General features: G+C 64.1%; 48 protein-coding genes and 1 tRNA gene (1 of these 49 running past the window's edge). 30 read left to right on the top strand and 19 right to left on the bottom strand.

Translation table 11 applies throughout. The features are described 5' to 3' along the window. Positions 1-38 precede the first annotated feature (38 nt). Complete coding sequence (gene aqpZ, locus ACZ1JV_RS18545) at positions 39-737, top strand: aquaporin Z (RefSeq protein WP_465135275.1); 699 nt, start codon at positions 39-41, stop codon at positions 735-737. Positions 738-782: 45 nt separating this feature from the next. Here the strand turns inward: aqpZ and ACZ1JV_RS18540 are convergent, their stop codons facing one another. From ACZ1JV_RS18540 to rph, 4 genes are all read right to left on the bottom strand, one after another. Continuing rightward, complete coding sequence (locus ACZ1JV_RS18540) at positions 783-1685, bottom strand: tyrosine recombinase XerC (protein WP_465149985.1); 903 nt, start codon at positions 1683-1685, stop codon at positions 783-785. Next, entirely contained in the window at positions 1682-2833 is a 1152-nt protein-coding gene (hemW, locus tag ACZ1JV_RS18535; protein WP_465149984.1) for a radical SAM family heme chaperone HemW, read from the bottom strand. The genes ACZ1JV_RS18540 and hemW overlap by 4 nt, the downstream gene beginning before the upstream one ends. A gap of 11 nt (positions 2834-2844) precedes the next feature. Next, positions 2845-3474: an RdgB/HAM1 family non-canonical purine NTP pyrophosphatase gene (gene rdgB / locus ACZ1JV_RS18530; RefSeq protein ID WP_465149983.1), complete on the bottom strand. Its 630-nt coding sequence runs from the start codon at positions 3472-3474 to the stop codon at positions 2845-2847. A gap of 150 nt (positions 3475-3624) precedes the next feature. Further along, on the bottom strand, positions 3625-4341 hold the full coding sequence (gene rph / locus ACZ1JV_RS18525) for a ribonuclease PH (RefSeq protein WP_465149982.1): 717 nt from the start codon (positions 4339-4341) through the stop codon (positions 3625-3627). A 97-nt stretch (positions 4342-4438) separates the two neighbouring features. On the opposite strand from rph, the gene hrcA reads away from it, so the two are divergent. From hrcA to ACZ1JV_RS18510, 3 genes are all read left to right on the top strand, one after another. Further along, positions 4439-5482, top strand: coding sequence for a heat-inducible transcriptional repressor HrcA (hrcA, locus tag ACZ1JV_RS18520; RefSeq protein ID WP_465135270.1), 1044 nt, complete (start codon positions 4439-4441; stop codon positions 5480-5482). A 16-nt stretch (positions 5483-5498) separates the two neighbouring features. Then, positions 5499-6050 (top strand): nucleotide exchange factor GrpE, encoded by a 552-nt coding sequence (gene grpE, locus ACZ1JV_RS18515; RefSeq protein ID WP_465135269.1) that lies wholly within the window; start codon positions 5499-5501, stop codon positions 6048-6050. 128 nt (positions 6051-6178) lie between these two features. Continuing rightward, positions 6179-6433, top strand: coding sequence for a hypothetical protein (locus tag ACZ1JV_RS18510; RefSeq protein WP_465149981.1), 255 nt, complete (start codon positions 6179-6181; stop codon positions 6431-6433). Here the strand turns inward: ACZ1JV_RS18510 and ACZ1JV_RS18505 are convergent. Then, positions 6412-6915 carry a vgr related protein gene (locus ACZ1JV_RS18505; protein ID WP_465149980.1) on the bottom strand — a complete coding sequence of 168 codons (504 nt, stop codon included), beginning with the start codon at positions 6913-6915 and terminating at the stop codon, positions 6412-6414. The two genes, ACZ1JV_RS18510 and ACZ1JV_RS18505, sit on opposite strands and share 22 nt — an antisense overlap. An 11-nt stretch (positions 6916-6926) precedes the next feature. Further along, positions 6927-7511: a copper chaperone PCu(A)C gene (locus ACZ1JV_RS18500; protein WP_465149979.1), complete on the bottom strand. Its 585-nt coding sequence runs from the start codon at positions 7509-7511 to the stop codon at positions 6927-6929. A gap of 228 nt (positions 7512-7739) precedes the next feature. Between ACZ1JV_RS18500 and dnaK the strand changes: the two genes are divergently transcribed. After that, on the top strand, positions 7740-9653 hold the full coding sequence (gene dnaK, locus ACZ1JV_RS18495) for a molecular chaperone DnaK (RefSeq protein ID WP_465135264.1): 1914 nt from the start codon (positions 7740-7742) through the stop codon (positions 9651-9653). Positions 9654-9734: 81 nt separating this feature from the next. Then, positions 9735-10874, top strand: a complete 1140-nt coding sequence (gene dnaJ, locus ACZ1JV_RS18490; RefSeq protein WP_465149978.1) for a molecular chaperone DnaJ — start codon at positions 9735-9737, stop codon at positions 10872-10874. Between the two features lie 216 nt (positions 10875-11090). Here dnaJ and ACZ1JV_RS18485 read toward each other — a convergent pair whose 3' ends face one another. After that, a complete protein-coding gene (locus ACZ1JV_RS18485; protein WP_465149977.1) occupies positions 11091-13388 on the bottom strand; it encodes a patatin-like protein in 2298 nt (765 codons plus the stop codon). A gap of 71 nt (positions 13389-13459) precedes the next feature. Between ACZ1JV_RS18485 and radA the strand changes: the two genes are divergently transcribed. The 10 genes from radA (at position 13460) to ACZ1JV_RS18435 (ending at position 23962) form a co-directional block, all read left to right on the top strand. Beyond that, positions 13460-14827, top strand: coding sequence for a DNA repair protein RadA (radA, locus tag ACZ1JV_RS18480; protein ID WP_465149976.1), 1368 nt, complete (start codon positions 13460-13462; stop codon positions 14825-14827). A gap of 72 nt (positions 14828-14899) precedes the next feature. Continuing rightward, positions 14900-15430 carry a CvpA family protein gene (locus ACZ1JV_RS18475; RefSeq protein ID WP_465135260.1) on the top strand — a complete coding sequence of 177 codons (531 nt, stop codon included), beginning with the start codon at positions 14900-14902 and terminating at the stop codon, positions 15428-15430. Between the two features lie 8 nt (positions 15431-15438). Continuing rightward, complete coding sequence (locus tag ACZ1JV_RS18470; protein WP_465149975.1) at positions 15439-15870, top strand: iron-sulfur cluster assembly scaffold protein; 432 nt, start codon at positions 15439-15441, stop codon at positions 15868-15870. A gap of 53 nt (positions 15871-15923) precedes the next feature. After that, the gene (locus ACZ1JV_RS18465; protein WP_465149974.1) at positions 15924-17570 is read left to right on the top strand and encodes an MFS transporter; all 1647 of its coding nucleotides are present in this window, start codon (positions 15924-15926) and stop codon (positions 17568-17570) included. Then, positions 17545-18603 carry an alanine racemase gene (alr, locus tag ACZ1JV_RS18460; protein WP_465149973.1) on the top strand — a complete coding sequence of 353 codons (1059 nt, stop codon included), beginning with the start codon at positions 17545-17547 and terminating at the stop codon, positions 18601-18603. Before ACZ1JV_RS18465 ends, alr begins: the two co-directional genes overlap by 26 nt. A gap of 107 nt (positions 18604-18710) precedes the next feature. Beyond that, positions 18711-19268: a polyhydroxyalkanoate synthesis repressor PhaR gene (gene phaR / locus ACZ1JV_RS18455; protein WP_465135256.1), complete on the top strand. Its 558-nt coding sequence runs from the start codon at positions 18711-18713 to the stop codon at positions 19266-19268. 100 nt (positions 19269-19368) lie between these two features. Next, positions 19369-20907, top strand: a complete 1539-nt coding sequence (gene proS / locus ACZ1JV_RS18450) for a proline--tRNA ligase (RefSeq protein WP_465149972.1) — start codon at positions 19369-19371, stop codon at positions 20905-20907. Positions 20908-20941: 34 nt separating this feature from the next. Further along, the gene (locus tag ACZ1JV_RS18445) at positions 20942-21526 is read left to right on the top strand and encodes a DUF805 domain-containing protein (RefSeq protein ID WP_465149971.1); all 585 of its coding nucleotides are present in this window, start codon (positions 20942-20944) and stop codon (positions 21524-21526) included. 49 nt (positions 21527-21575) lie between these two features. Continuing rightward, positions 21576-22931, top strand: a complete 1356-nt coding sequence (locus ACZ1JV_RS18440; protein WP_465149970.1) for a M28 family peptidase — start codon at positions 21576-21578, stop codon at positions 22929-22931. A gap of 185 nt (positions 22932-23116) precedes the next feature. Then, positions 23117-23962 carry a sulfite exporter TauE/SafE family protein gene (locus ACZ1JV_RS18435; RefSeq protein ID WP_465135252.1) on the top strand — a complete coding sequence of 282 codons (846 nt, stop codon included), beginning with the start codon at positions 23117-23119 and terminating at the stop codon, positions 23960-23962. Positions 23963-24094: 132 nt separating this feature from the next. Here ACZ1JV_RS18435 and ACZ1JV_RS18430 read toward each other — a convergent pair whose 3' ends face one another. Continuing rightward, positions 24095-26128, bottom strand: coding sequence for a M3 family metallopeptidase (locus tag ACZ1JV_RS18430; protein WP_465149969.1), 2034 nt, complete (start codon positions 26126-26128; stop codon positions 24095-24097). A gap of 160 nt (positions 26129-26288) precedes the next feature. Between ACZ1JV_RS18430 and rnr the strand changes: the two genes are divergently transcribed. Next, entirely contained in the window at positions 26289-28562 is a 2274-nt protein-coding gene (gene rnr, locus ACZ1JV_RS18425; RefSeq protein ID WP_465149968.1) for a ribonuclease R, read from the top strand. 38 nt (positions 28563-28600) lie between these two features. Here rnr and ACZ1JV_RS18420 read toward each other — a convergent pair whose 3' ends face one another. Next, positions 28601-29056, bottom strand: coding sequence for a universal stress protein (locus ACZ1JV_RS18420; protein ID WP_395333247.1), 456 nt, complete (start codon positions 29054-29056; stop codon positions 28601-28603). A gap of 173 nt (positions 29057-29229) precedes the next feature. Here ACZ1JV_RS18420 and ACZ1JV_RS18415 point away from each other — a divergent pair, with 173 nt between their 5' ends. The 3 genes from ACZ1JV_RS18415 to lpdA are packed head-to-tail and all read left to right on the top strand — an operon-like array spanning position 29230 to position 32366. Further along, on the top strand, positions 29230-30552 hold the full coding sequence (locus ACZ1JV_RS18415; RefSeq protein WP_465149967.1) for a pyruvate dehydrogenase complex dihydrolipoamide acetyltransferase: 1323 nt from the start codon (positions 29230-29232) through the stop codon (positions 30550-30552). A 1-nt stretch (position 30553) separates the two neighbouring features. Continuing rightward, the gene (locus ACZ1JV_RS18410) at positions 30554-30946 is read left to right on the top strand and encodes an acyl-CoA thioesterase (RefSeq protein WP_465135247.1); all 393 of its coding nucleotides are present in this window, start codon (positions 30554-30556) and stop codon (positions 30944-30946) included. A gap of 4 nt (positions 30947-30950) precedes the next feature. After that, positions 30951-32366 carry a dihydrolipoyl dehydrogenase gene (gene lpdA, locus ACZ1JV_RS18405; protein ID WP_465149966.1) on the top strand — a complete coding sequence of 472 codons (1416 nt, stop codon included), beginning with the start codon at positions 30951-30953 and terminating at the stop codon, positions 32364-32366. A 74-nt stretch (positions 32367-32440) separates the two neighbouring features. Here lpdA and ACZ1JV_RS18400 read toward each other — a convergent pair whose 3' ends face one another. Together ACZ1JV_RS18400 and ACZ1JV_RS18395 are read right to left on the bottom strand one after the other, a co-directional pair. After that, entirely contained in the window at positions 32441-32755 is a 315-nt protein-coding gene (locus tag ACZ1JV_RS18400) for a PilZ domain-containing protein (RefSeq protein ID WP_465149965.1), read from the bottom strand. Positions 32756-32850: 95 nt separating this feature from the next. Continuing rightward, positions 32851-33366 carry an N-acetyltransferase family protein gene (locus ACZ1JV_RS18395; RefSeq protein WP_465149964.1) on the bottom strand — a complete coding sequence of 172 codons (516 nt, stop codon included), beginning with the start codon at positions 33364-33366 and terminating at the stop codon, positions 32851-32853. A 384-nt stretch (positions 33367-33750) separates the two neighbouring features. Here ACZ1JV_RS18395 and acs point away from each other — a divergent pair, with 384 nt between their 5' ends. Next, positions 33751-35700, top strand: a complete 1950-nt coding sequence (gene acs / locus ACZ1JV_RS18390) for an acetate--CoA ligase (protein ID WP_465149963.1) — start codon at positions 33751-33753, stop codon at positions 35698-35700. Positions 35701-35794: 94 nt separating this feature from the next. On the opposite strand, the gene ACZ1JV_RS18385 is transcribed toward acs, so the two are convergent. Next, positions 35795-35871, bottom strand: a tRNA-Arg gene (locus ACZ1JV_RS18385). Between the two features lie 571 nt (positions 35872-36442). Between ACZ1JV_RS18385 and ACZ1JV_RS18380 the strand changes: the two genes are divergently transcribed. Both ACZ1JV_RS18380 and ACZ1JV_RS18375 read left to right on the top strand, forming a co-directional pair. Then, complete coding sequence (locus ACZ1JV_RS18380) at positions 36443-36949, top strand: MarR family transcriptional regulator (RefSeq protein ID WP_465149962.1); 507 nt, start codon at positions 36443-36445, stop codon at positions 36947-36949. 73 nt (positions 36950-37022) lie between these two features. After that, positions 37023-37211 carry a hypothetical protein gene (locus tag ACZ1JV_RS18375; RefSeq protein ID WP_465149961.1) on the top strand — a complete coding sequence of 63 codons (189 nt, stop codon included), beginning with the start codon at positions 37023-37025 and terminating at the stop codon, positions 37209-37211. A 38-nt stretch (positions 37212-37249) separates the two neighbouring features. Here the strand turns inward: ACZ1JV_RS18375 and ACZ1JV_RS18370 are convergent, their stop codons facing one another. The 4 genes from ACZ1JV_RS18370 to ACZ1JV_RS18355 form a co-directional block, all read right to left on the bottom strand. After that, positions 37250-40525, bottom strand: a complete 3276-nt coding sequence (locus tag ACZ1JV_RS18370) for an error-prone DNA polymerase (protein WP_465149960.1) — start codon at positions 40523-40525, stop codon at positions 37250-37252. Beyond that, positions 40522-41910 (bottom strand): Y-family DNA polymerase, encoded by a 1389-nt coding sequence (locus ACZ1JV_RS18365; RefSeq protein WP_465152606.1) that lies wholly within the window; start codon positions 41908-41910, stop codon positions 40522-40524. The genes ACZ1JV_RS18370 and ACZ1JV_RS18365 overlap by 4 nt, the downstream gene beginning before the upstream one ends. 34 nt (positions 41911-41944) lie before the next feature. Continuing rightward, positions 41945-42721 carry an ImuA family protein gene (locus tag ACZ1JV_RS18360; protein WP_465149959.1) on the bottom strand — a complete coding sequence of 259 codons (777 nt, stop codon included), beginning with the start codon at positions 42719-42721 and terminating at the stop codon, positions 41945-41947. A gap of 149 nt (positions 42722-42870) precedes the next feature. Next, positions 42871-43677 (bottom strand): alpha/beta hydrolase, encoded by an 807-nt coding sequence (locus ACZ1JV_RS18355; RefSeq protein ID WP_465149958.1) that lies wholly within the window; start codon positions 43675-43677, stop codon positions 42871-42873. A 314-nt stretch (positions 43678-43991) separates the two neighbouring features. Here ACZ1JV_RS18355 and ACZ1JV_RS18350 point away from each other — a divergent pair, with 314 nt between their 5' ends. The 6 genes from ACZ1JV_RS18350 to ACZ1JV_RS18325 all read left to right on the top strand — a co-directional run bounded on the left by ACZ1JV_RS18350 (position 43992) and on the right by ACZ1JV_RS18325 (position 52945). Continuing rightward, a complete protein-coding gene (locus tag ACZ1JV_RS18350) occupies positions 43992-46286 on the top strand; it encodes a TonB-dependent receptor (protein ID WP_465149957.1) in 2295 nt (764 codons plus the stop codon). Between the two features lie 27 nt (positions 46287-46313). Continuing rightward, the gene (locus ACZ1JV_RS18345) at positions 46314-47930 is read left to right on the top strand and encodes an alkaline phosphatase D family protein (RefSeq protein WP_465149956.1); all 1617 of its coding nucleotides are present in this window, start codon (positions 46314-46316) and stop codon (positions 47928-47930) included. A gap of 94 nt (positions 47931-48024) precedes the next feature. Further along, a complete protein-coding gene (gene acpA / locus ACZ1JV_RS18340) occupies positions 48025-49692 on the top strand; it encodes an acid phosphatase (protein WP_465149955.1) in 1668 nt (555 codons plus the stop codon). Positions 49693-49837: 145 nt separating this feature from the next. Next, positions 49838-51244 carry a M20/M25/M40 family metallo-hydrolase gene (locus tag ACZ1JV_RS18335; RefSeq protein ID WP_465149954.1) on the top strand — a complete coding sequence of 469 codons (1407 nt, stop codon included), beginning with the start codon at positions 49838-49840 and terminating at the stop codon, positions 51242-51244. Positions 51245-51285: 41 nt separating this feature from the next. After that, positions 51286-52533 (top strand): Xaa-Pro dipeptidase, encoded by a 1248-nt coding sequence (locus tag ACZ1JV_RS18330; protein ID WP_465149953.1) that lies wholly within the window; start codon positions 51286-51288, stop codon positions 52531-52533. A 19-nt stretch (positions 52534-52552) separates the two neighbouring features. Beyond that, positions 52553-52945 (top strand): hypothetical protein, encoded by a 393-nt coding sequence (locus ACZ1JV_RS18325; RefSeq protein ID WP_465149952.1) that lies wholly within the window; start codon positions 52553-52555, stop codon positions 52943-52945. Positions 52946-52960: 15 nt separating this feature from the next. On the opposite strand, the gene ACZ1JV_RS18320 is transcribed toward ACZ1JV_RS18325, so the two are convergent. From ACZ1JV_RS18320 to ACZ1JV_RS18310, 3 genes are all read right to left on the bottom strand, one after another. Next, the gene (locus ACZ1JV_RS18320; RefSeq protein ID WP_465149951.1) at positions 52961-54043 is read right to left on the bottom strand and encodes an acyltransferase family protein; all 1083 of its coding nucleotides are present in this window, start codon (positions 54041-54043) and stop codon (positions 52961-52963) included. Positions 54044-54152: 109 nt separating this feature from the next. Beyond that, positions 54153-55757, bottom strand: coding sequence for a phytoene desaturase family protein (locus ACZ1JV_RS18315; protein ID WP_465149950.1), 1605 nt, complete (start codon positions 55755-55757; stop codon positions 54153-54155). Further along, on the bottom strand, positions 55754-56920 hold the full coding sequence (locus ACZ1JV_RS18310) for an aromatic ring-hydroxylating oxygenase subunit alpha (RefSeq protein WP_465149949.1): 1167 nt from the start codon (positions 56918-56920) through the stop codon (positions 55754-55756). Before ACZ1JV_RS18310 ends, ACZ1JV_RS18315 begins: the two co-directional genes overlap by 4 nt. A 36-nt stretch (positions 56921-56956) precedes the next feature. Between ACZ1JV_RS18310 and ACZ1JV_RS18305 the strand changes: the two genes are divergently transcribed. Beyond that, positions 56957-57517: the 5' portion of a TetR family transcriptional regulator C-terminal domain-containing protein gene (locus ACZ1JV_RS18305; protein ID WP_465149948.1), read on the top strand. It continues 66 nt past the right edge of the window; 561 of the gene's 627 nt are visible here — the first part of the coding sequence; its start codon is at positions 56957-56959; the stop codon falls past the right edge of the window.

Raw genomic sequence — 57517 nt, 5'->3', positions numbered from 1 at the left:
ACGTATTCTTCGCCCGCAACCATTGGGGAGCAGGCGTTATGTCCAAGAGACTGGCAGCTGAATTCTTCGGTACGTTCTGGCTTGTTTTCGGGGGCTGCGGTTCGGCAGTCCTTGCGGCGGCCTTTCCTGAACTTGGCATTGGATTTGCCGGTGTGGCACTGGCCTTCGGGCTTACTGTCGTGACGATGGCTTATGCAGTCGGCGCGATTTCCGGCGGACACTTCAATCCGGCGGTCTCGCTGGGCATGGCTGTTGGCGGCCGGCTCGACTGGAAGGACCTGATCCCTTACTGGATCGCGCAGGTGATCGGCGCCATCGTGGCCGCCGCCGCGCTCTATGCGATCGCTTCGGGCAAGGCGGGCTGGACGCCCGGCGGCTTTGCCACCAATGGATATGGCGAACTGTCGCCCGGCGGCTATTCGCTACACTCCGCACTGCTGATCGAGATGATCCTGACCGCGGGCTTCATCATCGTGATCCTCGGCTCCACCTCCCGGATCGCGCCGGCAGGCTTCGGGCCGCTGGCGATCGGCCTTGCGCTCACCTTGATCCACCTGATCTCGATCCCCGTCACCAATACCTCTGTAAACCCGGCGCGCTCTACCGGCGTGGCGCTGTTTGCCGAAACGGCGGCAGTGAGCCAGCTCTGGGTGTTCTGGGTGGCGCCGCTGATCGGTGCGGCTATCGGCGCGGTGATCTGGCGCTTCCTGCTGGCGCCGGACGAAGGCGCGATCTGACTATCCTAAAGCAAGGCCCGCTTTCCTCTGGAGGCGGGCCTTGCTTTAGCCCTGCTCGCGGGGGTGGGCGTTGCGATAGACGTCCAGCAGCGTCGCCGCGTCCACTTTCGTATAGATCTGCGTCGAACCGAGGCTGGCGTGACCCAGCAGTTCCTGCAGGCTCCTCAGGTCCGCGCCCGCGCCCAGCAGGTGCGTTGCAAAGCTGTGGCGCAGCGCGTGCGGTGTCGCCGTAGACGGCAGCCCCAGCACGATCCGCGCGCGCGCCATGGCCTTCTGAACCATGCCCTGAGACAGCGCACCGCCCTTTGCACCGCGAAAAAGCGCATCGTCCCGGCCCAGCGGCCAGGGGCACTTGGCCACGTAGTCGGCAACGCCTTCGCGCACGATCGGCAAAAGCGGCACGACCCGCTGCTTGTTGCCCTTGCCGGTGACGGTGATCGTCTCGCCCATCGGCAGCGCCGCGCCGGTCAGCGAAAGAGCCTCCGCGATGCGCATCCCGGCACCGTAGAGCAGCAGCAGGACCGCACGGTCGCGCGCGCCGATCCATTCCTCTCGTGCGTCTTCCTCCACCGTCGCGGCAAGGTTCACGGCCTCGTCAGGGGTGACCGGACGCGGAATGCCCTTCTTCACGCGCGGCCCCCGCACGCGCGGCCCGGCACGTTCCGGCACGCCTGCCTGTTCGCGGGCGAAGGCAAGGAAACTCTTGATCGCGGAAAGCTCACGCGCGGCGGAAACGTTGCCGATCCCGTCGCCGCGCCGCTCGGCCAGATGCAGGCGCAGGGTGCCGGCATCGAGCCGGGAAAGCGCGTTCCAATCGGTCTCGCCGCCAATCCCGTCGATCAGCCGCGCGGCGGTGGCGATATAGGCGCGGCAGGTGTGCGGGCTGCGCCGCCGGGCGTGGGTGAGGTGATCGCCCCAGGCTTCGAGCAGATCCGCCTTCGCCGTCATGTCTCGACGAGATCGGCCGGGACCAGTTCGGCGAGCAATCCGTCGAGGAGCGCCATGCCCTGGTCGGTCACGCCAAGGCGGCTGCCTTCGCGCCAGACAAGGCCCTGCGTTTCATAGAACGCGGCCTTGGACGCCACGCAGAGGTCGGCTGTGGCAAGGCCGAAGCGCGCGGCCAGAGCGTTCAGATCGACGCCTTCGTCAAGCCGCAGGCCCATCAACATGGCCTCGCTCGCCTGCTCGCGGCGGCCAAGATCGCGCGTTTCGTTAATGCCGTGCGCGGAACGGTCGATGGCCTCCAGCCAGTTTTCCGGCTTGCGATGCCGCGTGGTCGCCACACCGCCGCGGCGACCGTGGGCGCCGGGGCCGATGCCGCAATAGTCCTGATAACGCCAATAGGTCAGGTTGTGGCGGCTTTCCTCGCCCGGGCGGGCGTGGTTGCTGATCTCGTAGGCGGGCAGGCCGGCGGCGGCGGTCATCTCGCGAGTCAGCGCGAACATGTCGGCGCAGGCATCCTCGTCCAGCGGCTCGAACTCGTGCTGGCGCACCATCGTCGCGAACTTCGTGCCCGGTTCGATAGTCAGCTGGTAGAGCGAGAGGTGTCCCGTGCCGTAGGAAAGGGCGTGCGCCAATTCGGCCTGCCACGCGTCGAGGCTCTGGCCCGGACGAGCGTAGATCAGGTCGAAACTGACGCGGGAGAACTGCTTCTGTGCCACTTCAAGGGCTTTCAGTCCCTCTGAAGCGTCGTGAAGTCGGCCAAGGAAGCGCAGCGTATCGTTATCGAGCGCCTGAAGCCCCAGCGAGACGCGGTTTACGCCCGCATCGGCCAGCGCGGCATAGTTCGCGGCTTCTACAGAGGACGGATTGCCCTCCAGCGTGATCTCGATCCCCTCGGCAAAGCCCCAGAGCTTCTGCGCTTCGTCCAGCAGGCGCGCAACCAGGGCAGGGGGCATCAGCGAAGGCGTGCCGCCGCCGAAGAAGATCGACGACAGCGGCTCTCCGCCGGCCACTTCATGCTCGTGCCGCATGTCCGCCAGCAGGCCTGCCTGCCAGCGATCATGCTCCACCCGTTCGCGGACATGGCTGTTGAAGTCGCAATAGGGGCACTTTGCGAGGCAGAACGGCCAGTGAATGTAGAGCGCGCGGGCCATGGAACGGCAGTTTAGTCCGCGAACTGCACCGCGACCAGCTTTGCGAAGGCATCCGCGCGGTGGCTGATCTTGTGCTTATCCTCGGGGGCAAGCTCGGCGAAGGTCATGTCATGGCCTTCCGGCACGAAGACCGGGTCGTAGCCGAAACCCATCTTGCCGCGCGGCGGCCAGGTGATCGTACCATTGGCGCGGCCGTCATAGACAGCCTCTTCCCCGTCCGGCCAGGCGATGGCGAGCACGCAGGAGAACCAGCAGGAACGGTCCACGTCCTCGCCCTGTTCGCACAGCAGGCCTTCCACTTTGCCCATGGCCATGAACCAGTCGCGGCCGGAGGGCCCTTCGAACCACTGCCGTTCGGCCCAATCCGCCGTGTAGACGCCGGGGCGCCCGTCCAGCGCGACCACCGAAAGGCCGCTGTCGTCCGCCAGAGCCGGCAAATTGGCAGCCTTGGCGGCGGCATGGGCCTTGAGCAGCGCGTTCTCGACGAAAGTCGTGCCCGTCTCTTCCGGTTCCGGCAGGCCGAGTTCGCCCGCCGAGACGCAATCCACGCCATAAGGCGCGAGCAGGGCCGCGATTTCCTTCAGCTTGCCTGCATTGTGCGTGGCGATGACAAGGCGGGTGTTTCCAAGCTTGCGGGTCATGATGTCCTTCTATCCGCTGATCCGCCCCGTTCCTCCCCCGTCATCCCCGCGAAGGCGGGGATCCCGCTTGGTTGCGGCGTAAAGGAAGGAAAGCGGGCCCCCGCCTGCGCGGGGGCGACGGCGGATATTGGGTTTACGGCAATTTGCCGGTTAGCGGCCGACGGCCTTGGCCTGTTCGGCGAAGATGCGGTCGCAGCCGATGCGGGCCAGGCGCAGCAGGCGCAGCAGGCCCTCCTCGTCATAAGTCGCGCCTTCGGCAGTGGCCTGCGCTTCGGCGATCTTGCCGCCTTCGATCAGCACGAAGTTGGCATCGGCATCGGCCGCGCTGTCTTCGATGTAGTCAAGGTCGAGCACCGGGGTGCCTTCGCAGATGCCGCAGGAGATCGCGGCGACGCGGCCCTGGATCGGATCTTCCTTGATCTTGCCCTCTGCCATCAGCTTGTCGACGGCAAGGCGCAGGGCAACCCACGCGCCGGAGATCGAGGCGGTGCGGGTGCCGCCATCAGCCTGGATCACGTCGCAATCGAGCACGATCTGGCGCTCGCCCAGCTTCTTCATGTCCACCACGGAACGCAGCGAGCGGCCGATCAGGCGCTGGATTTCCTGCGTGCGGCCGGACTGCTTGCCCTTGGCGGCTTCACGCGAACCGCGCGTGTGGGTGGCGCGGGGCAGCATCGAGTATTCGGCCGTTACCCAGCCTTCACCCTTGCCGCGCAGGAACGGCGGCACCTTTTCCTCGACCGAGGCGGTGACCAGCACGCGCGTATCGCCGAAGGAAATCAGCACCGATCCCTCGGCGTGCTTGGTGAAACCGGTCTGGATGTCGATAGCGCGCATCTCGTCGGGCGCACGGCCGGAAGGTCGCATGGATTTTCCTCTGCTCGAATTCGGATCGTGGATTACCAGAGGCCCCTAGGCGGAATAGGCTTGAGGCTGCAAGAGCATTGCCTAAATTGTAAGAGAGATGCCCAGCCCGCCGATAACCGAACTGACGACCCGCGCACGCGAGATTTTCCGCCTTGTGGTGGAGGGGTATCTTGCCACGGGCGTGCCGGTTGGATCGAAGGCGCTGACCGGGGCGGGCGGCGTGAACCTTTCCTCCGCCTCGATCCGTTCGGTTCTGGCAGACCTCGAATCGTTCGGATTGCTGGCCGCGCCGCATACCAGCGCCGGGCGTTTGCCCACCGAAGCAGGGCTGAGGCTGTTTGTGGACGGCATCATGCAAGTGGCCGAACCCACGGTGGAGGAACGGCTCGCGATCGAAAGCCGCATCGCCGCTCCCGGTCCGATCGAGGCGGCGCTGGAGGCGACCAGCACGCTGCTGTCCAGCATGTCTTCCGGTGCCGGCGTGGTCATGGTGCCCAAGCGGGAGCCGCGACTCATGCAGCTTCAGCTTGTGGGGCTTGGGCCTGGCAGGGCGCTCGCCGTGCTGGTGGGCGAGGATGGCGTGGTGGAAAATCGGGTGCTCGATTTACCTCCCGACTTGCCCTCAGGCGCGCTGGAAGAGGCCTCCAACTACATTTCCGCCCACTTGTCCGGCCGGACGCTGGCGCAGGCGGCGCGGGCGATGCGGGGCGACATCGCCTCCGGTCGATCGGCGCTGGATGCGGCAAGCCGCGATCTGGTGGAGCGCGGCCTTGCCGTGTGGAGCGAGGATGCACTGGCCCGCCCGGTGCTGATCGTGCGCGGGCAGGCCAATCTGCTGGACGAAACCGCGCTTTCCGATCTGGAGCGCGTGCGTTCGCTGCTGGACGATCTGGAAAACAAACAGTCCGTCGCCGAACTGCTGGATATCGCGCGTGAGGCCGAATCGACGCGGATATTCATCGGTTCGGAAAACCGGCTTTTCGCGCTTTCCGGCTCCTCCGTGATCGCCTCTCCCTATCGCGATCGTGACGGGCGCGTGGTCGGCGTGGTGGGGGTTATCGGACCGACTCGGTTGAATTATGCGCGCGTAGTCCCCATGGTGGACTTCACTGCCCAGAGCCTGGGCAAGCTCATCGGATAGCTGGAACCAAACAATAATGACCGAAGAAAAGACGCAGTCGACAGAAGAATCGGCCATCGCCGAAGAACTGAAGGGTGTGCCCGCGGATATGATCGACAATCCCGAACTCGCCAAACTGCGCGAAGAACTCGAAACGGCCAAGCAAGAGGCACTCTACGCACGCGCCGAAACGCAGAACGTGCGTCGTCGTCTCGAAAAAGACATTGCCGATACCCGCGCCTATGCTGCGACGGGCTTTGCGCGCGACATCCTTTCGGTGGCCGACAACCTTTCGCGCGCACTTTCGGCGATTCCCGCCGAATTGCGCGAGGACGAGAAGCTGAAGGGCGTCATCGCTGGTATCGAGGCGACCGGGCGTGAGATCGAGAAGGTCTTCGGCAACCACGGCATCACCCGCGTGGCGGCCATGGGCCTGCCGCTCGACCCCAACCAGCATCAGGCGATGATCGAGGTTCCCTCGGCCGATGCCGAGCCGGGCACGGTGATCCAGGAACTGCAGTCGGGCTACATGATCAAGGACCGCCTGCTGCGTCCCGCCATGGTGGCTGTGGCCAAGAAGCCGGACTGATCCTCCTTCGCGACCCGCGCCCCGCACGATGAGCGGGGGCGGGTCGTCGATTATTTGCACATTTCGAAGGAACCTGCGCCGCAGGCAGCCCGTTGCTCAGGCATGGAACCTGAAACGGGAGAATTCTGATGCGCAAGTTCATGATTCCCATCGTTGCCGTTGCGGCGGTCGGGATGGCTGGATGCGCCAGCAACTATGGCGGTGAGGGTGCTCTTGCCGGTGGTGCGCTGGGCGCGGGTGTCGGCGCGATTGCCGGCGATGCCGCTGCCGGTGCGGCCGTGGGTGCTGCCGCCGGTGCGGTCGTAGGCTCGACCCAGAAGAAGCATAACGGGTGCTATCGCTATGACCGCAATGGCAATCGCTATTGGGATCGCGACTGCTGATCGCCGCTCCTGAATGGTAATATGGCCCGGTAGCTGTCCAGCGACGGCGCGCCGGGCACTTGCCATCCGCGCGCCAGCATGAAGGCGTGGCGCACGATCTCCGCTTGCTGCTCGATGCCGTAACGCTCCAGCGGCCATCCCGGCCTCAGGCTGTAGTCGTAGCGGCAGAGCGGATGGCGCATGAGCGGCAAATACCAGCGCCCTTTTCGCTGGGTTTGCCAGACATGAACCATCTCATGGATGAATAGCCCTTGCAGCACGATCGATGCTGCCGCGAAATCGTCCGCATAGAGCGGCGAGCGGGGGTGGAAATGCAAATGGCCGCAAGGCGCCATGACCACGTTTTGAGGCTGAAACGGAAACCACCGGCGGCGGCGCACGCGAACCAACGTGCAGTCGATCGCAGCGCCGAAAACTTCGGCGATAAGCGCGCGCTCTCCTGCGGAAAGTTCCCGTTCGCCGCCGGCAGGGCAAGCGGCCATCTGGTCGAGGCTCAGTGATGCATTCCGGGCATCGCGCCCGACGCCGGTGCACCATCGCCACCGGTCGTTGCGCCGCCATTGCTGGTCGGCGCCATTGGGCCCATTCCATCCATGTCGTCACTGCCGCCGATGGTGTCCACCATCAACGGCATCTTCAGTTTTTCGCCATTCGCGAAAATCAGCGTCAGGTCGGTCGTCTGTCCCGGCTTCAGGCCGCCCGAGATATCGAAGACCATGACGTGCAGGCCGCCGGGCGAGAATTCGATCTCGGCACCCGGTGCGATGGGAAGCGAATCGACGGACTTCATCGTGCCGCCGCTGGTCTCGTGCATCTGCGTCTTGCCGGCCCCGACGATTTCGACCGCGGTGAGTGCTACCGGGCTGGCGCTGTCGTTGCGAACGGTGAAATAGGCCGCGCCGGGGCGTCCGGCCACTGCCGGAAGCATCAGCTTGCCATCGCGCGCGGAAATTCCGGCATTCGCATCGCTGGCGGCGGCGCTGGAAGCGGCCTGAGATCCGGTGGTTTCCTGATTGCAGGCTGCAAGCGACGTCAACAGGGCAACAGCGATAAGGCTAAGCGAACGGGTCTTGTTCACGCGAGGGCATCCTTTGGTCGGCCCGTTCATGGATTGGTGCGCCATGGTTTTGCCGGGCCATGAAAATTTCGCATGCCTAATGCCATTGCAACGCTCTTGTTCCAACACAAACCGCTCCTATATGCCCGATCGACGACTTTGAACGTCATCGAGCCGTGCAAGCCGCCTTGCCTCTTTTGAGGGAGGCCATCCGTGCGGTGTCATCCACTGACGTGAGGAATGGGGATAATGGCAAAAGTAATTGGTATCGACCTCGGCACCACCAACAGCTGTGTGGCCGTGATGGACGGCGGCAAGCCGAAGGTTATCGAGAATTCCGAAGGCGCGCGCACGACGCCCTCGATCGTCGCTTTCACCAAGGATGGTGAGCGCCTGATCGGGCAGCCGGCGAAGCGCCAGGCCGTGACCAACGGCGACAACACGATTTTCGCGGTGAAGCGCCTCATCGGCCGCCGCTTCGACGACCCGGTGACCAAGAAGGACACCGAGCTGGTTCCGTACCACATCGTCAAGGGCAAGAACGGCGACGCCTGGGTCCAGGCCGGCGGCGAAGACTACAGCCCGTCGCAGATCTCTGCCTTCACTCTGCAGAAGATGAAGGAAACCGCCGAATCGTACCTCGGCGAGACCGTGACGCAGGCCGTCATCACCGTGCCGGCCTACTTCAACGACGCGCAGCGCCAGGCGACCAAGGACGCCGGCCAGATCGCCGGTCTTGAAGTGCTGCGCATCATCAACGAGCCGACCGCGGCCGCGCTGGCCTATGGCCTCGACAAGCAGGACGGCAAGACCATCGCCGTCTACGACCTTGGCGGCGGCACCTTCGACGTTTCGATCCTCGAAATCGGCGACGGCGTGTTTGAAGTGAAGTCGACCAACGGCGACACGTTCCTGGGCGGTGAAGACTTCGACACCAAGCTGGTCGAATGGCTGGCCGACAAGTTCAAGGCCAAGGAAGGCATGGACCTGCGCAGCGACAAGCTGGCCCTGCAGCGTCTGAAGGAAGCGGCCGAAAAGGCGAAGATCGAGCTGTCGTCCACCGCGACGACCGAGGTCAACCTGCCCTTCATCACCGCACGCATGGAAGGCGGCGCCACCACCCCGCTGCACCTCGTCGAAACCGTTACCCGCGCCGACCTTGAAAAGATGGTTGCGGACCTGATCCAGCGCACGCTGGAACCCTGCCGCAAGGCGATCGCCGATGCCGGCCTTTCGGCCAAGGACATCGACGACGTCGTGCTGGTGGGCGGCATGACCCGCATGCCCAAGGTGCGCGAAGTCGTGAAGGACTTCTTCGGCAAGGATCCGCACACCGGCGTGAACCCGGATGAAGTGGTTGCCATGGGCGCCGCGATCCAGGCCGGCGTGCTTCAGGGCGACGTCAAGGACGTGCTGCTGCTGGACGTCACCCCGCTGTCGCTGGGTATCGAGACGCTGGGCGGCATCATGACCAAGATGATCGACCGTAACACGACGATCCCGACCAAGAAGAGCCAGGTCTACTCGACTGCCGAGGACAACCAGCAGGCGGTGACCATCCGCGTGTTCCAGGGCGAGCGCGAGATGGCGCAGGACAACAAGATGCTCGGCCAGTTCGATCTCGTCGGCATTCCGCCGGCGCGTCGCGGCGTGCCGCAGATCGAAGTGACCTTCGACATCGACGCCAACGGCATCGTCAACGTCTCTGCCAAGGACAAGGGCACCGGCAAGGAACAGCAGATCCGCATCCAGGCCTCTGGCGGTCTGTCGGACAACGACATCGACCAGATGGTCAAGGATGCCGAGAAGTTCGCCGAAGAGGACAAGAAGCGTCGTGAGGCCGCAGAGGCCAAGAACAACGCCGACAGCCTCGTCCACGCGACCGAGCAGCAGATCGCCGAGCATGGCGACAAGATCGACGCCGGCCTGAAGTCGGAAGTCGAAGCGGCCATCGCCGCGACCAAGGCAGCGATCGAAGGCGGCGATTCCGCCGACATCACGGCCAAGTCGCAGGCGCTGACCGAAGTCGCGATGAAGATGGGTCAGTCCATCTACGAGAAGGAGCAGGCCTCGGCCGCTTCGCCGGACGCCGCTCCGGCCGGTGGTGACGACGATGTCGTCGACGCCGAATTCTCGGAAGTCGACGAAAACAACAAGGGCTGACCAGTCCTCATGACAAGCGTGGCCGCCATCGTTACCCAATGTGACGGTGGCGGCCAGGTCGCACGCGGGGAATAACGAGACGTGTCAGCTACCGAAATCGACTATTACGAACTGCTCGAAGTATCGCGCGATGCCGACGACAAGACGATCAAGTCGTCCTATCGCCGCCTCGCCATGCGTTTCCATCCGGACAAGAATCCGGGCTGTGACGATTCCGAATCGCGCTTCAAGCAGATCAGCGAGGCTTACGACTGCCTGAAGGACCCGCAGAAGCGGGCGGCCTACGATCGCTATGGCCATGCCGCATTCCAGCAGGGCATGGGTGGCGGCGGCGGCCCCGGCATGGGTGCCGAATTCGGCGACATCGGCGATATCTTCGAATCCATCTTCGGCAGCGCCTTCGGTGGCGGTGGCGGTGGGCGTCAGCAGGCGCGCCGCGGCGCGGACCTCCGCTACGATATGGAAGTCAGCCTGGACGAAGCGTTCCACGGCAAGACCACCGAGATCACCATCGAGGTTTCGCAAAGCTGCGATCCCTGCCACGGCACCGGCGCCGAACCCGGCACCGGCAAGCGCACCTGCAATATGTGCACCGGCCACGGCAAGGTGCGCGCGCAGCAGGGCTTCTTCGTGGTGGAGCGGACCTGCCCGACCTGCCACGGTCGCGGCGAAGTGATCGAAAAGCCGTGCCGCGCCTGCGGCGGCGAAGGCCGCGTGGATCGTCCGCAGACGCTGGAAGTGGAAATTCCACCGGGCGTCGATTCGGGCACCCGCATCCGCCTTGCCGGCAAGGGCGAGGCCGGGCCGTTCGGCGCGCCTCCGGGCGATCTCTACATCTTCCTCCATGTGAAGCGCCACAAGGTGTTCGAGCGTGACGGCACTTCGCTGCTGACGCGCGTGCCGATCACTTTCACCACGGCGGCACTGGGTGGATCGATCGAGATCCCGGGCATCGATGGCGAGCCGATCACGCTGGATATTCCGGCGGGCATCCAGTCGGGCAAGCAGCTGCGCAAGCGCGGTGCGGGCATGCCCGTGCTGCAAGGCCGTGGCCGCGGCGATCTGGTTATCGAGATCACGGTGGAAACGCCCACCAAGCTCTCCGCGCGCCAGAAGGAACTGCTGCGCGAACTGCAGTCCACCGAGACCGGCGACGAATGCCCCGGCTCAAAGGGCTTTTTCGACCGCATCAAGGAAGCGTGGAACGATCTGACCGAGTAATTTCGGCAAGGTCCTTCACCGATGAATTTCGTCACGCCGTCCTCGCCCACGCGAGGGCGGCGTGATCTTTTTGGGGCCGGGACGGGCAATAGGCTTCCTGTCCCACCCCCTCTCGTCATTGCGAGCGTAGCGAAGCAATCCAGGGCAGTTCTGCGCCGCCCTGGATTGCTTCGCTACGCTCGCAATGACGAAATGTGGCCGGATAACGCCCGCCGATCAAACCCGGCGCAGCACTTCGATCCGGATATTCCCCACGAGCGCCGGATCGGCATTCAGCCGCCCCTGTTCCTCGGCCAATACGGCCAGGAATGCCTCGCGCCGGAAGCCGTCCAGTTCCCGCTCGTCCAGCGCATGTTCGCCTTCCAGCGTGGAAGCGAGCAGCTCCACCATCCGCTCCGCCCCATGCAGGCGCCCCCACAAGTAGTCGTTCTCGCGATAGGCGCGGCTGAAGAAGGCGCCGAAGTTGTAGAACTCGCTGCCGCGCAGCATCGGCCCCTGCCGGATGGCATGGCAGTCCTCTGGCGAGATACGGTCGACGCGGATGGGATCGAATTCGTCCAGCCCTTCGCCGCGCAGCAAAGGCAGCGTCACGGTATCGTAGAAGGGATAACCCAGATAGGCGAGGAGCAGTCGCTTGCGCAGCCCGGCCGGCATCGTGGACAGCATCTCGGCCAGGATTTCGTCCACGCGGGCATCGATCTCCAGCAGGTTGCGGCGGTCTGCCACGTGATCGAGCAGGGCGCCCGGATCCTCGAACACGCTTTCGGCCCGTTCGACGAATTCCTTGCCCAGAAACGAGACCGCCTCCGCCTCGATACACAGTGCCAGCGCGCCGTAGATCGCCTCACGCGCGGCATCGCGCTGGCTCTCGTCGACGTCGCCGTCGAGGCTCCATTCCTGCGTGACTCGCCGGGCGAGTAGGCGCAGGCGGCGAATGCGGAAGGAGATGTCCTGCATCCGGAAGAAGGCCGCCATGCCGGGGGAGGTGCCGCCGCGCAAAGGCTGCATCCGGTCGATGCCGTTTTCGGAGAGATAGGCGTAGAGCCGGTCCGCAATCGGCGCGGTGGATCCCACGCCCAGCGCCGGTGCCGCCTCGAACACCAGACGCGCCAGCATGGTGACGACGCCGGTGAACTTCACCTGCACATAGCCGTGATAGGCAAAGCCCGCCTGTTCGAACGCCGCCTGCTGCGCTCGCGCCCGCCACGCGGCGAGCCGCTTGGGCGTCGGCCGGTCGAGGAACAGTGTATGGCCGAACAGATTGCCGACGGTCTCTTCGATCTCCGGCCGCAGGGCGCGGACGATGGCGCGCAGCGTCGCCATTTCGCGCGATTCTTCCTCCAGCGCTTCCAGATTGTCGCGAATCGGCTGTTCGCGCGGGATCGAGGAAAGCGATCCGAAGATCGTCGTGAAGAAGCCCGGGGGGCGCGTGTCGCGGCGCAAGTCGGCGCCCACGCGGTCGGGAGCGGGATCGATGTAGACGAAGCGGCGGTCCACCTCCCGCGTGGCGGGCCGGCTGCGCAGCACGCGCATGGCATCGGCGAAAGGCGCATTCACCAGCACCGATCCATCGATCAGCGAGACCGAATCGAGATCGCCGCGCGCAGCATGCTCGGGCATGATCCGGCGCAAGAAGGCATCGCGGCCCGGCCAGTCGATGCCGTTTTCGGCGACCAGCCGGTCGATTTCCTCCAGCTGAAGCGGCGGAAAGGCCCCCGGGAAGCTGGCGGTGGAACGCGCGGCCATGACCAGTTCGGGCAGTGCAGCCAGTTCCTGCGCGCCGCCTGGTGCGCGGAAGCCGAAGGTCAGCCGGTGTTCGCTTTCCAGCACCAGTTCGGGCGAGTGCAGTCGCAGCGTTTCCAGATGGCCTTTGAAGTCCGTGGCAGTGACGAACAGGTCGATCGGGTGGCGCATGGGCAGCAGGGCAGGGCCGCTGGTGTCCTTCATCGCCGACATCGCGCGGTAGAGCAGGCGGGAGAAACCGATGCCGCTGAACGGCGGTTCGAACCAGCGCGACCGGATCAGGCGCGAAAGTTTGTCGCGCACTTCCTGTCGCGTTTCCGGCGCGACGCTGGCGCTGACCGCGTTGCCCGGTCGGTTCAGTAAGTAGGTAGCGATCGGATGCGCCCAGAACTTGGTGCGCCCGGACCATGGCCGCGCCTCGGGATCGAGCAGCTCGTCCACATCGGCCACATCCAGCCAGAGGTCGGTGAGCGGTTCCAGCGACTGGCCGGAGTGGATCGCCTGCGCGAGGAAGATCGAGTTGATGCCGCCCGCGCTGGCGCCCGCCACGATATCGCACAGCACGCGCAGGCGCAGGTTCCCGGCCTGCTCAAGCCGGCGCAGAAGCTTCAGGTAAATGGCCGTGGTGCCGGTGGGCGCAAGGTCGTCCGCCCAATAGGCGCGACTGGCCTGCAGGGCCTTCCACAGCTCTTTGGTGACTCCATGCATGTAGACGGCAAGGCTGACGCCGCCGTAGCAGACAAGCGCGATCCGCAGTTCCTTCTGGCGCATGGACTTAGTGTGGAGCGAGGCGTGCCGAAAGGCAATTGCGTTCTCATTCCGTTCCAGATAATCGATGCGCCATGGCAAAGCCCAAACGTCGATATGTCTGTCAGGCCTGTGGAGGCGTCACTACCCGTTGGCAGGGCCAGTGCGCCGATTGCGGGGAGTGGAACACGCTGAGCGAAGAGGCGCCGCAGACGGTGTTCTCCTCGAAGCACGATCTCTCGTCCGGCGGGCGGCCGATCCTGTTCACGCCGCTCGACGCCCCGGGCGAACTGCCCAAGCGCCGCGCCAGCGGCCTTGCCGAATTCGACCGCGCGCTGGGTGGTGGCCTTGTTCCCGGATCCGCGATCCTGCTGGGCGGCGATCCGGGCATCGGCAAGTCCACGCTGCTGCTTCAGGCGGCGGCGCATATCGCCAATTCGGGCAGCACGGCGGTCTATGTCAGCGGTGAGGAAGCGGCCGGGCAGGTGCGCCTGCGCGCCGAGCGCCTAGGCTTGTCCAAGGCACCGATCCAGCTCGCCTCGGCGACTTCGGTGCGCGATATCCTGACGACGCTGGGCATGATGGATGCGCCCACGCTGCTGGTGATCGATTCGATCCAGACCATGCATTCGGACACGATCGAGGGGGCGCCGGGTACGGTCAGTCAGGTGCGCGGCTGCGCCTTCGAACTGATCCGCTATGCCAAGGAAAACGACGTTACGCTGATCCTTGTCGGGCATGTCACCAAGGACGGCAATATCGCCGGCCCGCGCGTGCTGGAGCACATGGTGGACGTGGTGATGAGCTTCGAAGGGGAGCGCAGCCACCAGTACCGCATCCTTCGCAGCCTGAAGAACCGATTCGGCCCGGTGGACGAGATCGGCGTCTTCGCCATGGAAGGTGCCGGCCTTGCCGAAGTAGGCAACCCGTCGCTGCTGTTCCTTTCGGGGCGGGAGGACGCGATGGCAGGCAGTGCGGTCTTCGCGGCGATGGAAGGCACCCGGCCGGTGCTGATCGAAATCCAGGCGCTGATCGTGCGATTGCAGAGCGGGGCCACCCCGCGCCGCGCCGTGGTCGGCTGGGATTCGGGGCGCATGGCGATGTTGCTGGCGGTGTTGGAGGCGCGCTGCGGGCTCAATTTCTCCAGCGCGGAAGTCTATCTGAACGTGGCTGGGGGCTACCGCTTGGCCGATCCGGCGGCGGACCTTGCCGTGGCGGCGGCGCTGGTTTCGGCGCTGGGCGACCGGCCGCTGCCGAAGAATACCGTATGGTTCGGCGAAGTCTCGCTGGCGGGCGAAATCCGCCCCGTGGCCCATTCATCGATCCGGCAGCGCGAATCGGCCAAGCTCGGTTTCGGTCGCGCCTATGGCCCGGTGGCGACCGCCAATCCCGAAAAGGGGCTGGATTTCACGGGGCTTTCCATGTTGCCCAACCTCGTTGACCGTATTCTGGCAGATGCCTAGAGCCTGCGGCAAAGCCGGGGGACATCTGGGTGCTTCCTCTTCGGCAATGCAGGCTCTAGTTTCGCGGATACCATGACCGGTTTCGATATTGCAGTTCTCGTCATCGTCGGCGTTGGCGCCATCACGGGCTTCATGCGCGGTTTCGTGCAGGAAATCCTTGCCTTGGGCGCCTGGGTTTTCGCCGTCATCGCCATCCGCACCATGCATACGCCGCTGGCCCACTGGCTGGAGCCGCATACCGGCAGTGGATCGGCTACGCCGGTGCTGGCCTTCGCGATCCTGCTGCTGGTGCCGTTCGCGGCGGTGAAGCTGGTGGCGAACTGGGCCGGCCGCGCCAGCCGTGCCTCGCTGCTGGGCCCCATCGACCGCGTGCTGGGCTTCGGCTTCGGCGCGGTGAAGGGCGTGCTGATCGCGGTGCTGGGCTTCTCCGTGCTGGTGCTGGGTTATGACACGATCTGGGGCGCGGCCGGCCGGCCCGACTGGATCAAGCAGGCGCGCACCTATTCCTTCATCAACGCCAGCAGCGAAGCGCTGGTGAAGATGCTGGCCGAACGCCGGCGTGAGGCTCACGCGGCAGAGGCGGCGCAGGACAGCGGGGCCTGAGCGGGCCGGTGTCCACCACGGTTCTCTACACGCCCGAGGTTCTGGGCCTTGCCATAAGGCTGGCGGCACATGGCTGGGACGGCGATCTGCCGTTTCAGGCGGAAGCGCGCTCCCCCAGTTGCGGCAGCACCATCGCCCTAGGTCTGGCGCTGGATGAGGCGGGCAGGGTGGCCCGGATCGGTGTGCGCAGCCAGGCCTGCGCCATCGGGCAGGCTGCGGCGGCGATCTTCGCCGATGCTGCGCAGGGCCGCTCACAGGCGGAGCTTGCGGCAGCCGCGCAGGCCATCGCCAACTGGCTTGGCGGTGACGCGCCTCTGCCGGACTGGCCCGGCCTTTCCAGCATCGCTGCGGCGCGCGATTATCCGGCGCGGCACGGTGCCGTGATGCTGCCGTGGAAGGCCGCTCTTTCGGCGCTTTCCGGAGACGGCGCGACGGGCTAGACTGGGTGCACGGCCCCGGGGAAAGGGCCCGAAGAAGGGGCTTGGGGGGATCTATGGCACAAGCCGCGCAGCTTTCGCACGCAGAGGAACCGAGCGCCTCCGACATCAGGCTGGTCATCGCCGCCTCGTCGATGGGCACCGTGTTCGAATGGTACGATTTCTTCATCTACGGCACGCTCGCCGCGGTGATCGGCAAGACCTTCTTCCCATCGGGCAACGTCACGCTGGAAACGCTGCTGGTATGGGCGGGCTTCGCGGTGGGCTTCGGATTCCGGCCGCTGGGTGCGATCCTGTTCGGCTTTCTGGGTGATCGGCTGGGCCGCAAATACACTTTCCTCGTCACCGTCACCCTGATGGGCATTGCCACGGCCGGCGTCGGCCTGATCCCATCGGCCGCGAGCATCGGCATGGCCGCGCCCGCCATCGTGCTGCTGCTGCGCGTGCTGCAGGGCCTTGCCCTTGGCGGCGAGTATGGCGGCGCCGCGATCTACGTTTCGGAACATTCGCCGCCGCATCGGCGCGGCTTTCATACCGGCTTCATCCAGGCCAGCGTCGTGGGCGGTTTCGTGCTCAGCCTGATCGTCGTGCTGTCCTGCAAGGCGGCGATGAGCACGGCAACCTGGGAAGCCTGGGGCTGGCGCCTGCCTTTCGTGCTGTCGATCGTGCTGCTGGGCGTTTCGCTGTGGATGCGCCTGAAGCTTTCCGAAAGCCCGGTGTTCAAGGCGATGCGCGAAGAGGGAGAGATTTCTGGCAATCCGTTCAAGGAAAGCTTCACCTACCCCGGCAATCCCAAGCGGATTTTTATCGCGCTATTCGGCATTGCCGCCGGGCTGACAGTGATCTGGTACACCGCCATGTTCTCGGCCCTGGGTTTCCTGAAAGGCGCCATGCGGTTGGAGGAAACCAGCGCGGAGATCATCGTCGGCATTTCGGCGGCGGTGGGCATGGTATTCTTCGTGATCTTCGGCAGCCTTTCCGACCGCGTCGGCCGCAAGCAGCCGATCGTCATCGGCTATGTACTGACGCTGCTGCTGCTGTTCCCGGCGTTCTGGGTGATCGGCAACTACGCCAATCCGGGGCTGGCCAACGCGGCGGACCAGGCACCGGTTTTCGTGGCCGGGCCGGATTGCCGCTACAATCCCTTCAAGGCGGAGCAGGCGACGCCTTGCGCAAGATTGCTGGGGGATCTGGCCGGTATCGGCGTCTCCTACCGGCTGGATGCGGCGCCGGAATTGAAGATGCTGGTCGCGGAAAGAAGGCTGCCGCTTGAGCACTATCCGTGGGATGACAAAGTGGCGCGTGGCAAAATGCTGCAGCACTGGCTGGGCCAATCCGGATACGATTTCGCGAAAGTCCGGCCCAGCATCGGGGAAGCGCTGACGATCGGCGGGGTCTTGATCGTGCTGATGGCGCTTTCCGGCGCCACTTACGGCCCGGTGGCGGCGCTGCTTTCGGAAATGTTCCCGCCGCGAATCCGCTATAGCTCGATGTCGATCCCTTATCACATTGGCACGGGATACTTTGGCGGTTTCCTTCCGCTGATTTCCAGCTACATGGTCGCCAGCAGCGGCAACCCTTACCAGGGCCTCTGGTACACCTGGGGGGTGGTTGCACTCGCCCTCGTGGTCTCGCTGTGGGGGCTGCGGGGCGGCCCTCCGCGTGATTATGGTGACCATGCTAAACATTCCTGGGCTTCCTGACTTTCCAACGCCCGCCCTTCGTCTCGACATCGACCGCGCAGCCCTTGCCGCCAACTGGCGCGCGCTGAACGGACTGTCGGGCGCGGCGCGGGCGGGGGCGGCGGTGAAGGCCAACGCCTATGGCTTGGGTGCAAGAGAGGCTGTTCCCGTGCTGGCCGAGGCTGGCTGCCGGGACTTCTTTGTGGCGCACTGGGGCGAGGCTACCGAACTGATCGGCCTTGTCGATCCCAGCAGCATCGCAGTGCTGCATGGGCCGCTGAACGATGGAGACATGGCTTTCGCGCGCGCGTCGGGTGTGGTCCCGGTGCTCAATTCGCTGGCGCAAGCGCAGCGCTGGATCGCAGGAGGCGGTGGCCGCTGTCACCTGATGGTGGATACCGGCATGAACCGCCTGGGTGTATCGCTGGGCGAACTGGCTGATGCGGCAGTGCAGGGCTTAGATATCGATGTGCTGCTATCGCACCTCGTTTCCGCCGAAGAGGAAACCGATCTCAACGCCCGCCAGTGCGCGCTCTGGAATGAGGCGCGTGGCATGGTGGGGCATTCGCGCGCCAGTCTTGCCAACAGTGGCGGCATTGCACTGGGCCCGGACTACCACGGAGATCTGACACGCCCCGGGATCGCGCTTTACGGCGGCATTCCGCGCGGAGAGATGGCGCCTTTGCTGCGCCAGGTCGTCCGCCCGCAGGCCGCAGTGCTGCAGGTGCGCGAAGTGCAGGCGGGCGAGACGGTGGGATACAACGCCACCTTCACCGCACCCCATGCGATGCGCGTGGGCACGATCGCGATCGGCTATGCGGATGGCTATCTGCGCTGCTGGTCGGGCAAGGGCGTGTTCGCTGCCGATGGCATAAGGCTGCCGGTGTTGGGCCGCGTCAGCATGGACATGTCGGCGATCGATCTTTCCGCTGCGCCGGACATTGGCGAGGGCGATTGGGTGACTGCACAATATGCCCTGCCTGAAGCCGCCGCGATCTCCGGCCTTTCGCAATATGAATTGCTGACCACCCTCGGCCGCCGTTTTGGACGCTGATTCGGATTTTGCTGCGCAGCAAATTGTGTTGCGTTGCGACAATGCGGAGTGGTATCGTGCAACTCTAAATCAATTGGGGGTTGGCCCAGGATAATCGGGGATTGGTCATGCCAGAAGCGGGTTCGCACGAAGACGACACCGTAATAATCAAAAAATACGCTAACCGTCGCCTCTACAACACGCGATCTTCAAGCTACATCACGCTTGACCATCTTGCGAAGATGACGCGCGAGGGTGTGAACTACAAGGTTCTGGACGCCAAGACCGGAACCGACATCACGCACACGATCCTGACGCAGATCATCATGGAAGAGGAATCGAACGGAGAGCAGATGCTTCCGGTCAACTTCCTGCGCGAACTGATCAGCATGTACGGCAATTCGATGCAGTCGCTGGTGCCGCACTACCTTGAAGCGTCGATGGACAATTTCCGCGCCAACCAGTCGAAGCTGCACAAGGCGTTCGAGGATAGCCTGGGCAACAATCCGTTGGCGAAACTGGCCGAACAGAACATGGCGATGTTCAAGGCTGCCGCCGCCGCTTTCATGCCCGGCGCCGAAAAGCCGGAGCCCAAGGCACCGCCCGCCGAAGATAAGAGCGATCTGTCCGCGCTGCGCGATCAGATGGCCGAAATCCAGAAGAGGCTTGACGCGCTGGGCAAATAAGGGTCTGCGCAAGGGCCCGATGCGCTGGTGATTTTCCGGCGCGACGGGCCCGAATGCGGCGGATGGTCCGCCCGCATCGATGCAAGCAGGAAGAGCCCCAGTGTCCGCCATTCGCCACGCCCTCTCCGTCAAGCGCGAGGACGATTTCGCCCAGTGGTACCAGGAAGTGATTTCCGAAGCTGAAATGGCTGAGGAATCCGGTGTTCGCGGGTGCATGGTCATCAAGCCATGGGGCTATGGCATCTGGGAACGTATCCAGCGCCTGATGGATGACCGCATCAAGGAAGCCGGCGTTACCAATTGCTACTTCCCGCTGTTCATCCCGCTTTCGTTTTTCTCCAAGGAAGCCGAGCACGTCGAAGGCTTTGCCAAGGAAATGGCAGTCGTCACCCATCACCGCTTGATCGGTGACGGGAAGGGCGGGCTTGTGCCCGATCCCGAAGCGAAGCTGGAAGAGCCGCTGATCGTTCGCCCCACTTCGGAAACGGTGATCGGCGCGGCCATGGCGCGTTGGGTCCAGTCGTGGCGCGATCTGCCGCTGATGGTGAACCAGTGGGCCAACGTCGTACGCTGGGAAATGCGCACGCGCATGTTCTTGCGCACCAGCGAGTTCCTTTGGCAGGAAGGCCACACGGCCCACGCCAACCGCGAAGACGCGATGGAAGAGACGCTGCGCGCGCTCGAAATGTATCGCGACTTTGCCGAGACCGAGCTGGCCATGCCGGTGATCGCCGGTGAAAAGCCGGAGAACGAACGCTTCCCCGGCGCCGTCGCTACGTACTCGATCGAAGCCATGATGCAGGATGGCAAGGCGCTGCAGGCCGGCACCTCACACTACCTCGGCACCGGCTTCGCCAAGGCTTCCGGCATCCAGTACCAGGACAAGGAAGGCACGCAGCAGTACGCCCATACCACCAGCTGGGGCACGTCCACCCGCATGGTCGGCGGCATGATCATGGTCCATGGCGACGATGATGGCCTGCGCGTGCCGCCGATGGTGGCGCCGCACCAGATCGTGATCCTGCCGATGCTGCGCGACAATGACGAGGACGCGGCGCTGCTCGCCTATTGCGAGGAGCTGCGCAAGGCACTGGTCAAGCAATCCGCGCTGGGTGAATCCGTGCGCGTCCTGCTGGACAAGCGTCCGGGCAAGGCCACGCAGAAGCGTTGGGCCTGGGTGAAGAAGGGTGTGCCGCTCATCCTCGAAATCGGCGGCCGCGATGCTGCGGGTGGCCAGATCTCGATGCTGCGCCGCGACAAGCTGTGGAACGAAGCGGCCAAGGCCAACTTCGTCGCCATGGCTAAGGACGACTTCATCGCCCGCGCCGCGGCGGAGATCGAGGACTTCCAGGCATCGCTCTATGCCGAGGCCAAGAGCCGCCGCGATGCCAACGTCACCCGCCTGGGCAGCTTTGACGAGCTTTCGGCGTTCTTCTCGGACGACAAGCGCTATCCGGGCTGGGTCGAAGTCGAATGGGCCCGCCCCACCGGCGCCGAACTGGAAGCCGTCGTGCAGAAGCTCAAGACGCTGAAGCTGACGATGCGCAACACGCCGCTGGGTGAGGAAGCGGCCACCGGCACGTGCGTGTTCACCGGCCGCCCGGCTGTTGAGCGCATCTACGTGGCGCGCTCTTACTGATGTGGTGCAACCGATGAACTGAAAGGAAGAGGGCGTGCTGAGATCGATCAAGTACAACCTGTCGAACCTCCTGAACTTCAAGGGCCGCGATGCGCGGCAGACCTTCTGGTTCTACGTCCTCTTCCTGTTCATCATTCAATATGCCGCCGGCATGTTGATCTCCATGCCGATGATGGGCGGCATGATGCGCGGTGCATTCAGCGCTGCGCAGCAGGGCGCGTCGGAGACCGAGCTTCAGGCCCGCATGATGGCGCAGATGGCCGGTTACATGCGCACCTCAATGACGCTGAGCGCCGTGGTGTCGGTCATTGCGGGGCTTCTGCTGCTGGCCGCCTTCATTCGCAGGTTGCACGATTCGAACCGACCGGGCTGGATCGCGCTGATCGCCCTGGCCCTGTCCTTCGCTTCGAAAGCGCTCGTCTGGTCGAAGATGGATGAAATCATCGGCGCGATGAGCCGGATGTCGGAGGCTGATCCGGCTGGTATCCTCGGCTTTCAGTCCAAGTTCGTCGGTGCCAGCCTGATGGGTTGGGCCGCGCTGCTGATCGTGATCGTCTTCGGCGTCTGGCCTTCCACGCCCGGCGCCAATCGCTATGGAGCGGCTCCGGTTCGGTTCTGATGCCGGCTCGGGTCTTGCCAAGCGCGGCGCAAGGCCCGACAAGCGCGCCATGAACAACAAGATCCTGGTCGCACTTTCGCTTTCATCCAGCATTTTCAGCCCGATCGCCGCGATGGCGGCCGACGCTCCGGCTGCCACAACGGACGTTTCGGAAGCGCGGATGCATGCGGATGTGGAGAAGCTGGTCTCCTTCGGCACGCGCCACACGCTGTCGTCGGATACCGATCCGAAGCGGGGCATCGGTGCGGCACGGCGCTGGGCGGCCGATGAATTCCGCAAGACGTCCAAGGCCTGCGGGAACTGCCTGGAAGTCGTCATGCCCGAAAGCATGGTCAGCGGCACGCGCATTCCGACGCCGGTAAAGATGGTCGACGTGGTCGCCATCCAGCGGGGCACCGAACGCCCGAACGAAGTCGTGATCGTCGAAGCGCATATCGACAGCCGCGTGACCGATGTCATGGATATCAAGAGCGACGCCCCCGGCGCCAACGACGATGGTTCGGGCACCGCGCTGGTCCTCGAAGCCGCACGGGTGCTGTCCAAGCGCAAGTTCCCCACCACGATCGTCTATGCCGCGCTCTCGGGCGAGGAGCAGGGGCTGTACGGCGGCAAGTTGCTGGCGGACTATGCGAAGAAGCAGGGCTGGACGGTCAAGGCGGTGCTCAACAACGACATCGTCGGCGGCAGCCGCGGGGCGGACGGGCTTGTCGACGATACGCATGTGCGCCTGTTCTCCGAAGGCCCGCGCGCCGATGCCACGGACAAGACTCGCGCCGATGCGCGCCGCTTTGGCGGTGAGAACGATAGCCCTTCGCGTAATATCTCGCGCTTCATTGCCGGGCTCGCCGGCGGCGTGCAGGACGATCTGGAAGTCCGGCAGGTCTGGCGGGCGGACCGCATGGGCCGTGGCGGCGATCAATTGCCGTTCCTTGAGCAGGGCAACCCGGCCGTACGCTTTTCGGTCGCCATCGAGGATTACAACCATCAGCACCAGGATTTGCGCACCGAAAACGGCGTGAAGTTCGGTGACACGATCGACGAGATGGATTTCCCCTATCTCGCCCGCGTGACCCGTCTCAACATCGCCGCGCTGGCGGCTCTGGCGAAGGCGCCCATGCCGCCGACGCCGACCGCCGATGCTGCGGTGAAGACCTGGACGGACGTCACCTGGAAGCCGGTGCCCGGCGCGGTTGCCTATTCCGTATGGCGGCGCCGCACCGATGCAGCGGCCTGGGAAGCGCAGCCCGTGGTCGCAAAAACCGCCGCGACGAGTGTTAAACTCGACGGGCTGCGCGGCGATGACTGGATTCTCGGCGTGAATGCGATAGCTGCCGATGGCAGCGAAAGCCCGGTTGCCGCTGCAGTTCCGGGCGGAGGATATAATCCTCTTGCTTCTCCGGAATAGGGATCAAACCGGAGCAGTTTGGCAATTTCGCCCCTATTGTCATTCTCTAGTGAATGAGTAGAAAATCCCAGCTCCAGGCATGCTGGCCCTTGAAGTGGCCGGAAATCCTGGTGTTTCGCTGCGTGGCACATCCTTCTCGATGCACGGGCGGGGGAGTGACGAGCGTTGGAAAGAGTTAACGGCCTATGACCCACCCTTTTGACATGATGCACGCGATTGCGGGCCTTTTGGTCGGCGTGCTCGTGGGTCTGACCGGCGTGGGCGGCGGATCTCTGATGACGCCGCTGCTGGTGCTGATGTTCGGCGTGAACCCGCAGACGGCCGTGGGTACAGATCTGTTGTTCGCGGCGATTACCAAGATCGGCGGATCGGTTGTTCACGGAAAGCGCGAAACGGTGGATTGGACGATCGTTCGCCGCCTGGCCACCGGCAGCATTCCCGCCGCGATCGTCACGCTGCTGGTACTGGCCTACATCGGCAAGATCGGCAAATCGACCGAGAACGTGATCTTGTTTTCGCTGGCGCTGCTGCTGTTCGTCACCGCCGTCGCCGTGGCATCGCGCAAGTGGCTGACGCGCTTCGTTTCCGAAAACAAGCCACCGGTTCCTGCCGGCAAGGTTGCCGCCGGGACCATTATCCTGGGGGCAGTAATTGGCCTTGCCGTGTCGATCTCCTCGGTCGGCGCGGGCGCCATCGGTGTTACCGTTCTGCTGGTGCTCTATCCCCGCCTGCAGGTTTCGCGCCTGGTGGGCTCCGACATCGCCCATGCCGTTCCGCTGGCGCTGATCGCCGGTGCGGGGCACTGGATCATCGGCGACGTCAATCTGGTGCTGCTGGGCAATCTGCTGATCGGTTCGATCCCCGGCGTGATCGTGGGCAGCTACCTTTCATCCCACGCACCGGACAAGGTGCTGCAACCGCTGCTGGCTTGCGTTTTGGCGGTGTCTTCTTGGCAGCTCATGATCAAATCGCAGATGACCGAGAAGGTGAAATCCCCGATCGAGGCTGTAGCGAAAGAGCCGGTTCATTAGAGCATTTTCCAATCGGGTGGGATCACCTGATGGCTGGGAAAAAACGCCAAACCACAAACTTAGAGCAGTCGATTCCCGACGCGGTTGGGTGGGCTGCTCTGAAGGCCGGCCTCAGCTTGCAAGCGCTGCCGGTCACATATCCTTCGCAAGTTCAGCTTTGAATGCGTCCAGCCCAATCGGGCGGTCCAGAAATGCCTCCACCAGTTCCGCGGCAGGGCGTGTTCCGCCGGGAGCCAGCACGATATCGCGATACCGTTTCGCCGTCGCCCGGTCTCGCAGGCCATGCGTCTGGAATTGGGTGAACATGTCGTCCGCGATCACTTTCGACCAGGTGTAGGTGTAGTAGATCGCCGAATAGCCGTTGAGGTGACTGAAGCTGTCCTGGATCTGATACCACTCCGGCACCGGACCGAAGACGTAGGCCGCGTAGAGAGATCGCGTTTTCGCACCAAGATCTGCAGGTGCCGGCGACTGATGAAGGCGCAGGGAAATCGTCGAATAGCCGACTTCGCGCAGGGCGTCGAAGCCACGCCCGAAGTAGCGTCCCCGATTGAGCCGGGTAACCAGATCACGCGGTATGGGCTTGCCCGAACCATCGGCGGCGAAAGTGGCCAGCGTGTCGTAATCGTATGCCCACTCTTCCAGCATCTGTGACGGCGCTTCCACGAAGTCCCATTCGTTGGCGACGCCCGATTGGCCCGCCCAGCGCTGCTGCTGGCCGCCAAAGATGTGGTGTAGCATGTGGCCGAACTCGTGCAGGAACGTGACCATGTCGTCATGCTCCATAAGCGACTCTCCACTATTGCCGGCGGAAAGGTTGGTGACCAGCGCTCCCATGGGGACGGTCCTGTCGGAAAGGCCAACGCGCAGCGCTATCATGTTCGCGTGTTCGTATTTGCCGGGGCGTGGGTGGGAATCGAAGTAGAACCGGCCAATCACCCTGCCGTTTTCCAACATCTCGTAGGCTTCGACACCCGGATCCCACTTGGCGGTAGTCCATGGACGGAACTGCACGCCGAAGAGGTCTGACGTCAGTTTCAGGATGCCGTCGCGCACTTTGCCATAGGGCAAGTATTTGCGCATTTCCTGCGCGTCGTAAGCATAATCCCGCTGCAGCACGCGCTGGGAATAGAGCCCGTACTGCCAAAGATCGACCTCTTTGGCGCCGGGCTCGTCCCGCCGCCTTTCGGCGAGCAGACGATCATAGTCTCGCTGAGCGACAGGGCGCGCAACTTCGTCGACCCCTGAAAGTAAACCCTCCACTTTGGCTGGCGTGTTCAGCATCTTGTCTTCCAGCACCAGCGTCGCGAAATCGCTGCGGCCAAGATCTGCGGCCAGCTCCGCTCGGTCATTCAGCATGGCTGTCAGGCGGGCATCGTTCTCTGGATAGCCGCGCGTACGATTGGCGCGTTGCAGCCGTTCGCGCAGCACATCGCTGAGAGCATAGGACATCACCGGAAATACATCGGTGTAGTCGGTCGACAGGATGACCTTGCCGTTCGGACCGGGCGGGTGGGTCGCGATGAAATCGGCGGGCAGTCCAGCCAGTTCGGATGGGTTCGCCTCTATCGTCTTTCTGGCGTCGGCAATGCCCTTTTCAAAAGCGGTTCCATTGGCGGAAATACGATCTTGCAAGGCCTGGACGACCTTGCGGCGATCCGCTGGTTCGCCGACGCCGGCGATTTCAAAATTCTGTAGGATGTTGGCGAGGTAATATCGCGTTGCCGCATCCTCGTGCGAGGCATCAATGGCTTTGAGGCGATCGTAGATGGGGCGCGACAGGCCGATCCGGTTGGTCGCCGCCTGCATCCGAACCTCGCAGGCGGCGCCAGCATCACGCCGCGGGGCATCGGCCATGACTTGGCGATAAAGGATGGATTCGCCCGCGCCCGCCAAAATGAGATCGTAAATATCATCGTATCTCTGAAGCGTGCCGCCAATAGTCGCCGGTCCGCTTTCGGCTTCCAGTTGGGCAGTGCGGGCGTCGATTGCTTTCATCAGGCTATCGCATCGCGCCTTGATTGTCGCTGCGTCCGGAGCGCCGGCCTGCATAGGTCCGATCAGTCCGTCCACTGCATTGGGCTCGGCCAAGGCGGTGCCGGGAAGCGCAATCGCGGCTCCGGCCAGAAGAATGGCGTATTTGCGTGACTGTGGCTGACAGCGCATGACGATCCCCCGCTCGGCAATAATCCAACAATACTGTCGTATGGACGTTCCGCCAATCCGCACAAATAAGGAGTGCACGCAGAGCGCGCAGGTGCAGCCAGGCCGACATGGATTGTAATTGCCTTGGTTTGCCGCCAAGTGCGGTGTTATGCCTCGCCCCATGAACAAGACGCCCAAGTCGTCGAAACCGCGCCATGAGCCCGGTCTGCCCACGCGCCAGCAGGTGCTCGATTTCATCCAGAACGCCACGGAGCCGGCCGGCAAGCGAGAGATCGCGCGCGCTTTCGGATTGAAGGGGCAGGAGAAGATCCAGCTCAAGGCGCTGCTGAAGGACATGGCCGAGGAAGGCCTGATCGACGGCAAGCGTACCGCTTTCCACCGCATGGGCGGCCTGCCCAAGGTGACCGTGCTGCGGATCGTCGATATCGATGAGGGCGAGCCTATCGCCATTCCCGATACCTGGACGCCGGACGACGCTACCCCGCCGCCGCGTATCCGCCTGATCGAGAAGGGCCGCTCGGCGCTGAAGAAGGGGGACCGAGTGCTGTCGCGCACGGAAGAGACGCCCACCGGCTGGCGCGCCTATCCAATGAAGAAGCTGATGCTGCGCTCTGAACAGATGCTCGGCGTCGTGGAGATCGACGGTGCGGGCAAGGCCTGGCTGGCCCCGGTCGACAAGCGCATCCGCAACTCCTCGCCGATTTCCGATCTTGGCGGTGCCGAGAAGGGCGAACTGGTGCTGGCCGAGCCCATCGGCCGTTCCGCGCGCCCCTCGGTCAAGGTGACCGAAGTGCTGGGCGAACCGCTCGCGCCCAAGGCGTTCAGCCTGATCGCGATCCACAAGCACGGCATTCCCAACCACTTCGACGGCGACACCATTTCCGAGGCGGAGCGCTCAGCGAAGATGCCGCTCAGCCATGAAAAGCGTGAGGATCTGCGGCACCTGCCCATCGTCGCCATCGACCCCTCCGACGCGCGCGACCATGACGACGCGATCTGGGCGGCTCCGAACGAGCAGGGCGGTTTCGATGCGCTTGTCGCCATTGCCGACGTCTCGTTCTACGTTCGCCCGGGCGGCCATATCGACCGCGAGGCGCGGCGGCGCGGCAACTCGGTCTATTTCCCGGACCGCGTCGTGCCGATGCTGCCCGAAGTGCTGAGCGCCGACGTCTGCTCACTGCGTTCGGGCGAGGACCGCGCGGCCATGGCCTGCCACATGAAGATCGACGGGCAGGGCAAGGTGACTGAATGGCGCTTCACCCGCGCTATCGTCCGCATCGACGAGGTTATCGCCTACGAAGAAGCGCAGGCGCGTATCGACGAAGACCGCGCGCCCGAGCATCTGAAGCAGCTTTGGGGCTGCTGGAAGCTGCTGGCCGAAGCCCGTGCCGCGCGCGACCCGCTGGAACTGGAACTGCCCGAACGCCGCGTGAAGCTGGACGATCAGGGCCGCATCGCCGAAATCGCCATTCGCGAACGGCTTGATGCGCACCGTGTGGTCGAAGACTTCATGATCGCCGCCAACGTCGCTGCCGCCAAGGCACTGGAAGCCAAGGTCGCGCCGGTCGTCTATCGCATCCACGAGACGCCGAGCCGCGAGAAGCTGACGACGCTGAAGGACTATCTGGCGACGTTCGGCCGCAAGCTTTCGCTGGGGCAGGTCATCACGCCGGGCCTGTTCAACCGCATGCTCAAGGACATCGCGGACGAGAGCGAGAAGGCGCTGATCATGGAGGCGGTGCTGCGCAGCCAGACGCAGGCCTATTACGGGCCGCGCAACGAAGGGCACTTCGGCCTTGCGCTCGGCTCCTACGCGCACTTCACTTCACCGATCCGCCGCTATGCGGACCTTCTGGTCCACCGCGCGCTGGTCGATGCCTATGGGTTGGAGCAGCCGAAGCCGGATGGCGACATCCCGGCGACTTCAGGCCTGTCCGAGCGTGACCGGGACGATCTGGGCCGTGTCAGCGAGGCGATCAGCACGGCCGAACGCCGCGCGATGGAGGCCGAGCGCGAGACGATCGATCGTTATGTGGCGGCGTGGCTGTCCGGCCGCGTGGGTCAGGTCTTCGACACCCGCATCACCGGCGTGCAGAAGTTCGGCTTCTTCGCGACGATCATCAGCCTCGGCGGCGATGGCCTCGTCCCGGTCTCGACCTTGGGCGACGAGCGCTTCGCCTATGACGAGAAGGCGCAAGTCCTCGAAGGCGAAAGCACGGGCACCAGCTATGCCGTCGGCCAGATCCTGCGTCTGCGACTGGCGGAAGCGAATCCGCTGACCGGCGCACTGAAGTTCGAACTGGAGGAAGGCGGCGGCCGCATCGAACAGCGCGGCAGGCCGCAGGCGCAGTCGCTCAAGAAGAAGGGCAAGCACTTCGTCGGCCAGCGCGGGCGGCCCGGCAACATCCGGCACCAAGGCCGGAAGAAGAAGTGAGGCAATCGGCTCCGATCCGGAGCCGATAAATCTGGGGCTTAGCTCAGACGCTCGATCGCTTCGGCATCGAGCGTCCCTGGGATCACGAAGACGGGGCAGGGCATGTGGCCAAGGCCCGCCCCGGTGAAGTGCGCGACCAGCGGACCCGGCCCGCCTTCCTTCGCCGCGCCCAGAACGAGTGCGGAAACCTCCGGATGCTCCTTCAGGTATTCGCGCACGATCTTGATATCCTCGCCCATGCGGACGGAGATCACTGGCATCTTCGCGCCTTGGGAAAGCAGGTTTCCGGCCGCCGCCGTCACCAGCGTTTCCGCGCGCGCGCGGGCTTCTTCCTCGATCGTGGCCTGTACGCCGCCGAAGGCATTGAACGGCTGCGGCGGTACCAGAGCGAGAAGATGCAGCACGCCGTCGGTCTTGGCCGCGCGGCGGGCGGCGAACTGAAGGGCGACCAGCGCCTCTTCCGTCTCGTCTACAATAACCAGATAGACGCGCATGATTTTTAGCCTTGATCCCCTTGGGATGCGCTTATCAGGCCATTCAGGTCTCTGCGCAAGGGATCACGAATGGCGAAAGGATTGCGAAGGCGCTTGTATGCTGCGCGCAACTTGTCCAAGGAAAGGCCAACCCCGCACACCTCCCCAGGATAACAAGGGACTCACAAGCTTCCATGCCCATCGAGATCAAGATGCCCGCCCTGTCCCCCACGATGGAAGAGGGGAAACTGGCGAAATGGCTGGTTAAGGAAGGCGATACCGTCAACTCCGGCGACATCATGGCCGAAATCGAAACCGACAAGGCCACGATGGAATTCGAAGCCGTCGACGAAGGCGTCGTCGGCAAGATTCTGGTGCCCGAAGGCACCGAAGGCGTGAAGGTCGGCACCGTGATCGCTGTGATCGCCGGTGAAGGCGAAGACGCCAGCGCCGTTGCCGCCGCTCCCGCCAAGGCTGATACGCCTGCCGCTCCGGCTCCGGCCGCTGCGCCTGCTGCTGCCCCGGCTCCCGCCGCTTCGGCACCTGCCGCTGCTCCGGCCAGCAAGGACGGCCGCGTGGTCGCCTCGCCGCTCGCCAAGCGTGTTGCCGTCGCCAAGGGCGTCGACCTCGCTTCGGTTTCCGGCACCGGCCCCAAGGGCCGCATCGTCAAGGCCGACGTTGAAGCCGCTCAGCCCGGCACCGCCGCGCCGAGGGCTGCTGCGCCTGCCGCATCGGCCCCGGCCGCAGCGCCTGTCGCCGCCGGCGAAGCGAAGCCCGCTTCGGTCGAAATGGCTGCCGAAACCCGCGCTCTGCTTGACGACCGCATCCCGCACACCGTCGAAAAGCTGTCGGGCATGCGCAAGACCATTGCGCGTCGCCTTACCCAGTCGATGCAGGAAGCGCCGCACATCTACCTCACCGTGGACGTGCGCCTCGACAAGCTGATGGCCCTGCGCGCCGAGATCAACTCCATGCTCGAAAAGCAGGGCGTGAAGGTTTCGGTCAACGACATGCTGATCAAGGCCCTTGGCCGCGCGCTGATCGACGTGCCGGAATGCAACGTGACCTTCGCCGGTAACGAGCTGATCAAGTATGCCCGTGCCGACGTTTCGGTCGCCGTTTCGATCCCGGGCGGCCTGATCACCCCGATCGTCCAGAACGCCAACGGCAAGTCGTTCTCCGAAATCGCCAAGGCGACCAAGGACCTTGGCAAGCGCGCCAAGGAAGGCAAGCTTCAGCCGGGCGAGTATCAGGGCGGCACTGCCTCGATCTCGAACATGGGCATGATGGGCATCAAGCAGTTCACGGCCGTGATCAATCCGCCGCAGGCAACGATCATCGCCGTCGGCGCGGGCGAGAAGCGCCCGTGGGTCATGCCCGACGATTCGCTGGGCGTCGCCACCGTCATGAGCGCGACCGGCAGCTTCGACCACCGTGCGGTGGACGGTGCCGACGGCGCCCGCCTGATGGCCGCGTTCCGCGAATACATCGAAACGCCGCTGGGCATGGTTGCCTGAGATGGAAGACAAGACCAGCGGTTGCCCGCGTGACCCGGTGATCCGGGTCACGGCAATGCCGGCCGATGCCAACGCCTATGGCGACATCTTCGGCGGCTGGCTGATGAGCCAGATGGACATGGGTGCCGGTTTGATCGCCGCCCGTCGTTCGCGCGGCCGCGCGGTCACCGTCGCCATGGACGGCACCCAGTTCCACCTGCCCGTAAAGGTAGGTGACGAGGTTTCGGTCTATGGTGAGATCAAGCGGGTCGGCCGCACCTCGATGACGATCGCCATCGAGGCGTGGCGCCGCCATCGGCATGAAGAAGAAGAAGTGAAGGTGACGCAGGCCGTGTTCACCTTCGTCGCGGTGAACGAATTCGGCAAACCGCGCGTCATCGATCAGGAGAAGTAAGACAGTGGCTGATACCTATGACGTCATCGTCCTCGGCTCGGGCCCCGGTGGCTATGTCGCGGCGATCCGTTCCGCGCAGCTTGGCCTGAAGACCGCCATCGTCGAGCGTGAACTGCTCGGCGGCATCTGCCTCAACTGGGGCTGCATCCCGACCAAGGCGCTGCTGCGCTCGGCCGAGGTGTTCCACCAGATGAAGCACGCCAAGAACTACGGCCTTGCCGCCGACAACATCACGGCGGACCTGAACGCGGTCGTCCAGCGTTCGCGCGGCGTTGCCAAGCAGCTCAATCAGGGCGTCACGCACCTGATGAAGAAGTACAAGATCGCCGTGCACATGGGCACCGGCAAGCTTGTCGCTCCGGGCAAGCTGGAAGTGACCGGCGAGAAGGGCACCGAAACCCTCACCGCCAAGCACATCATCATCGCCACTGGCGCCCGCGCCCGCGACCTGCCGAACGCCAAGGCGGACGGTGAGCGCGTGTGGACCTATCGCCACGCGATGACCCCGAAGGAAATGCCCAGCAAGCTGTTGGTCATCGGTTCGGGCGCGATCGGGATCGAATTCGCCAGCTTCTACAACGACATGGGCGTTGACGTCACGGTCGTGGAGATGATGGACCGTATCGTGCCGGTGGAAGATGCCGACGTTTCGGCCTTCCTCGAAAAGCAACTGACCAAGCAGGGCATGAAGATCATGACCGGCGCCAAGACCAGCGATCTGGCCGTTGGCAAGGACGGCGTGAAGGTGACCATCACCGACAAGGCCGGCAAAGCAGCTGCGCACGAATTCAGCCACATGATCGTCGCCATCGGCATCGTGCCGAACGTCGAGAATATCGGCCTGGAAGATCTCGGCATCGAGCCCGACAAGCGCTTCCACATCAAGACGGACGACTACGGCCGCACCAACGTCAAGGGCATCTGGGCCATTGGCGACTGCGTGGATGGTCCGTGGCTGGCGCACAAGGCGAGCCATGAAGGCGTTACCGCTGCCGAGTCCATCGCCAAGGAACTGGGCAACAAGGACGTGCATCCGCACGCTCTCGACCGTCGCAATATCCCGGGCTGCACCTACTGCCACCCGCAGATCGCCTCTGTCGGCATGACCGAAGCGAAGGCGAAGGAAGCGGGCTACGACGTGAAGGCCGGCACCTTCCCGTTCATCGGCAACGGCAAGGCCATCGCGCTGGGCGAGCCGGAAGGCTTCGTAAAGACGGTGTTCGACGCCAAGACCGGCGAACTGCTGGGTGCCCACATGATCGGCGCGGAAGTGACCGAGATGATCCAGGGCTACGTCGTCGGTAAGACGCTGGAAACCACCGAAGCCGAACTGATGCAGACCGTGTTCCCGCACCCGACGATCTCGGAAGCGATGCACGAATCGGTTCTGGCAGCTTACGGCCGCGCGCTTCACATCTGAGGCAGCGACCGACAGCGAAAATGCGAAGGGCGGGCTGCGAGGCCCGCCCTTTTCGTTTGGGCTCAGACCCTGCCTCAGGCGCCTGCGGCGCGGGCGATATGTTCGAACACGGCGGTGTGCAGTGGCTCCGCAAAGGCGCAGCCGATGGTGTTGCCGCTGGTCCAGCAGATCCGCGCGCTCAGCATCTGAAGGCCGGGAATGCGGATGCGCAGCGGCATGTCTTCGCGCGCATCGGGAAGCCAGGCGATGCGGAAGCCGCCGGGCGAAAGATCCTCCAGACGGGCGACTTTCCAGGGGCGCGTGCCCTGGCGCACTTCGCACAGCAGCGAAAGGTCCACGCGGGCGCCGCGCTCAAGCTGATCCACGTCGTGGGGGGAAACGATTTGCAAGACAACCTCCGCCAAATGGATGGCTGTCTTGCAAGTTCGAGGCTTACCAAGGGGTTAGCGCCGCTGACGAATAGCGCCGAACCGGAGCAAACCCGTTAGCCAAAAGTCTTGGAAAGCACCACCAGTGTCGGATCGCCGGGGAACGATTCGGGGCTGAAACCCTTGTCGCGTTCCACTTCGATAGCGGCGCTGTTCTCGCGGCTTTCGATCGACATCACGCGCTTGCAGCCGCGGGCTTCGGCCTGCTTGCCCAGGAAATCGAGCATGGCCCAGCCAACGCCCTTGCCCTTGTGATCAGCGCGCACGGAAATCGCCACTTCGGCGGTTTCCAGCGAATCGTCATAGGCAAGCACGCCGGACGCCACGATCTCCCCGCTGGCCTTGTTCACGCCCAGCCACGATTCGGTGCGGAAGTGATCGGCCGTGACCAGCGGCGCGATTTGCTGCGCGCTCACCCGGTCCGCCGCCGCGAAGAAGCGGAAGCGCCGATCTTCGTCGGTCACCTGTTCGAAAAAGGATGTCAGATCCGCTTCGTCGCTCTCGTTTGCGGGGCGGACTTCGAGTTCGATGCCGGAACGGGTGGGAAGGGTGATTACGTCATTGAGGGACATGGACGAGACTCCGCAGAAAAGTGCTGGGTCGAGAAGTGCCGGTACCTTGGATCGCGGCGAGGGGCATGGCCTTGATCTGGATCAGTTCCATTCCCCTCATGATCCCGCCGCTGTGGTCGCGGCGTGGGTGCGGGGATAGCACAGGCCACGCCGCATGTCGCCCATGGCCGCGCGGCCCCGCGTGCAAGTGCGCGAATCCACTGCGTTTCGTCTCGACGGCGAGACATCATCGGACGGTGGGAAATGCCGAATTGGCCCGTTGCAACTGGCACTCGTTCCGCCAATCTCTAATGTCTGTTGTCGAAGCGATTGCGCGGGCCTGCCAGATGCTGGCAGAAGGTCCGCAATTGCCGGAAAAGCTCCACCGGAGAGGAGAAATACATCATGGCCGAGGCCATCTACCCCGTGCCCACGGAATGGGCGAAGAACGCCCTGATCGACGAGGCGCGCTACCTTGAAATGTACCAGCGGTCGATCGACGATCCCGATGGTTTCTGGCGTGAGGAAGCCCAGCGTCTCGACTGGATCAAACCATTCAGCGCCGTAAAGCAGACCAGCTTTCATGAGGCGGACTTCGGCATTTCCTGGTTCAGCGACGGCACGCTGAACCTCTCTGCCAACTGTCTCGACCGGCACCTAGCGACACGTGGCGATGACATTGCGATCCTCTGGGAACCGGACGATCCGAAGAATCCGGAACGCCGCATCACCTATCGCGAATTGCACGAATCGGTCTGCCGCTTCGCCAACCTGCTGAAGGCACGCGGCGTGAAGAAGGGGGAGCGCGTCACCATCTACCTGCCGATGGTGCCTGAGGCTGCCGTCGCCATGCTGGCCTGCGCGCGCATCGGCGCGATCCATTCGATCGTCTTCGCCGGCTTCTCTCCGGACGCACTTGCCGGCCGTATCCAGGACTGCGACAGCCGCATCGTCCTCACCAGCGACGAGGGCCTGCGCGGCGGCAAGAAGGTCGCGCTCAAGGCCAATGTCGACGAAGCGCTGAAGGCCTGCCCGGGCGTGGAGAGCGTGATCGTGCTCAGCCACACCGGCGCCGGCGTGCCGATGGTGGAAGGCCGCGACATAGACTGGGCCTCGGCCGTGGCGCAGCAGTCCGCCGATTGCCCGCCGGAGGAAATGAACGCCGAAGATCCGCTTTTCATCCTCTACACCTCCGGCTCCACCGGCAAGCCGAAGGGCGTGCTCCACACCACCGGCGGTTATTCGGTCTGGGCGTCGATGACGCATGAGTACGTCTTCGATTACCGCCCCGGCCAGATTTACTGGTGTGCGGCGGATATCGGCTGGGTGACCGGCCATTCCTACGTCGTCTACGGCCCGCTGATGAACGGCGCGACCACGGTGATGTTCGAAGGCGTGCCCAACTTCCCCGACGCCAGCCGCTTCTGGCAGGTGGTCGACAAGTTCCAGGTGGAGATCTTCTACGGCGCCCCCACGGCGCTGCGCGCGTTGATGCGCGAGGGCGACGACTTCGTGAAGAAGACCAGCCGCAAGAGCCTGCGCCTGCTGGGCTCGGTGGGGGAACCGATCAATCCCGAGGCGTGGGAATGGTATCACAAGGTCGTGGGCGAGGGGCGCTGCCCGATCGTCGACACCTGGTGGCAGACCGAGACCGGCGGCGCCATGATCACCCCGCTGCCCGGCGCCACCGCGCTGAAGCCCGGTTCCGCCAGCAAGCCGATGTTCGGCGTGAAGCCGATGTTGCTGGACAACGATGGCACCGTGCTGGACGGCGCGACCGATGGCTGCCTTGTCATTGCCGATAGCTGGCCCGGCCAGATGCGCACCGTCTGGGGCGATCACGAACGCTTCTTCCAGACCTATTTCACCACATTTGGCGGCTATTACTTCACCGGCGATGGCTGCCGCCGCGATGCGGACGATTACTACTGGATCACCGGCCGCATCGATGACGTGATCAACGTGTCCGGCCACCGCATGGGCACGGCGGAGATCGAATCCGCGCTCGTCGCCCATCCGGCCGTGGCGGAGGCGGCGGTCGTCGGCATGCCGCACGAGATCAAGGGGCAGGGCATCTACGCCTTCGTTACCTGCAACGCCGAAGTCGAACCGGACGAGGCGCTGCGCAAGGAACTGATCAAGTGGGTCCGTCATGAGATCGGCCCGATCGCCACGCCGGACGTGATCCAGTTCGCGCCGGGATTGCCCAAGACCCGGTCGGGCAAGATCATGCGCCGCATCCTGCGCAAGATCGGTGAGAACGACTTCTCCAACCTTGGCGACATCTCGACGCTGGCCGATCCCTCGGTAGTCGAAAACCTGATCGCCAATCGCCCGCAGCCGGCCACGGCATAAGTCGCACCATTCCACGCCCATGCTCCGGCGTTCCGGGGCATGGGTGAGGCGGCCTGGCGGCGGGTGCGGGCACGATCTGTGGTTTTAAGGAAAGTGGTGACCCCGGCGCGATTCGAACGCGCGGCCTACAGATTAGGAATCTGTCGCTCTATCCGGCTGAGCTACGGGGCCACTGCGGTTTGTGCCGCATCCGGAAAATGGCCGGGCTCTCCGCGATCCGCCCTGAAGGCGAAAGTGGGGAACTGATCACATTCCGTGGGCAATCCGATAACTACCCGCTCTCGTGCGATCAATCCCGGATTGCACCGCAAATGCCAAATCATGCGAATTTTGGTGTGCAATTTCTGCCGGTAACGGTGGTTTTCCGGGTTTTTGAGATGAACCCTGCCCCTATGCCGGACGCATCCGGCCGTTGGTGGCACTCACATAGCTAGGTCCACAGGACGCATGCCATGCGCCGATTGTGACTTTCAGGCACGCCTGCATACCTACTGGAGGCGAATAAAAAGCAGACATCGCGGGCTTTGCCGGGTGGGAGAAAGCGTGCGACCGCCAGGATAGTTCCCGCAATTATTGCTCCAATGGGCCCTTGCGGATTAACTTTCTGACACTCAGCATCCTATTCGCGTTCCGATCGTTGTACCTAGTGTGCAATCTCGCCCTTGCATTTGCGCGTGCGACAGTCGGGACTGATCTATTGAGCTCACTAGAACATAATCGAACGGGGAATCAGGATGAGGGCATGGCTTACGACAGTGAGCATGTTTTCCATCACAGGCTTGATGCGATAGAGAAAAGCCTTTCCAGCCTTGTAGGTGGTTTACAAATCCTGACACCGATGCTTCGAGAACATGACAGGGAGCGATATGTTCCCGATGTTCTTGGGCAAATTTCAGGGTGCGGCGAATTCGACGCAGAAAAATTGGGAAGGGCCGCGCGGCAGATTTACCGCAGTCGCCGAAAACGGGATGCCTTGATGCCCGCTCACTTGTTTGGTGAGCCGGCTTGGGATCTTCTCCTCGATCTCTTCGCTTCAACGTGTGAGGGACGCAAGATTTCGATAACCTCCGCGTGCGTCGCATCATCGGTTCCGTCGACCACAGCGCTTCGTTGGATATCGCTTCTGGTGGATGCCGGCTTTGTGATCCGGACGGTGGATCACACGGATGGCAGGCGTACTTTTGTGAATCTTACCCCAAAGGGGTACACCATAATGACCCAATATCTTCAGAATTACCTGAATATCTAAATATACCACGGGTGTGGGTCGCGCTCCCGCGGTATGCGTGTTAGCCCTCGATACGCATATCGAAAGGTCGAAAATGGGCGGACAAAAAATCTCGCTGGATGATGCGCGAGATATTCTGGAGCACTTGGAGAAAGCGCTGCATCTGCTGGATGAAGCGGGCCAGGAACGAATTGCCGTGCATGTCCAGATGGCGATCGACCTGTTTCAGGGATCGGCCGTTATCGCAGCGGAACAGAACGGAGCGGCGCCGATCAATCCCTGATCTATCCGCCTGGTTACCTGCCCCATCGCTTTTCGGCGCTAGTGGAAATCGCGCGACCTGGGCAGAATGCGTACGTTCCGGGGATGGCGCGCGCTGGATCCGGTGACTTGCCCACCAGGATGGCTTGTCCCGGGAGAATAACCGGGCCCACGAGGATGACCCAGGTGATCAATCTCGTCGCCGTGTCCGTGGTCGAATTTGCCTTTCTGCGTGTGTGACAGCATATCCAAGGCATCTGTGGCGTCGGTGATGGTCTTGACGATCAGGTGAACCACATCTTCCTTGCTGCGTTGCACTTCCCCTTCGATCACCATCAGGCGGGCCGCCATCAGCGCGCGGCGCTGTGGCTCCATTTCTCGCGCCCATAGCAGCGCATTGACCACGCCGGTCTCATCTTCGATCGTGATGAAGATCGCATTGCCCTTGCCCGGCCGCTGTCGCACCAGAACCACGCCCGCCACGCGCACTTTCGTACCGTCGCGCGCGGCATTGATCGTGGCGCAATCGGCCACGCCGCGCCGCGCGAAATGGCCGCGCAGAAACTGCATGGGATGGCCTTTCAGCGAGAGGCGCTGCGTCTGATAATCGGCGATCACTTCTTCCGAAGGCGACATGACGGGAAGCGGTGCCTCAGGTTCCTTGCCCAGTTCGGGACTATCCAGCGCGGCGAACAAAGGCAGTTGCATGGGCGGAACGCGGCGGCTTTCCCATCCCGCCTCACGCCGGCTTTGCCCCAGCGACCCGAGCGCATCGGCATCCGCCAGCAGGCGCAGCGCGCGGGAGGGCAATTCGGCGCGGCGGGCGATGTCTTCCATGGAAGCGATGGGGCGTTCCGCGCGCTTTTCCTTCAGCTTTTGAGCCCATTCCTTGCGAAAACCGTCGATCTGCCGCAGTCCCAGGCGCAGCACGCGCTCGCCTTCCAGCGTGTTGTGCCACTCGCTGGCGTTGACGTCGATCGGACGGACTTCAACCCCATGCTCCTGCGCGTCGCGCACCAGTTGTGCAGGGGCGTAGAAGCCCATGGGCTGGCTATTGAGCAAGGCGCAGGTAAACACCGCCGGATAGTGGCACTTCAGCCATGAGGAGACGTAGGCCAGCCATGCAAAAGCCTGCGCATGGCTTTCAGGAAAGCCATATTCACCGAAGCCCTTGATCTGTTCGAAACAGCGTTCGGCAAATTCGCGGGGGTAGCCCCGGCTCACCATGCCTTCGATCAGCCGGGGCTGATAGTGATGGACGGTGCCGTTATGGCGGAACGTGGCCATGGCGCGGCGCAACCCGTCCGCTTCGGCCGGCGTGAAACCTGCTGCGACCATGGCCAGTTTCATCGCCTGTTCCTGAAACAGCGGGACGCCCAGCGTTCTTTTAAGGACGCTTTCCATTTCGCCCTCAGGTCCCGGGAAGTCGACCTTCTCCTCCCCGTTGCGTCGCCGCAGGTAGGGGTGGACCATGCCGCCCTGGATCGGGCCGGGCCGCACGATGGCAACCTGGATGACCAGATCGTAGAGTTCCGCAGGCTTCATGCGCGGCAGCATGGATATCTGGGCGCGGCTTTCGACCTGGAAGGTGCCGATGCTATCGCCCTTCTGGAGCATCTTGTACGTCGCGGCGTCCTCGCGCGGGACGGTTGCCAGCGTCAGGTCGCGCAGGCCGTGATCGCGCAGCAGATCGAAGCTCTTGCGGATCGCGGTCAACATGCCGAGCGCCAGCACGTCCACTTTCATCAGGCCCAGGGATTCGAGATCGTCCTTGTCCCACTCGATGAACGTGCGATCTTCCATCGCGGCATTGTGGATCGGCACCAGTTCCTCAAGCGGCCCTTCGCTCAGCACGAAGCCGCCGACATGCTGCGAAAGGTGGCGCGGGAATTCCAGCAACTGGCCCACCATGTCGCGCAGGCGCGCGAGTTCGGGGTTGCCGGGATCGTACCCGGCTTCCGCAAGGCGGCTTTCGGGCAGTTCCTCCCCGCCCCAACTGCCCCATACCGTGCCGGACAGGCGGCTGGTCACATCCTCCGTCAGGCCCAGCGCCTTGCCCACCTCCCGAATGGCGCTGCGCTGGCGATAGCGGATGACGGTGGCCGCGATCCCCGCCCGATTGCGGCCATACCGTTTGTAGATGTACTGGATCACCTCTTCGCGCCGTTCGTGCTCGAAATCGACGTCGATGTCCGGCGGTTCGTCGCGCTCCTCGGAAAGGAAGCGGGAGAACAACAGCTTTTGCTCCACTGGGTCGATCGGGGTGACGCCCAGCAGGAAGCAGACCAGCGAATTGGCTGCCGATCCGCGCCCCTGACACAGTATCGGCGGACTGAGGCTGCGGGCGTAACGCACGATGTCGTGAACGGTGAGGAAATAGCAGGCGTAGTTCTTGCCCCGGATCAGCCGGAATTCCTCATCGAGCACAGCCCGGTATTCCGGCGGCAATCCTTCCGGAAAACGCGCCCGTGCGCCTTCCATCACCTGATGTTCCAGCCACTCCTGCGGCTGCCAGCCTTCCGGCACCGGCTCGTGCGGATATTCGTAGACCAACTGCTTCAGTGTGAACTCTATGCAGTTCTGCAAGTCCTGTGTTGCCGTCAGGGCCTCGGGACAGGCGCGGAACAGGCGCGCTATTTCCGTCGGAGGCTTCAGGTGACGTTCCGCATTTGGGGCAAGGCGGCGGCCGGCGGCCTGGATCGTTACACCTTCGCGAATGCAGGTGAGAACGTCCTGCATAGGCCGGTCCTCGGGCGTGGCGAACAGCGCATCGTTGGTCGCGATCAGTGGCACGCCGGTGCGTGCGGAAAGCGTCATTCGCTGCGCCAGGCGCCGGGCATCACTGCCGGCGCGGGGCATGGTGGCGGCAAGCCAGAGCCGGGGCGCTGCTGCGCGCAGGGTTTCGAGCAGGGCGGCATCGCCATCCATCACGATCAGCGCCATATCCTGCGCATGGGCCAGCAGGTCCGGCAGATGGAGGATGCAGTTGCCTTTGTCCGCGCGAAGATTGCCGAGAGTGAGCAGGCGCGTCAGCCGCCCCCAGCCGTGGCGCGTCATGGGATAGGCGACGATATCGGGCATGCCGTCGGCAAAGACCAGCCGGGCACCGACGATCAGCCGGAACCCGCCGGACGGACCGCCCAGTTGTTCCCAGGCCCTTTGCGCGCGGGCGACGCCTGCCACGGTGTTGCGGTCGGCAATGCCGATCCCGGTCATCCCCAGTGCATGGGCGCGGGCGACCATCGTTTCGGCATGGGAAGCGCCGCGCAGGAAGCTGAAATTGCTGGCGGCGACCGGCTCCATGAAGGGCGGCTGATCTGTCGGGGAAGCAGTCATGGAAACAGGCCGTGGAGATACCACTTCGGGCTGGCGGTTTCCTCGAACAGGCCGTGCCGGAAGATCCAGTAGCGGCGGCCCTCGGCATCCTCGATCCGGTAGTAGTCGCGGGTCGGCTGCTTGCCTTCAGAAAGGTGGCCGGTCCGTTTGCCCCACCATTCCGCGCCGATGCGTTCCGGCCCTTCGGCAAGGCGGACTTCGTGCAGCTTGCCCTTCCAGCGGAAGCGCTGCGGCGGACCGTCGGGCACGCCGGCGATGACGTCCACCGGCTGCGGAGGATCGAGCAGCAGCGCCGGGCGCGGCAATTGGCCTTCCGGCATGGGCCAGTCGACGAGCTTTGCCTCCATCGCGGGCAACAGCCTTTGCGCGACTTCCGGCAGATGCCGGTCGCATGGCATCAGTCGGCGGACGCGATTGGGGCCGAGGCGGACGCTCAGCCGATCGATCAGCGCGGAAAGATCGTCGCTGGCCTCCTCACGCGATCCTTCCAGGGCGATCTGGCGGGCGGGCAGGGGATCGGTGCGCGAGACGGCCAGTTCGATCGAATCGAAACCGAAGCCGGGATCGAGCGGGTCCGACAGCGTATCGATCCGCTCCTGCAGCAGCCGCAGGACGATGGCCGGATCGCGTTCGGGACGGCCGGTATCGACCGCCAGCCGCCGCCGTGCATTGTCGCTGCGGCAGAGCGTGACGATGAAACGGCGGCCGCCCAATTGGCGCGCTTCCATGTCCTGCGCGGCCTGTTCCAGCAGGTCTTCCACGGCATCAAGTGCGTCGTCGGTGCGGATCAGCGGTTCGGGAAAGCGCGTTTCCAGACGGATCGGCGCAGTAATGCGGCGCGGGGCGATCGGGCTGGCGGCTTCGCCCAGGATCTGGCGCAGGCGGGTGACCATTTCCTCCCCGAAGCGGGCCGCCAGCGTCTGCATCGGGCGTTTGGAAAGGTCCCCGATCCGTTGCAGGCCGGCACGGCGCAGCGCGGCCAGAGCATCCTCGGGCAGTTCCAGGGCGGAGACTGGCAGGGCCTGAACATCTCTATTTCCGGTCCCATGCCGGGCCAGAGCCCGCGCTGCCGTGGCGTTAGGACCCGAGGCGTGGCGCGCGGTATAGCCGGCCAGCGTCATCGCCTGCCGTGCCAGTTCCCCTTCGCCGTCGAACAAGTGCGTGCAGCCGGTCACGTCCAGCACGATGCCGTCGGGTGGATCGACCGCGACCATGGGGGTGAAGCGCACCATCGCCCTGACCAGCCGGTCAAGTTCGCGCGCGTCCAGCACCGGATCGGCGGGCCGGGTCACGAGTGTGGGGCAGCGCGCCCGCGCGTCGGCGAGCGTCATGCCGGTTTCCAGTCCGGCTTTTACGGCGAAGCCATCCACGGCAGAGAGGCGCAGGGCATTGCCGGTGCGCAAGACGAGGGCGAGTGGTTCAGGCGGCGCGTGGATAGTCAGGCCCGCCGCCATCCGCGCTCTCTCGCATGCGAAATAGGGGAACCACAGCGCCAGGCACTGGCGCGACTTCGCCTCCATCCTTGCCGCTCCCTTCGCCTCTATTCCAGCCCGTATCGCGGAATGTTCCATCGTCTGTATTCCATTCCAGCCGCCACGTGCGGCCTGCGGCACCCCCACGCCAGCGCAGCAGTCTGGCCTCCATCGCCGGCCATCCCGGCGCATCGGCTTCCAGCGGGATGGAAGGCGCGCTGGAGATGGACCAGCGGGTCTGCGCGGCGCTGGACCTGGGTTCCGCATCCTGGCGCAGCACGATCACCCGGTTGCGCGATTGTTCCGCCGCCAGCGCCAGTCTTCGGCTGGCGGTGAGGTCGTACTTCGCGAAAGTTCCGTTCGTTTCCAGCAAGACCAGTTCCACGCCCGGACATCGCGCGGCTTCCAACCCGGCGCGCAGGAGGTCGAGTTCGTTTTCAGTTTCCACCAGCAACAGGCGGGCGGGCTTCAGGCCGAGCGTTGCCAGGCCTTGCCCATTGGGAACCGTTCGCAGCGGCGTACGGGACATTCGCACCAGTACTGCCGCGCCGTTCGGGCCAATACCGCTTTTGCACAGCGCGAAGGCGAGGGCGGTGGCCCGATCATCCCCATTTGCGTGGATCTCGTGCAGCCGTCCAGCGTCCATGGCCGGCAGGGCTCCCCCATCGGCCTGAGGGAGCCGTTCGGTGGCCTTTTCCGCCAGTTTGAAGGTCTTGACGGGCATGATCCGAATCGCTCAATTGTTCTCTATATGTTCCATACTCCAACATCCGCTGCTTGCCAAACAGGCGTTGCCGATCTGCCGGCCCACGAGGGACCGCCAGATCGACAACATTATGGAAAGTCGTGTTATTTTTCGGGCGATCAGGCTCGTTAGCGGCCTGCCGAAAACGCCGTAGTTACCGTTGGCCCCATTGCGGCCAGCATTGTCGAGCCATGGCATTTCCCGTGCAGGGACAGGTGTTCCGCCTCGGCGCCGCGCCGCTGCCAGCGCGTGGCAAGCGCCTCCGCAGCTGCCCCGCCGTGATCGTCCAAATCGTTCCCCTCTGCGCCGTTGACGATCAGCAGCCGCGTCTTCAGGCGAGGATCTGCCGTGCGCTCACCTGCGGCCACGCTGTTGTCGCCGTACCAGAGCGACGGGCTGACCGAGACGATGGCCGAGTAGGGCCTGCCGGTGAACATCGCATGGAGCGCCAGCAAACCGCCAAGGCCGTGCCCGGCCAGCGTCTGGCGTGCCGGATCGAGGTGCCAGCGGCCTTCGACCAGTGGGCGGAACACCTCTTCGATCAGATCGAGGAAGCGCTCCGCCCCACCGGTTGGAAGTCCGCATGCGGGAAAGCCTTCGGGTATCCGGTAGCCCGGAACGGCGGGGGTGTAGTCTTCGGTCCGCCGGGGTCGATGATCGCATTCGATGGCAACGATCAGTCCATCTGTGCGGGACATTCGCCGCGCGGTCATGGTGGCGACGGCGAAGTTGTCCTCACCATCAAGCAGCCAGAGTACTGGCCAACCTTGCCTTGGCGGCGATCCTTCGGGCCAGGAAACCAGAAGGCGATAGACGTGACCGTCTGGCGCCGGGACGAACTGCACGTCCGAATTGGGCAGCGTCCATGCCGTCGCCCCCAGCGGGCCTGCGGAAAGCAAGGCCAGCAGCGGCGCAAGACCGGTGATCGGCTTCATGCCGCCCCCCTTCGATAAAGGAGCAGAGGGCGGATAGCCGTAGAATTATGAAAGGCGGGACGAGCGACAGGGCATCTCACGGTATCAGTTCCTCTCGCGTTTCCGTTGGGGTTCAGATTATTGATATTCATTCTCAATAGCAAGTCTTTTGAGGCTTTTCAGAAATGGACGGATAACGATGGTCTCGTTTTCTGGTTGCTTTGCGTTCCTTGCATCGTCGATTGCGCCGAGAGGGACGGATCGCCATTGAAGCTTCATTTCCAGCCGTTAACGCCCGGGTCGTGAAATCGCTTCAGGGCTCAGGGGAAATGGCAATGAAATTCGGTATTTGCATCGCATCACTGATGGCGGGCACGGCTCTGGCCAGCATTCCGGGCGCGGCATTTGCCGAAGAGGCTGCGGCAGAAACGGCGAATGCTGCAGATGGTAATTCCAACCAGATCGTCGTTACCGCGCAAAAGGTGGAACAGCGTGCGGTGGACGTGCCGATCACGCTCTCGGTCGCGAGCGGAGAGCGGATGCGCCAGCTTGGCGTGACCGATATAGGCGAGCTTTCGGCCTATGTTCCGGGCCTCAACATCCAGATCCAGAGCGCCAATAACCCCGGCTTCGTGATCCGCGGCATCACCTCCGACAGCGGTTCGGCCCAGCAGGGGCCGCGCGTGACGCTCTATTACAACGGCGTCGACATCTCCCGCTCACGCGGGGCCTATCAGGGCAATTATGACCTTGATCGCATCGAAGTGGTGAAGGGGCCGCAGGCGACGCTGTTCGGCACGGCCGCCACGATCGGCGCGATCAGCCTCGTTTCGGCCAAGCCGAAGCCGGGACTCTCGGCCGAAGTCACCGGCGGCTATGGCAACTTGAATGCCTATCGACTGGAAGGCTTCGTCAACGCCGGCAATGACGTGATCGCCGGGCGCATCGCGTGGCAGTGGAAGAAGCGCGATGGCTATGTGAAGAACCTCGCCCCCGATCAGGACGATCTCTATGGGCAGGACCAGCTTGGCCTGCGCGGTTCGCTGCGCTTCACGCCGGCCAGCAACTTCACCGCCGACCTGATCTTCACCTACGACCGCCAGCGCAATTCGGGCACGCCGTTCCTGTCCAAGGACCTTGGCTCCACGGCGGTCGACGGACTTTACGGCCCGGCCTATCTCGGCGGTTCGCCCTATTCGGCTGAGGTGCTGGGCAGCGACAAGCTGGGCCTCAACCGCGACGTCTATGACGTGAACCTCACCGCAAGCTGGGATTTCGCGGACGGCTGGAACTTCACCACCGTCAATGGCTATCGCCATTTCGACGCGCTGGAAGTGTTCGATGCCGATGGCTCGGCCGCCTGGTATCTGGAGTTCGCAGAACGCGCCAAGGGCTGGCAGGCCAGCCACGAAGGCCGCTTCACCTACAGCGACGACCAGTGGCGCGCTTCGTTCGGGTGGAACTACTTCATCGAGGACAGCTACCAGTACGTGCCGCTCTCTTCCGAAGTGGGCACCTATCTCCAGTGCACGGCGAACCTGATCCCAGGCCTTGGCTGCGTGAATTCGTCCAATGTGGCGACGGGGGCGCTGGCAACCTCCTACCTGACGGGCGGCGCCTATACCGCCGTTCCCTATAACAGTTGGTATGAGAACAAGGGCCGCAACCAGTCATGGTCGATGTTCGGTGACGTGACTTTCAAGCCGGTGCCGCAACTGGAACTGACCGCCGGCGCGCGCGTGCTGATCGAGAAGCGCCGTTCGGGCTATGCCGCCTATCAGCCCGATGCGCCGGTCTATGGCCAGCCGTTGCTGCCGCTGGTCGATACCGATGGCCAGACTTACTATGCCCAGCGCTCCTACGCCGCCGTGCTGCCGCGCTTCAATGCGCTCTACCACCTTACGCCGAACTTCAACCTCTACGCCACGATTTCCGGAGGCCGCCGCTCGCCGGTGGTGCAGCTTTCGGCGGCTGCCGGGCCGGTTGCCGATCTCGACCTAATCCGGGCGGAGACGGTGTGGAACTATGAAGCGGGCATCAAGGGCTCGGCGGGGATCTTCTCCGGATCGCTGGGTGTCTATTATGACGATTACAGCAATTTCCAGGTCTCGGTGATCGAGAACGGGCAGAACGTCACCCGCAGCGCCGGTTCGGCATCGAACCTGGGCGTGGAAGCCGAACTGGAAGCGAAGTTCACCGATTGGCTGAGCGCCTTCGGCAATGTCGGCTTCATCAGCGGCGGGATCGACGACAATGCCTCCAACGGCGCCTATGCGGGCGACCAGTTTCGCCTCCAGCCCAAGTGGCAGTGGGCGGCGGGCTTCAACCTGAACGTGCCCGTCACCCAGAGCGCCAGCGTGTTCCTGACGCCCAGCGTGACCTATCGCAGCAAGATCTACTTCGAGATCCCGAACACCGAGGCGATCAGCCAGGACGCGGTGACGCTGGTGAACGTGCGTGGCGGCGTTTCGTTCATGGACGGGCGTTTCCAGGTGGCGGGCTTCGCGCGCAATCTGGGCAACGAGAAGTACCTGCTGGATGCAGGCAACACCGGCGGTTCGTTTGGCCACCCGACCTTCATTCCCGCAGAACCGCGCACGTACGGCATCGAATTCACCGCGCGTTACTGATCCTTTCGACGATAGGACATATCCCCGATGACCCTCGCTCTCGACCGCCGCCTTCTCATCAAGGTCGGCGCTCTTGGCCTTGCCGCGGTTTCGACGCCCGGCGTCGCCCAGATCCTGACCGCGCGCGGCTTCACGCATGGTGTCGCCAGCGGTGAGCCGGCGGCGAATTCGGTGCTGCTATGGACGCGCTATGTCGGCAGTGGCGAAACGAAGCTGCGCTGCGAACTGGCCGAGGACAGCAGCTTCCGCAAAGTGGCGAGCGGGGGCGAGGTCATGGCCTCTCCCGCCCGCGACAACTGCGCCAAGCTGGTCGTCGGCGGGCTGCAACCGGGCAAGTGGTACTTCTATCGCTTCATCGCGCCGGACGGCACCATGAGCGAAGTCGGCCGCACCCGCACGCTGCCGGTGGGTGAGGTGGACCGCTTCGGTATCGGCCTGTTCTCCTGCTCGAACATGCCGTTCGGCTGGTTCAATGCCTATGCCCATGCCGCGGCGCGAGACGATCTGGATCTGATCGTCCACGTCGGCGACTATTTCTACGAGTACAAGCTGGGCGAATATCCCGAGCATCCGATGGCCGGCCGCCCGATCGAGCCGGCGAACGAGATCGTCAGCCTGGCCGATTATCGCCTGCGCTATGCCAGCTATCGCCTCGATCCGGACTTGCGCGCACTTCATCGCCGTTTCCCGATGATCGCGCAGTGGGACGATCACGAGTTCGCCAACGACGCCTACAAGGACGGTGCCGAGAACCATCAGCCCGAAACCGAAGGCCCCTGGCCGGCGCGCAAGGCGGCGGCGGAGAAGGCCTATCGCGAATGGATGCCGATCTCCGACGCGGACTGGGGTAGCTACGAGATCGGTTCGCTGGCCACGCTGTTCCGCCCGGAAACGCGCGTATCTTCGCGCATGAAGCAGCTCGATCTGGGGGCGGCGTTCAAGGGGCCGGACGTTGCCAAGGCGCTGCTGGCGTTCCGCGACGGGCCGTGGATGTCGCCCGAGCGCACGCTGATGGGCGCGACGCAGGAGGACTGGCTCTACAAGGGCTTCGCGGCTTCGGCCAAGGCGGGCACGCGCTGGCAGATCCTTGCGCAGCAGATCGTCATGGGATCGCTCAAGTCGCCCGCCACACTTGCCGATTTCGTGCCGAAAGACGGCGATCCCAAGGTGCGCGGCGCGCTTATGGCGGCGGCCGCTGCCGCCAAGGTAGGGCTGCCGTTCAACATGGATTCGTGGGATGGCTATCCCGCTGCCCGCGAGCGTCTGCTCAAGGCTGCGCGAGAGGCGGACTGCAACCTCGTCGTGCTCTCGGGCGACAGCCACAACGCCTGGGGCAATGAGCTTTCGAGCGGCGGCGTGGCGGCAGGCGTCGAGTACGCCGGCCACTCGGTCACGTCGCCGGGTTACGAGGCCTATCTGCCTTCGGCCACACCCAAGGCGCTTGCCGCCTCCATGCGAGAGGCCAATCCGGGGCTGGCGTTCACCGACGTCAGCCGTCGTGGCTATGTCTCTCTGGACGTGACGCCGGATCAGGTGCGCGGCACCTGGCACTTCATGTCCACCATCGCCCAGCGCACCACCGCCAATACCGACAACACCACGCTGGCGGTCAGATGGGGGGAGCGTCGCTTCGCCAAGACCTGATTGCATTTACGTAATTGACGGGTGGGACGGTTGACGCGGGGGCAGTCACCGTCCCACAGAGTGCCAGATTTCCAATCCTTTCGAGGCACCCCCTATGTCCGATTTCGATCCCGCCGATCCCAAGTCCGGCAATCCCGACCGCCGCGATTTCCTCGGTGGCCTAGCTGCTGCGCTCGGCGCTGCTGCCGTTGCGGGCGCCACGGTCGAAACGGCTGAGGCGAAACCGGCCAAGGGATCGTCCTCGCGCCCGGTCAGCGATGCGAAGCTGCGCGCGGCGATCGATACGGTCGTGGTGATCTTTGCGGAGAACCGCAGCTTCAACAATCTTTTCGCCGATTTCCCCGGCCTGCAGCAGCCGCTATCGGAAGTGCCCGCCGAGCGCACCCGCCAGCGCGACCGTGACGGCAAGGTCATGGAAAAGCTGCCGAAGATCTGGGAAGGCCTCGTGCCCTCCAAGCAGGTGGTGGAGCATACCGAATACCAGATCGGGCCGGACGACCTCGCGCCGATCCCGAACGGTCCCTTCGCGCTGAAGACGCCGGAGGGCGATCCGCTGCCGCATGGCCTTGTCACCCGCGATCTGGTTCATGCATTCTACCACAACCAGATGCAGATCAACGGCGGCGCCAACGACCAGTTCGTAGCCTGGGGCGATAGCGGTGCGCTGGTCATGGGCCATTACGGCGACATGCGCGCCCAGCTTCGCCTCTGGCAGATCGCCCGTGAGTTCACGCTCTGCGACAACTTCTTCATGGGGGCTTTCGGTGGGTCTTTCCTCAACCACCAGTACCTGATCGCCGCGCAGCCGCCGTTCTATCCGGACGCGGACAAGAGCCCCGCCGCCAAGCGTATCGCCAAGCTGGAGGGCAACGATCCCAAGGGCACGCGCCTGAAACTGGATCCCAAGACGCCGGCCAGCGCGATTGACGGCCCGGCGGTATTCGGCCCCAACACGCTTTCGCCGGACTTCTGGGCGGTCAACACGATGCTGCCGCCTTATGCGCCGACCTACGAACTCGATGCGGCGAAGCCCGGCTATGCCAATGCCGACAGCGCGCACACGCTGGTGCCGCAGAAGCACAAGACCATCGGCGACATGCTCAGCGCCAAGGGCGTGGACTGGGCCTGGTACGCAGGCGGATGGAATGCCGCGCTGGAAGGGCACATGAACGACACCTCGTTCCCCTCGCGGCCGAACTTCCAGCCGCATCACCAGCCGTTCAACTATTACGGCCGCTTCGCGCCCGGCACGGCCGACCGCGCAAAGTTCCTGCGTGACGGCGGCGAGGGCAGCACCGCGCGCACCAACAAGTTCCTGGCCGATGCCGCGGCGGGCAAGCTGCCTGCGGTCAGCTATTACAAGCCGCAGGGCAACCTCAACATGCATGCCGGCTATTCCGACATCGACGCGGGCGACCGCCATATCGCTGCCGTGGTCGATGCCCTGCGCGCCAGCCCGCAGTGGGAGAAGATGCTGATCGTCATCACCTTCGACGAGAACGGCGGCTGGTGGGATCACGTCGCCCCGCCGAAGGGCGACCGCTGGGGGCCGGGCACGCGCATCCCCGCCGTGATCGTCTCTCCCCACGCGAAGAAGGGCACGGTGGACCACACGATCTACGACACCGGCTCCATCGCCCGCTTCCTCACCCGCCGCTTCGGGCTGGAGAAGCTTGAAGGCCTGAAGATGCGCGAAGATGCGATGCTCGCGGCAGGCGGCGTCGCCCCCGGAGACCTGACCGGCGCGCTCGACATCGCGTAAAACTTTTCGAACTTTCCGGCGGCGCACCAAAACAGGTGCGCCGCCCCTGCGAATGCGACAGAGTGTTGACTTCCGGGCCGATTCTCTCAGCCTTGGGGCAACAAAACCTTCGGGCAAAATCGCAATTCAGGGCAGGGCAATTTCCATGAGGCATATCCTTCTTACCGTGGCTTCCCTCGGCGCCATGGCGCTTGCATCGGGCGCAGAGGCCGCTCCCAAGGCCTATCCTGACGCCGAGGCACACGTGCTGGACATGGCGAAGAAGGCCATCGCCCTGCGATCGGTGGAAGGGGAAGGCAACCAGACCCCGCAAGTGGCCGAACTCTTCAAGCAGCGCCTGATCGAAGCGGGCTGGAGCGCCTCCGACATCGAGATCGTCCCCTACAAGGACACCGCCTACCTGATTGCCACCTGGAAGGGCAGCGATCCGTCGCTGAAGCCGCTGGTCGTCTCCGCCCACATGGACGTGGTGGAAGCCAAGCCGGCCGACTGGGAGCGCGATCCGTTCAAGCCCGTGGTGGAGAACGGCTACCTCTACGGCCGCGGCGCCAGCGACACCAAGTTCGAGGCGGTGCTGGCGATGGAATCGATGATCCAGCTGCGCAAGGAAGGCTTCAAGCCAAAGCGTACCCTCGTCATCGCCTATTCGGGCGACGAGGAAACCACGATGGCAACCTCCAAGCTGATCGCCGAAAAGCTGAAGAACGCCGAAATGGTGCTCAATGTCGATGGCTCCTCGGGCACTTTGTCCGAAGAGACCGGCAAGCCGCTTTTCTGGACCTGGCAGGGCGCCGAGAAGACTTACATCGACTACCAGATCGAAGTGACCAATCCCGGCGGCCACAGCTCCGCCCCGCGTCCGGACAATGCCATCGTCCAGCTTTCCGAAGTGCTGACGCGCATCGGCGCCTACAAGTTCAAGCCCGAACTCAACGACGTGACCCGCGCCTACTGGACGGAGGCGGCCAAGCTGGAAGCCGATCCGAAGAAGGCCAAGGCGATGCGTGACTTCGCGGCGAACCCCAACGACCCCGCCGCGCTGGCCGTGCTGCGCGCCGATCCGGCAAATGTCGGCCGGGTCAGCACGACTTGTGTGCCCACGATGCTGTCGGGCGGCCATGCCCGTAATGCCCTGCCGCAGCGGGCCACGGCCAACATCAACTGCCGCATCTTCCCGGGTCACACGCGTGAGGAGATCATGGCGGAGCTGGAGAAAGTGGCAGCCATGCCCGCCGCCAAGTTCACCGACGTGACCGGCGACGATTCCACCATGGCCCCCGCCTCGCCGATGCGGCGGGATTTCATCGGCGCCACGCGCAAGGCGGTAACGGCGGCCTGGGGGCCGGTGGCGATCATCCCTTCGCAGGCTTCGGGCGCTTCGGATTCGATGTGGTATCGCGCCCTCGGCGTGCCCAGCTACGGCGCTGCCGCCTCGATGATCAAGGATTCGGACGAGTTCTCGCACGGCCTCAATGAACGTATTCCGCTGCTGAATATCCGCCCGGGCATCACTTACTACCTGTCGATGTACAAGGATCTGGCAAGCAAGTGAGCATCAACGGGGCGAAGCGGGGGGCGCTTCTTGCGGGGTTCATGACGGGCATTCTGGCAATGCCCGCCATGGCGGACACGCTCTATGTCCGCGCCGGGCGGCTGATCGACGTCGATTACCAGACCACGCGGACGGGGCAGTGCGTGACGGTGACCGACGGCCGCGTCACGCGCATCGACGCCTGCGGCAAGACGCCTTCGGGTGCGAAGGAAGTGGACTGGTCCAGCTACACGGTGCTGCCGGGTCTGATCGACCTCCACACGCACCTTGCCGATGCCGGGCAGAGCGCGGACGTCGCCGCGCCCTACAGGACTTCGCCCCAGCTTACGGCGCTGATCGGTGCGCATAATGCGAAGGTGACGCTGGACGCCGGCTTCACCACCGTGCGCGATGTCGGGACCTATCGCGGCCTCACCGACGTCGCCCTGCGCGATGCGATTGCCCAGGGCGACGTGCCGGGGCCGCGCATGTTCGTGGCAGGCGCCTACATCACCAAGCCGGGCGGCGGGGGCGAACTCAACGGCGTGATCCCCAACGACCAGCTCCCTTCGGATATGCGCTACGGCGTGATCCGTAATCCGCAAGAAGCGCACGACAAGACCGAGTTCCTGTTCGAGCATGGGGCGGATTTCATCAAGATGATCGCCACCGGCGCGGTCCTCGCCATCGGTACCGAGCCGGGGCAGGTGGAACTGACCGAGGACGAGATGCGTGCAGTGGTGGCGGTGGCCAAGGAGCATCACTCCTACGCCACCGCCCATGCCCACGGCGCGGAAGGCATCAAGGCGGCGATCCGTTCGGGCGTGCACTCGATCGAACATGCCAGCCTGATCGACGATGAAGGCCTGAAGATGGCCAAGGACGCGGACGTCTGGCTGGTGATGGACATCTACGATGGCGACTGGATCGACCAGCAGGGCACCAAGGAAGGCTGGCCTGCCGAATACCTGCGCAAGAATCGTGAGACCACGCAGACCCAGCGTGACGGGTTCGAAAAAGCGGTGAAGATGGGCGTGAAGCTGGGCTTCGGCACCGATGCAGGCGTCTATCCGCACGGCCTCAACGCCCGCCAGTTCGCTTATATGGTCAAGTACGGGATGACGCCGATGCAGGCGATCCGGGCCGCGACCATCGATGCGGCGACGCTGATCGGGCACGAAAGCGAATTGGGCTCCATCGCGCTGGGCAAATATGCCGACATGATCGCGGTTGAGGGTGATCCCCTTCGCGATGTGAGTGTGCTGGAAAAGGTTTCTCACGTGATGAAGGCGGGCGTGCTGGAGAAATAGGGCAGGGAGGCGATCGCGGATGCAGTATCGGATTTCGGCGATCTCTCTTCTAGGCCTGCTTTTGGGCCTGTTTTCGGGGCCCACACTGGCGTCGACCGGTGTCGTAGCCCCACAATCCGCCCCGTTCCCTTGCGAATGGGTTTCCGGTCGCCTTTCGACCTACAACGGCAATCCCACGTTTCGGATCTGGCCGAAGGGCACGCGCCGGATTCTGGGCGTGACATCGGCCAAACGAGAGGACGATAGCGAGAGCCTGGACATTCTCCCGCCGTCCGTTCGCCGCTTTCAGCCGGGGTTCGAGCGGGATCTCTGGGGCGACTTCAGGGTCTGCCCCATCGTGCCGGAGCGCAAAGGCTGGATGCGCCTGGTCGTGCTGAAGGATGCACGTGGGTTACGGGCGATTGCGCGTTGACCGCCTGATGGAGGCTTACGCCGCGGTCAGGCGGCCTCCGCTCAGCACTCGCGCCGGGCCCGGTGCTGCCCGAACCAGCAGAGTGCCCAGTACGATCACGGTCAGCAAGAGGATCAGCGGCTGGGTCAGCAGGTAGACCGGATAGAGCGGCGACCCCAGCTTGCCGAACAGCGCCCCCAGCACCGGCCCGCCCAGCCAGATCAGGATCAGGTGCGAGCAGAACAGGAAGAAGGCGAAGGGCTCGATCCGCAGCAGGAACGCACGGGCAGGGCTGTTCGAAAGCGCCCATGCCACGCGCCAGTAGGCCACGGCCGCCGCGATCCTGACCGACAGATCAAGCATCGCCGCTTCCGGCGTAGCAGGATCGACGTCAAGCCGCAGCGATCCGTAGAGCTGGACGCAGGTGAGCAGTGCGAAGGGCAACAGCGCCGTTCCCAGCGGCCACGCGGCGATCCGGTCCGCCACATGCCCCCGCCGTGCAAGGATGCCCAGCAGGAAGAAGAACGGGATCGACGCGCGCATGAACACGGGCGCGCCCAGGCCAAGGATCTGGCAGACCGCCGCCATCGATGCGAGCGCCACCAGCCACGGATTGGCCAACCTTACCAGCAGCGGTGCGGCGATCATGCAGACGAAAAGGTCGCGCAGGAACGGCATCTGCACATTGATGTCCGGATTGCGGCTGGCCACGAAGACTTCCTCGAAAATCCAGTCCAGCGAATGCGGCGTCGGCGCCGGCAGGTTCAGCAACCATGCCGTACCCGATACCAGCACCAGCGCCAGCGCGTTCCAGAGCACCATCGGCAGCAGGATCGTCCGCGCCTTGCGCGCCACATGCGTGGGCCAGTCCCGCGTGCGGTTGGACGAAGCGACCAGCCAGCCCGATATCAGGCCCAGCAGCGGAACCGCGCTGCGTCCGAACACGTCCATCAACACCCAGCGCAAATCTTCCTGCGGCGAACCCTTGGCCAGTTGCAGGTCGTAACCGGTCAGGCCGGTCCACGCATGGACGTAGACGACGCCGAGGATGCAGATAACCCGTGCGATCGAAATCGCAGCGGACTTGCGCGACGCATCAGCAATGAATGATTGGGGCAAACGACAATCCGGTTAGTTGGCGACCTTGCGGCCTACCTGATGTCGTTTGCCCTCGAACCCAACCACCGAAGCGGCGGGCTGCCCCCCAAAAGGGGTGAACGGTCCGGCATTAGGCGTGAAAACGACCGAAACGCCCCTTGTCCGCGATCACTTCATGCGCGCAGTTGTGGCCGGGGGCACCGGTCACACCGCCGCCGGGGTGAGCGCCGGACCCGCACATGTAGAGGCCCTTGATCGGCCCGCGATAGGCGCCGTGGCCGAGCACCGGCCGTGCCGACCACATCTGATCGAGCGTCAGGTTGCCGTGCATGATGTCTCCGCCGACGAGTCCGAACTTCCGCTCCAGGCCCTTGGGGCTGAGCACCTGCCGGCCGAGGATCGAGGCGCGGAAGCCCGGCGCATATTCCTCCACCGTATCGATGATAGTGTCCGCCGCCTTGTCTTCCTCCGCATCCCAGTCGCGGCCATCGGGAAGCTCCGGCGCGAATTGCTGGCAGAACAGGCTGGCGACATGCTGGCCCTCGGGTGCGAGGCTGTCGTCTACGGTCGAGGGGATCAGCATCTCCACAATCGGCTTCTTCGACCAGCCATGGGTCTTCGCGTCGAGGAAAGCGCGGTCCATGTAGTCCAGCGTCGGCGCGATGATGATGCCGGACTGGTGGTGCTCGCCCGGCTCTGGCAGGCAGGTGAACTTCGGCAGTTCGGACAGCGCCACGTTCATGCGGAAAGTACCGCTGCCCGCCTTGAAGCTTTTCATGCGGCGCTGGAAATCGGGCTTGAGATCGCTCTGGGCGATCATCTTGCTGTAGAGCAGCTTGGGCCCGACATTGGCGATCACGCGGGTCGCGGCAATCTCCTCACCGCTTTCAAGCCGCACGCCGGCAACCTTGTCACCATCGACGAGGACCTGATCCACCGGGCTTTCCAGGCTGATCTCCACCCCTAGCTTGCGGCAGACTTCGCCCATGATGCGGGTGATGTTGCCCATGCCGCCGACCGAGTGGCCCCAGGCGCCCTTCTTGCCGTTCACTTCGCCGAAGACGTGGTGCAGCAGGACGTAGGCGCTGCCCGGCGTATCGGGCGAGGCATAGTTGCCGACCACCGCGTCGAAGCCGAACGCGGCCTTCACTGCCTCGCTCTCGAACCAGCCATCCAGCAGCCCGCGCGCGGACTTGGTAAAGAGATCCAGCACATCGCGCTGCGCCTCGATGGAAAGGCCCGCCAGCTTGCGGCCCTGAAGCGCCGCGTCGATCAGTCCGCGCCAGCCATCGCCGGCATTTGGCGGCGACTTCAGCGCCAGATCGCGCAGTACTTCGGCCACGACTTCCAGCGAATCGTAATAGGCCGGCAGCACATCGGCATCGTGCTTGGAGAACCGGCGGAACTCCGCCTGCGTACGTTCCAGCCCGCCGCCCAGCTTGAGATAGCCGCCGTCTTCCTGCGGCAGCAGGTTGGAGATCGGGCGTTCGATCACGCGATAGCCATAGTCGGCCAGCCGCATGTCGGCGATGACCTTGGGCTGGAGCAGGCTGACGGTGTAGCTGGCCACCGAGTTGCGGAAGCCGGGATGGAATTCCTCGGTCACCGCTGCGCCGCCGACCACGTCGCGGCGTTCCAGAATGCGCACCCTCAGCCCCGCGCGGGCAAGGTAAAAGGCGCAGACGAGGCCGTTGTGGCCACCGCCGATAATTACAGCATCGTATTTCTGGGTCATTTTTGGCTCCAGCCGGATGCGGGCCGCTCGCTTTGGCGGGCCTCTGGGATCAGTTCACGGATGCGCTTGCAGAAGTGGCGGAGGCACACTTCCTTGTCGGACAGCGGTCCGACCGAGAATGTGCGCGAGGCCATGCCCGCCTGCACGCGGGTGATGAGCTGGGTATCCTCGGCATTGACCTGCCGGTTGATGCGCCAGTTCAGATAGCGCGCGGCGCGCATCTCCCGGCGGTCATCAGGAAGGACGTAGCTGATCTCGCGGATCATGCAGGTTTCCGGCCCGGTGGGCAGCCATTGCATGAAATCGACCTGATCCGGATAGATGTCGAAGGCGACGCCGGGCCAGAGTTTGAAATAGAGCCAGTGGCGCTGGCGGTCCTCAGGCAAGTGCGGCACCGGCGGCAGCAGGCGCTGGTACATCCGCTCCGACCAGTTAGAGGAGGGCGCGTCCATCAGATCGCCCCACATCCGGTCGACATGCCGCTCTGCCTCTACGCCATAGCTGCGGCCGAACAGGCGGGTGAGGCCGGGGTGGGCAACGGGGATGTGCAGCCCGTCCGAATAGTTGTCGCCCACGTTCTTCCAATTCACCTCGCGCGGGCGCATGGTGACGCGGCCGAGGGCCTTCAGATCTTCGAACCGGTAGGGGGCGACCATCTCCTCGTAAGGGGCCATCATCTGCGCGATCGAGGGGCCGCCATCATCGATGAGGCGCACGAAGATGAAACCGCGCCAGACTTCGATGTCCACCGGGGAAAGGCCGTGGCTGGCCTTGTCGAAATCGGGATAGCTCTGGCTGTCGGGCACGCCGGTAAGCCGGCCGTCGAGATCGTAGACCCAGGCGTGATAAGGGCAGACCAGCTTTTTCGCGCAGCCGCTGGCTCCATCGACCACGCGCGATCCGCGGTGGCGGCAGACATTGGTGAAGGCGCGCAGCTGCCGGTCGTTGCCGCGCACGACGATCACGCTTTCGCCGATGTATTCCAGCGTGTGCCAGTCACCCACGTTCGGCACGTCGCTCTCATGGCAGACGACCTGCCAGCTTGGGGCGAAGACGCGTTCCTTCTCCACCGCCAGGAATTCGGGATCGGAATAAGTCCAGGCCGGCAAGCTCCAGCCATCGAGCGGATCGTTTTCCGCAAAATCCTTGAGCTGCGTTGCCATGGGCGACTCCTTGTTGTACGATCGTATAACAAGGCCATGACGACCAAGCAATCCTCCACGCCCGCCTATACTCGGGGTGATCCCGACGAGCGGCGCCAGAGCCTGATCGAGGCGACGGCCCGGTGTCTTGCTACGCATGGTGTGGGCGGAACTTCGGTGCGGACGATCTGCGCGATGGCGGGCGTGTCGCCGGGGCTGCTGCGGCACTACTTCGGCGGCGTGTCCGATGCGATTGCCGAAGCCTATCGCTGGACCGGGCACCGGGTGTCGCGGGCGCTGGAGGAAGCGGTGGAGGCGGCGGCTGACAATCCCCGCTCTCGGCTGCTCGCCTATCTAGCCGCGAGTTTCCGTCCGCCGATTGCCGATCCAGAACTGCTGGCCACCTGGCTCGCCTTCTGGGCGATGACGCCGCAAGATCCTGCCATCGGACGGCTGCATGAGGACATCTACGGCGAATTCCGCAGCGGCATGGATGCACTGATCCGCGCCTGCCGACCGGACATGGCCGATACAAGACTGGTGGGCGTGGCGCTGACGGCACTGATCGACGGGCTCTGGCTGGAACTCAGTCTGGGCAAGGCGCCTTTCACGCCAGAG

The sequence above is a fragment of the Novosphingobium sp. BL-S-19 genome, from assembly GCF_055521675.1.
Note: the sequence above shows the minus strand (reverse complement) of the source record. Positions and strands in the feature narration are given on the sequence as shown.

Coding starts and splice junctions, on each gene's coding strand:
- aqpZ (WP_465135275.1), top strand. CDS start 39: ATGTCCAAGAGACTGGCAGCTGAATTCTTCGGTACGTTCTGGCTTGTT.
- ACZ1JV_RS18540 (WP_465149985.1), bottom strand. CDS start 1,685: ATGACGGCGAAGGCGGATCTGCTCGAAGCCTGGGGCGATCACCTCACC.
- hemW (WP_465149984.1), bottom strand. CDS start 2,833: ATGGCCCGCGCGCTCTACATTCACTGGCCGTTCTGCCTCGCAAAGTGC.
- rdgB (WP_465149983.1), bottom strand. CDS start 3,474: ATGACCCGCAAGCTTGGAAACACCCGCCTTGTCATCGCCACGCACAAT.
- rph (WP_465149982.1), bottom strand. CDS start 4,341: ATGCGACCTTCCGGCCGTGCGCCCGACGAGATGCGCGCTATCGACATC.
- hrcA (WP_465135270.1), top strand. CDS start 4,439: ATGCCCAGCCCGCCGATAACCGAACTGACGACCCGCGCACGCGAGATT.
- grpE (WP_465135269.1), top strand. CDS start 5,499: ATGACCGAAGAAAAGACGCAGTCGACAGAAGAATCGGCCATCGCCGAA.
- ACZ1JV_RS18510 (WP_465149981.1), top strand. CDS start 6,179: ATGCGCAAGTTCATGATTCCCATCGTTGCCGTTGCGGCGGTCGGGATG.
- ACZ1JV_RS18505 (WP_465149980.1), bottom strand. CDS start 6,915: ATGGCCGCTTGCCCTGCCGGCGGCGAACGGGAACTTTCCGCAGGAGAG.
- dnaK (WP_465135264.1), top strand. CDS start 7,740: ATGGCAAAAGTAATTGGTATCGACCTCGGCACCACCAACAGCTGTGTG.
- ACZ1JV_RS18485 (WP_465149977.1), bottom strand. CDS start 13,388: ATGCGCCAGAAGGAACTGCGGATCGCGCTTGTCTGCTACGGCGGCGTC.
- radA (WP_465149976.1), top strand. CDS start 13,460: ATGGCAAAGCCCAAACGTCGATATGTCTGTCAGGCCTGTGGAGGCGTC.
- ACZ1JV_RS18475 (WP_465135260.1), top strand. CDS start 14,900: ATGACCGGTTTCGATATTGCAGTTCTCGTCATCGTCGGCGTTGGCGCC.
- ACZ1JV_RS18465 (WP_465149974.1), top strand. CDS start 15,924: ATGGCACAAGCCGCGCAGCTTTCGCACGCAGAGGAACCGAGCGCCTCC.
- alr (WP_465149973.1), top strand. CDS start 17,545: ATGCTAAACATTCCTGGGCTTCCTGACTTTCCAACGCCCGCCCTTCGT.
- phaR (WP_465135256.1), top strand. CDS start 18,711: ATGCCAGAAGCGGGTTCGCACGAAGACGACACCGTAATAATCAAAAAA.
- ACZ1JV_RS18440 (WP_465149970.1), top strand. CDS start 21,576: ATGAACAACAAGATCCTGGTCGCACTTTCGCTTTCATCCAGCATTTTC.
- ACZ1JV_RS18435 (WP_465135252.1), top strand. CDS start 23,117: ATGACCCACCCTTTTGACATGATGCACGCGATTGCGGGCCTTTTGGTC.
- ACZ1JV_RS18430 (WP_465149969.1), bottom strand. CDS start 26,128: ATGCGCTGTCAGCCACAGTCACGCAAATACGCCATTCTTCTGGCCGGA.
- rnr (WP_465149968.1), top strand. CDS start 26,289: ATGAACAAGACGCCCAAGTCGTCGAAACCGCGCCATGAGCCCGGTCTG.
- ACZ1JV_RS18420 (WP_395333247.1), bottom strand. CDS start 29,056: ATGCGCGTCTATCTGGTTATTGTAGACGAGACGGAAGAGGCGCTGGTC.
- ACZ1JV_RS18415 (WP_465149967.1), top strand. CDS start 29,230: ATGCCCATCGAGATCAAGATGCCCGCCCTGTCCCCCACGATGGAAGAG.
- ACZ1JV_RS18410 (WP_465135247.1), top strand. CDS start 30,554: ATGGAAGACAAGACCAGCGGTTGCCCGCGTGACCCGGTGATCCGGGTC.
- ACZ1JV_RS18395 (WP_465149964.1), bottom strand. CDS start 33,366: ATGTCCCTCAATGACGTAATCACCCTTCCCACCCGTTCCGGCATCGAA.
- acs (WP_465149963.1), top strand. CDS start 33,751: ATGGCCGAGGCCATCTACCCCGTGCCCACGGAATGGGCGAAGAACGCC.
- ACZ1JV_RS18380 (WP_465149962.1), top strand. CDS start 36,443: ATGGCTTACGACAGTGAGCATGTTTTCCATCACAGGCTTGATGCGATA.
- ACZ1JV_RS18375 (WP_465149961.1), top strand. CDS start 37,023: ATGGGCGGACAAAAAATCTCGCTGGATGATGCGCGAGATATTCTGGAG.
- ACZ1JV_RS18370 (WP_465149960.1), bottom strand. CDS start 40,525: ATGACTGCTTCCCCGACAGATCAGCCGCCCTTCATGGAGCCGGTCGCC.
- ACZ1JV_RS18360 (WP_465149959.1), bottom strand. CDS start 42,721: ATGCCCGTCAAGACCTTCAAACTGGCGGAAAAGGCCACCGAACGGCTC.
- ACZ1JV_RS18355 (WP_465149958.1), bottom strand. CDS start 43,677: ATGAAGCCGATCACCGGTCTTGCGCCGCTGCTGGCCTTGCTTTCCGCA.
- ACZ1JV_RS18350 (WP_465149957.1), top strand. CDS start 43,992: ATGAAATTCGGTATTTGCATCGCATCACTGATGGCGGGCACGGCTCTG.
- ACZ1JV_RS18345 (WP_465149956.1), top strand. CDS start 46,314: ATGACCCTCGCTCTCGACCGCCGCCTTCTCATCAAGGTCGGCGCTCTT.
- acpA (WP_465149955.1), top strand. CDS start 48,025: ATGTCCGATTTCGATCCCGCCGATCCCAAGTCCGGCAATCCCGACCGC.
- ACZ1JV_RS18335 (WP_465149954.1), top strand. CDS start 49,838: ATGAGGCATATCCTTCTTACCGTGGCTTCCCTCGGCGCCATGGCGCTT.
- ACZ1JV_RS18330 (WP_465149953.1), top strand. CDS start 51,286: ATGACGGGCATTCTGGCAATGCCCGCCATGGCGGACACGCTCTATGTC.
- ACZ1JV_RS18325 (WP_465149952.1), top strand. CDS start 52,553: ATGCAGTATCGGATTTCGGCGATCTCTCTTCTAGGCCTGCTTTTGGGC.
- ACZ1JV_RS18315 (WP_465149950.1), bottom strand. CDS start 55,757: ATGACCCAGAAATACGATGCTGTAATTATCGGCGGTGGCCACAACGGC.
- ACZ1JV_RS18310 (WP_465149949.1), bottom strand. CDS start 56,920: ATGGCAACGCAGCTCAAGGATTTTGCGGAAAACGATCCGCTCGATGGC.